The sequence below is a fragment of the Flavobacterium sp. GW823-FHT06G12 genome (assembly GCF_058794775.1).
This window is the reverse complement of the sequence record NZ_JBXAHE010000005.1, coordinates 403,700-461,370: the sequence shown is the minus strand read 5'-3', so window position 1 is coordinate 461,370 and position 57,671 is coordinate 403,700. Positions and strand designations below refer to the sequence as shown.

48 protein-coding genes (2 of these 48 running past the window's edge) are annotated in these 57,671 nt (G+C 33.1%); 37 read left to right on the top strand and 11 right to left on the bottom strand.

Going from position 1 to position 57,671, the window contains the following annotated elements; translation table 11 throughout:
* From AC1Q5Z_RS20445 to AC1Q5Z_RS20355, 19 genes are all read left to right on the top strand, one after another.
* Positions 1–3,898 carry part of the coding region annotated (locus AC1Q5Z_RS20445) for a T9SS type B sorting domain-containing protein (RefSeq protein WP_492446617.1) on the top strand (this coding region is incomplete at its 5' end). The annotated region extends 368 nt beyond the left edge of the window, so 3,898 of the 4,266 annotated nt are shown.
* A 48-nt stretch (positions 3,899–3,946) separates the two neighbouring features.
* Entirely contained in the window at positions 3,947–4,858 is a 912-nt protein-coding gene (locus AC1Q5Z_RS20440; RefSeq protein ID WP_278019564.1) for a PorP/SprF family type IX secretion system membrane protein, read from the top strand.
* Positions 4,859–4,866: 8 nt separating this feature from the next.
* Positions 4,867–6,879 carry an OmpA family protein gene (locus AC1Q5Z_RS20435; protein ID WP_492446615.1) on the top strand — a complete coding sequence of 671 codons (2,013 nt, stop codon included), beginning with the start codon at positions 4,867–4,869 and terminating at the stop codon, positions 6,877–6,879.
* Between the two features lie 495 nt (positions 6,880–7,374).
* Positions 7,375–7,800 (top strand): CBS domain-containing protein, encoded by a 426-nt coding sequence (locus tag AC1Q5Z_RS20430; RefSeq protein ID WP_198854486.1) that lies wholly within the window; start codon positions 7,375–7,377, stop codon positions 7,798–7,800.
* A 153-nt stretch (positions 7,801–7,953) separates the two neighbouring features.
* Positions 7,954–10,245: an NADP-dependent malic enzyme gene (locus tag AC1Q5Z_RS20425; protein WP_286966254.1), complete on the top strand. Its 2,292-nt coding sequence runs from the start codon at positions 7,954–7,956 to the stop codon at positions 10,243–10,245.
* Positions 10,246–10,323: 78 nt separating this feature from the next.
* Positions 10,324–10,905, top strand: a complete 582-nt coding sequence (ruvA, locus tag AC1Q5Z_RS20420; protein WP_492446613.1) for a Holliday junction branch migration protein RuvA — start codon at positions 10,324–10,326, stop codon at positions 10,903–10,905.
* A gap of 25 nt (positions 10,906–10,930) precedes the next feature.
* Complete coding sequence (gene sov, locus AC1Q5Z_RS20415) at positions 10,931–18,145, top strand: T9SS outer membrane translocon Sov/SprA (protein ID WP_492446611.1); 7,215 nt, start codon at positions 10,931–10,933, stop codon at positions 18,143–18,145.
* An 86-nt stretch (positions 18,146–18,231) separates the two neighbouring features.
* Entirely contained in the window at positions 18,232–18,612 is a 381-nt protein-coding gene (gene gcvH, locus AC1Q5Z_RS20410) for a glycine cleavage system protein GcvH (protein WP_091492358.1), read from the top strand.
* Positions 18,605–18,988 (top strand): VanZ family protein, encoded by a 384-nt coding sequence (locus AC1Q5Z_RS20405; RefSeq protein ID WP_343589622.1) that lies wholly within the window; start codon positions 18,605–18,607, stop codon positions 18,986–18,988. The genes gcvH and AC1Q5Z_RS20405 overlap by 8 nt, the downstream gene beginning before the upstream one ends.
* 113 nt (positions 18,989–19,101) lie before the next feature.
* Positions 19,102–19,845, top strand: a complete 744-nt coding sequence (deoC, locus tag AC1Q5Z_RS20400) for a deoxyribose-phosphate aldolase (RefSeq protein WP_343589620.1) — start codon at positions 19,102–19,104, stop codon at positions 19,843–19,845.
* Between the two features lie 19 nt (positions 19,846–19,864).
* Entirely contained in the window at positions 19,865–21,988 is a 2,124-nt protein-coding gene (locus AC1Q5Z_RS20395) for an energy transducer TonB (protein WP_492446610.1), read from the top strand.
* Positions 21,989–22,145: 157 nt separating this feature from the next.
* On the top strand, positions 22,146–23,048 hold the full coding sequence (gene cyoE, locus AC1Q5Z_RS20390; RefSeq protein WP_198854480.1) for a heme o synthase: 903 nt from the start codon (positions 22,146–22,148) through the stop codon (positions 23,046–23,048).
* A 5-nt stretch (positions 23,049–23,053) separates the two neighbouring features.
* The gene (locus AC1Q5Z_RS20385; RefSeq protein ID WP_198854479.1) at positions 23,054–23,641 is read left to right on the top strand and encodes a cytochrome c oxidase subunit 3; all 588 of its coding nucleotides are present in this window, start codon (positions 23,054–23,056) and stop codon (positions 23,639–23,641) included.
* A 42-nt stretch (positions 23,642–23,683) separates the two neighbouring features.
* Positions 23,684–24,667, top strand: a complete 984-nt coding sequence (locus tag AC1Q5Z_RS20380; RefSeq protein ID WP_198854478.1) for a cytochrome c oxidase subunit 3 — start codon at positions 23,684–23,686, stop codon at positions 24,665–24,667.
* A gap of 18 nt (positions 24,668–24,685) precedes the next feature.
* Positions 24,686–25,036 (top strand): cytochrome C oxidase subunit IV family protein, encoded by a 351-nt coding sequence (locus tag AC1Q5Z_RS20375; RefSeq protein ID WP_198854477.1) that lies wholly within the window; start codon positions 24,686–24,688, stop codon positions 25,034–25,036.
* A gap of 79 nt (positions 25,037–25,115) precedes the next feature.
* A complete protein-coding gene (locus AC1Q5Z_RS20370; protein WP_198854476.1) occupies positions 25,116–25,757 on the top strand; it encodes a hypothetical protein in 642 nt (213 codons plus the stop codon).
* A gap of 13 nt (positions 25,758–25,770) precedes the next feature.
* Positions 25,771–26,457, top strand: coding sequence for an SCO family protein (locus AC1Q5Z_RS20365; protein ID WP_286969324.1), 687 nt, complete (start codon positions 25,771–25,773; stop codon positions 26,455–26,457).
* Complete coding sequence (locus tag AC1Q5Z_RS20360) at positions 26,457–26,999, top strand: DUF420 domain-containing protein (RefSeq protein WP_492446607.1); 543 nt, start codon at positions 26,457–26,459, stop codon at positions 26,997–26,999. The genes AC1Q5Z_RS20365 and AC1Q5Z_RS20360 overlap by 1 nt, the downstream gene beginning before the upstream one ends.
* Entirely contained in the window at positions 26,989–27,252 is a 264-nt protein-coding gene (locus AC1Q5Z_RS20355; protein ID WP_278019555.1) for a hypothetical protein, read from the top strand. Before AC1Q5Z_RS20360 ends, AC1Q5Z_RS20355 begins: the two co-directional genes overlap by 11 nt.
* Here the strand turns inward: AC1Q5Z_RS20355 and AC1Q5Z_RS20350 are convergent.
* Positions 27,196–29,001 carry an O-antigen ligase family protein gene (locus AC1Q5Z_RS20350; RefSeq protein WP_492446605.1) on the bottom strand — a complete coding sequence of 602 codons (1,806 nt, stop codon included), beginning with the start codon at positions 28,999–29,001 and terminating at the stop codon, positions 27,196–27,198. The two genes, AC1Q5Z_RS20355 and AC1Q5Z_RS20350, sit on opposite strands and share 57 nt — an antisense overlap.
* A 108-nt stretch (positions 29,002–29,109) precedes the next feature.
* On the opposite strand from AC1Q5Z_RS20350, the gene AC1Q5Z_RS20345 reads away from it, so the two are divergent.
* From AC1Q5Z_RS20345 to AC1Q5Z_RS20315, 7 genes are all read left to right on the top strand, one after another.
* The gene (locus AC1Q5Z_RS20345) at positions 29,110–30,639 is read left to right on the top strand and encodes a transglutaminase domain-containing protein (RefSeq protein WP_492446604.1); all 1,530 of its coding nucleotides are present in this window, start codon (positions 29,110–29,112) and stop codon (positions 30,637–30,639) included.
* A gap of 31 nt (positions 30,640–30,670) precedes the next feature.
* The gene (locus tag AC1Q5Z_RS20340; RefSeq protein WP_492446602.1) at positions 30,671–31,309 is read left to right on the top strand and encodes a hypothetical protein; all 639 of its coding nucleotides are present in this window, start codon (positions 30,671–30,673) and stop codon (positions 31,307–31,309) included.
* Positions 31,310–31,373: 64 nt separating this feature from the next.
* Complete coding sequence (locus AC1Q5Z_RS20335; protein WP_492446600.1) at positions 31,374–32,831, top strand: T9SS type A sorting domain-containing protein; 1,458 nt, start codon at positions 31,374–31,376, stop codon at positions 32,829–32,831.
* A 6-nt stretch (positions 32,832–32,837) separates the two neighbouring features.
* On the top strand, positions 32,838–34,247 hold the full coding sequence (locus tag AC1Q5Z_RS20330) for a hypothetical protein (protein WP_492446599.1): 1,410 nt from the start codon (positions 32,838–32,840) through the stop codon (positions 34,245–34,247).
* Positions 34,248–34,263: 16 nt separating this feature from the next.
* Positions 34,264–34,665 (top strand): hypothetical protein, encoded by a 402-nt coding sequence (locus tag AC1Q5Z_RS20325; RefSeq protein ID WP_492446598.1) that lies wholly within the window; start codon positions 34,264–34,266, stop codon positions 34,663–34,665.
* Positions 34,666–34,830: 165 nt separating this feature from the next.
* On the top strand, positions 34,831–35,259 hold the full coding sequence (locus AC1Q5Z_RS20320) for a hypothetical protein (RefSeq protein ID WP_492446596.1): 429 nt from the start codon (positions 34,831–34,833) through the stop codon (positions 35,257–35,259).
* 442 nt (positions 35,260–35,701) lie between these two features.
* Positions 35,702–36,406: a hypothetical protein gene (locus tag AC1Q5Z_RS20315; protein WP_492446594.1), complete on the top strand. Its 705-nt coding sequence runs from the start codon at positions 35,702–35,704 to the stop codon at positions 36,404–36,406.
* 150 nt (positions 36,407–36,556) lie between these two features.
* Here AC1Q5Z_RS20315 and AC1Q5Z_RS20310 read toward each other — a convergent pair whose 3' ends face one another.
* Positions 36,557–37,963: a DUF4403 family protein gene (locus AC1Q5Z_RS20310; RefSeq protein ID WP_492446592.1), complete on the bottom strand. Its 1,407-nt coding sequence runs from the start codon at positions 37,961–37,963 to the stop codon at positions 36,557–36,559.
* A gap of 178 nt (positions 37,964–38,141) precedes the next feature.
* Here AC1Q5Z_RS20310 and AC1Q5Z_RS20305 point away from each other — a divergent pair, with 178 nt between their 5' ends.
* The 7 genes from AC1Q5Z_RS20305 (at position 38,142) to tsaB (ending at position 46,303) form a co-directional block, all read left to right on the top strand.
* A complete protein-coding gene (locus AC1Q5Z_RS20305) occupies positions 38,142–38,843 on the top strand; it encodes an ABC transporter ATP-binding protein (protein ID WP_198854471.1) in 702 nt (233 codons plus the stop codon).
* Positions 38,836–40,080: an ABC transporter permease gene (locus AC1Q5Z_RS20300; RefSeq protein ID WP_198854470.1), complete on the top strand. Its 1,245-nt coding sequence runs from the start codon at positions 38,836–38,838 to the stop codon at positions 40,078–40,080. The genes AC1Q5Z_RS20305 and AC1Q5Z_RS20300 overlap by 8 nt, the downstream gene beginning before the upstream one ends.
* Before the next feature lie 2 nt (positions 40,081–40,082).
* Positions 40,083–41,348 (top strand): ABC transporter permease, encoded by a 1,266-nt coding sequence (locus AC1Q5Z_RS20295; protein WP_198854469.1) that lies wholly within the window; start codon positions 40,083–40,085, stop codon positions 41,346–41,348.
* A gap of 38 nt (positions 41,349–41,386) precedes the next feature.
* Positions 41,387–42,502 carry an efflux RND transporter periplasmic adaptor subunit gene (locus tag AC1Q5Z_RS20290; RefSeq protein ID WP_492446590.1) on the top strand — a complete coding sequence of 372 codons (1,116 nt, stop codon included), beginning with the start codon at positions 41,387–41,389 and terminating at the stop codon, positions 42,500–42,502.
* An 87-nt stretch (positions 42,503–42,589) separates the two neighbouring features.
* Positions 42,590–44,041, top strand: a complete 1,452-nt coding sequence (locus AC1Q5Z_RS20285) for a TolC family protein (protein ID WP_492446589.1) — start codon at positions 42,590–42,592, stop codon at positions 44,039–44,041.
* A gap of 6 nt (positions 44,042–44,047) precedes the next feature.
* Positions 44,048–45,340, top strand: coding sequence for an efflux RND transporter periplasmic adaptor subunit (locus AC1Q5Z_RS20280; RefSeq protein ID WP_278019553.1), 1,293 nt, complete (start codon positions 44,048–44,050; stop codon positions 45,338–45,340).
* Between the two features lie 291 nt (positions 45,341–45,631).
* A complete protein-coding gene (tsaB, locus tag AC1Q5Z_RS20275) occupies positions 45,632–46,303 on the top strand; it encodes a tRNA (adenosine(37)-N6)-threonylcarbamoyltransferase complex dimerization subunit type 1 TsaB (protein ID WP_492446587.1) in 672 nt (223 codons plus the stop codon).
* Positions 46,304–46,306: 3 nt separating this feature from the next.
* Here tsaB and AC1Q5Z_RS20270 read toward each other — a convergent pair whose 3' ends face one another.
* The 3 genes from AC1Q5Z_RS20270 to AC1Q5Z_RS20260 form a co-directional block, all read right to left on the bottom strand.
* Positions 46,307–47,119, bottom strand: a complete 813-nt coding sequence (locus AC1Q5Z_RS20270; RefSeq protein WP_492446585.1) for a mechanosensitive ion channel family protein — start codon at positions 47,117–47,119, stop codon at positions 46,307–46,309.
* A gap of 86 nt (positions 47,120–47,205) precedes the next feature.
* Entirely contained in the window at positions 47,206–47,616 is a 411-nt protein-coding gene (locus tag AC1Q5Z_RS20265) for a YtxH domain-containing protein (protein WP_278019551.1), read from the bottom strand.
* 143 nt (positions 47,617–47,759) lie between these two features.
* Complete coding sequence (locus tag AC1Q5Z_RS20260) at positions 47,760–48,659, bottom strand: NifU family protein (protein ID WP_343589364.1); 900 nt, start codon at positions 48,657–48,659, stop codon at positions 47,760–47,762.
* Positions 48,660–48,802: 143 nt separating this feature from the next.
* Here AC1Q5Z_RS20260 and AC1Q5Z_RS20255 point away from each other — a divergent pair, with 143 nt between their 5' ends.
* Positions 48,803–49,792 (top strand): PorP/SprF family type IX secretion system membrane protein, encoded by a 990-nt coding sequence (locus AC1Q5Z_RS20255; protein ID WP_198854457.1) that lies wholly within the window; start codon positions 48,803–48,805, stop codon positions 49,790–49,792.
* Positions 49,793–49,802: 10 nt separating this feature from the next.
* The gene (locus AC1Q5Z_RS20250) at positions 49,803–50,321 is read left to right on the top strand and encodes a gamma carbonic anhydrase family protein (RefSeq protein ID WP_343589366.1); all 519 of its coding nucleotides are present in this window, start codon (positions 49,803–49,805) and stop codon (positions 50,319–50,321) included.
* 87 nt (positions 50,322–50,408) lie between these two features.
* Here the strand turns inward: AC1Q5Z_RS20250 and AC1Q5Z_RS20245 are convergent, their stop codons facing one another.
* From AC1Q5Z_RS20245 to AC1Q5Z_RS20220, 6 genes are all read right to left on the bottom strand, one after another.
* A complete protein-coding gene (locus AC1Q5Z_RS20245; RefSeq protein WP_198854455.1) occupies positions 50,409–51,122 on the bottom strand; it encodes a LytR/AlgR family response regulator transcription factor in 714 nt (237 codons plus the stop codon).
* 105 nt (positions 51,123–51,227) lie between these two features.
* Positions 51,228–51,938 (bottom strand): dioxygenase family protein, encoded by a 711-nt coding sequence (locus AC1Q5Z_RS20240; RefSeq protein ID WP_343589369.1) that lies wholly within the window; start codon positions 51,936–51,938, stop codon positions 51,228–51,230.
* Between the two features lie 12 nt (positions 51,939–51,950).
* Positions 51,951–53,066: a sensor histidine kinase gene (locus tag AC1Q5Z_RS20235; protein WP_198854453.1), complete on the bottom strand. Its 1,116-nt coding sequence runs from the start codon at positions 53,064–53,066 to the stop codon at positions 51,951–51,953.
* The gene (locus AC1Q5Z_RS20230) at positions 53,067–53,393 is read right to left on the bottom strand and encodes a DUF4907 domain-containing protein (protein WP_492446582.1); all 327 of its coding nucleotides are present in this window, start codon (positions 53,391–53,393) and stop codon (positions 53,067–53,069) included.
* Positions 53,383–54,390, bottom strand: a complete 1,008-nt coding sequence (locus AC1Q5Z_RS20225; RefSeq protein WP_198854451.1) for a Kelch repeat-containing protein — start codon at positions 54,388–54,390, stop codon at positions 53,383–53,385. The genes AC1Q5Z_RS20230 and AC1Q5Z_RS20225 overlap by 11 nt, the downstream gene beginning before the upstream one ends.
* 14 nt (positions 54,391–54,404) lie before the next feature.
* Positions 54,405–55,244 (bottom strand): DUF6268 family outer membrane beta-barrel protein, encoded by an 840-nt coding sequence (locus AC1Q5Z_RS20220; RefSeq protein WP_492446580.1) that lies wholly within the window; start codon positions 55,242–55,244, stop codon positions 54,405–54,407.
* 231 nt (positions 55,245–55,475) lie between these two features.
* On the opposite strand from AC1Q5Z_RS20220, the gene AC1Q5Z_RS20215 reads away from it, so the two are divergent.
* Entirely contained in the window at positions 55,476–56,810 is a 1,335-nt protein-coding gene (locus AC1Q5Z_RS20215; protein ID WP_492446578.1) for a DUF4270 family protein, read from the top strand.
* On the top strand, positions 56,811–57,671 hold the 5' portion of the coding sequence (gene bamG, locus AC1Q5Z_RS20210; protein ID WP_492446577.1) for a BamG family beta-barrel-assembly machinery protein. 375 nt of this gene lie beyond the right edge of the window; 861 of the gene's 1,236 nt are visible here — the first part of the coding sequence; its start codon is at positions 56,811–56,813; its stop codon lies off the right edge, out of view.

Genomic DNA, 57,671 nt, shown 5'->3' with positions numbered 1-57,671 from the left:
TACAGTTGTGACTGTTGGCAGCGACGGACCATTAAGCGTTGATGCAAGCGGAGACGTTACTCTAGCAGCCAACACTCCAAGCGGAACCTACAGCATCACATACGAAATCTGCGAGAAGGATGCGAATCCATCAAACTGCAAAACTGCAGCTGCAGAGGTTAAAGTTGAAAACGGTTTGATTGCTGTTAAAGACGATTTCGGAACAAAAACTTCCGGATCGACAGCATCAGTAATCGGCAATGTTAAAACGAACGATACTTTAGACGGCGCATCTGTTACGTCCACAAACACTATTGTTACAATTGGCAGCGACGGGCCATTGAGCGTTGATGCAGACGGAGACGTTACTCTAGCAGCCAACACGCCAAGCGGAACCTACAGCATCACATACGAAATCTGCGAGAAGGATGCGAGTCCATCAAACTGCAAAACTGCAGCTGCAGAGGTTAAAGTTGAAAACGGTTTGATTGCTGTTAAAGACGATTTCGGAACAAAAACTTCCGGATCGACAGCATCAGTAATCGGCAATGTTAAAACGAACGACACTTTAGAGGGCGCATCTGTTACGTCCACTAATACAGTTGTGACTGTTGGCAGCGACGGTCCATTGAGCGTTGATGCAAGCGGAGACGTTACTCTTGCTGCAAACACGCCAAGCGGAACCTACAGCATCACATACGAAATCTGCGAGAAGGATGCGAGTCCATCAAACTGCAAAACTGCAGCTGCAGAGGTTAAAGTTGAAAACGGTTTGATTGCTGTTAAAGACGATTTCGGAACAAAAACTTCCGGATCGACAGCATCAGTAATCGGCAATGTAAAAACGAACGACACTTTAGACGGCGCATCTGTTACGTCCACAAACACTATTGTTACAATTGGCAGCAACGGTCCATTGAGCGTTGATGCAGAAGGAGACGTTACTCTGGCTGCAAACACGCCAAGCGGAAGCTACAGCATCACATACGAAATCTGCGAGAAGGATGCAAGTCCATCAAACTGCAAAACCGCGGTTGCAGAAGTTAAGGTTGTAAATACAATAGACGCAATACTGGATACTATTACTCCAATTAATGGAAACATTGGCGGAGCAACAATATCTCTAGTAGAAAACGATACACTAAACGGTAATAAAGTAGTAATTGGGACTAATTCAGGAGAAGTTACAATAAATATTGTTGGCACTTTACCGTCTGGATTAACACTAAATACAAATGGAACTATTACAATAGCTCCAAATACACCAAAAGGAAATTATAATATAGAATATATAATATGTGAAGTAGGTGCAGTTCCAGCAAACTGCGACTCGGTAACTATTACTGTTCCGGTTACGGCAGGAAATCTGGTTGCAAACGCAGATGAGATTCCATCAGTTTTAGGATCGGACGTTCCTCAGACATTAGGGAAAAATGTTTTTGAGAATGACACTAAAAACAATCAGCCATTAGATCCGGCAGATGTTACGCTTAAAACTACGGCGGCAGATCCAAAAGGATATCTGACTGTTGATACAGACGGTAACATTGTTTTGGGAGCAAATCCTCCAGCGGGAACTTATGAATTGACATATGAAATCTGCGAGAAACTGAATCCGGACAACTGCAGTTCAAACACTGTTAAAGTAACAGTCGGCTTGCCTGCAATCGACGCTGTTGAAGACGTAATCGCTTCAATAAACGGAAACATTGGAGGAACAACAATTTCATTGACTGCAAACGATAAATTGAACGGAAAAGCGGTAGCGGTTGGAACAGGAGCAGGAGAAGTTAAGTTTGAAATTATCGGTACGCTTCCATCAGGATTCACGCTAAATTCAGACCATACTATAACTGTTGCGCCAAACACTCCAAAAGGAGATTATAAAGTAGAATACAAAATCTGCGAAAACACCAATCCAACGAACTGCGACTCGGTAACTATTACTGTTCCGGTTACGGCAGGAAATCTGGTTGCAAACGAAGATCTTGTGCCTGCAGTTGGAGTAAATATTCCGCAGAAAGTAATCAACGTTTTTGAGAATGATACTAAAGATGGAAATAAATTAGTGCTATCAGATGTAGATCTTAAAGTAACTCAAGCAGATCCAAAAGGATATCTGACTGTAGATGCAGACGGAAATGTTACACTAGCACCAAATGCACCTGCGGGAGATTATGAATTGACCTATACTATTTGTGAGAAATTGAATCCAGATAACTGTGCTTCAAATATTGTAAAAGTAACGGTGACAGAACCAAAAATGACAATTACAGCAGAAAGCTATTGTTCAAATAATGTTCCGTATGTTAATTATACAGTTTCACCAGATAATTTCGTAGCTAATAATTTATTAACTGTTAAATGGATTGATAGCAATAATAATGTTGTAGCAACTCAGACCAATCTGCCATTAAGTGGAAATCTTCTATGGCCAGGAGCAGAAATTGACAGTAACGGAAATGGAATTGATTGGCCAGGATGGATTTTAAATAATGGTATATGGACAGAAGGTGCCGACGGATTTGAAGCTACTAGAAATGGAGTGAAAATCGAGTTTTCATTAAATCCAACTGTTACAGTTTCTGTTGCATATCCGCCTGTTAAACCAGATTGTAATGCACGTCCAACATTTGCTATAAAAGCAAATAATGATGTGGCAGGACCTGTAGATGCTAAAAAAGGAGCAAATGCTACGATTAATATTTTTGAAAATGACTTGTTAAATGGAGTAAAATTCGATCCTTCAGCTGTTATTTTATCAGTTCCGGTTGTTCATCCAAATATTTCATTGAATGCTGATGGTTCAATCAATATTGCGACAAATACACCAGATGGAGTTTACGAATTAACATATCAGATTTGTGAAGCTGCGAATACATCAAATTGTAGTCAGGCGGTGATTAAGATTACTGTTGAGAATAATATTGACTCAGGGCCTCCAACAGCAAATCAAATTACTTTAAATGACGATAATGATGTTAGCGTTGATGGAATTAATGGTTCATTAGAATTTATAAATGTTTTAGACAACGATTTAATAAACGGAAAACCAATAAATCCTGCAGATGTTGTAGTGAAACCTTTAACAGACAGTCCGTATTTTGAATGGAATGAAGACGGTACGGTAAGTGTTAAGCCAAATACACCAGGTGGAAATTATGCTTTAACTTATCAGGTTTGTGAAAAAGTTAGTAACACAAATTGTTCTACGGCTGTATTAAATGTTTTTGTAGAAGTGCCTGCTATTTCTGTTATAAAAACAGCAGTTTTCAATGACGAAAATAATAGCGGTTTTGCAAATGCAGGAGAAACAATTACGTACAAATTTACTGTGACAAATACAGGAAATGTACCTCTTGTTGGAATCACGATTAACGATCCGTTGCCAGGAGTAGTCGTTTCTGGACAAGCAATAAACTTAGATGTTAACGAATCTAACAATTCAAACTTTACAGCGGTTTACAAAATCACCCAAGAAGATATTAATCGAGGCAGTGTGAGTAATCAGGCAACTGTAAAAGGAAGCAGTGTAAGAGGAGTTGTAGTTGAAGATCAGTCAGACGATGCAAGCAATAGCGGAGATAATCCAACTGTCTTAGACTTAAACGGATGTTCTATTAAAGTAATGAATGCTTTCTCTCCAAATGGAGACAGCAAGAATGCAAGATTCTATATTAGAGGAATAGAATGTTATCCAGACAATACGGTTGAAGTTTATAACCGTTGGGGAGTTCTAGTTTTCAACATAGATCAGTACAATAATAACGATCGCGTTTTTGTTGGATATTCTAACGGACGTTCAACCGTGAAACAAACAGATGGTCTTCCAGTCGGAACGTATTTCTATATCTTAAAATACAAAGATAGCGCTCAAAAGTCTCATCAAGAATCTGGATACTTATACCTTAATAAATAAAATTGGACTACGGCTTAGTTAGCGCTAAGCCGTTCTAAAGCTTAATAAATGAAAAAGTTAATTTTAGTTTTTATGTTTTTTTCGATTGTGTCACATGCGCAGCAAGATGCGCAGTATACGCAATACATGTATAACACAATCGAAGTCAATCCAGCGTATGCAGGTTCAAGAGGGGCATTAAGCGTTTTTGGTTTATATCGTACACAATGGGTTGGATTAGATGGAGCACCAGAAACAAGTACATTTTCGGTTAATACGCCTTTGAAAAATAGCGATTTAGGACTTGGGGTTTCTTTGGTAAATGATAAAATCGGGCCAACGGTAGAGAATACTTTATCAGCAGATTTGTCTTATACTATTCCAACTTCAGACACATGGAATTTATCTTTCGGGATAAAAGGAACCGCTAATCTTTTTAACATCGATATTAATAAATTGAGTTATGAAGATCAAGACGATCCGCAATTTCAGAATCTTAAAAATAAATTCTCGCCAAATGTTGGAGCTGGACTTTATTTTCATTCAGACAGAGCATATGTAGGATTATCGGTTCCTAATTTTATCGAAACCAACCGTTATGACTCAGATGATGTAGCTATTTTTAAAGAAAAAATCAATTATTATTTAATAGCAGGTTATGTATTTAATCTAGACCGTTTAGAGTACATAAAATTCAAACCCGCTTTAATGACCAAAATGGTAGAAGGAGCTCCTTTGCAAGTCGATGTTTCAGGAAATTTTATGTTCAATGATAAATTTGTTTTAGGACTTGCTTACCGTTGGAGTGCATCTGTTAGTGCAATGGCTGGATTTCAGGTATCAAAAGGAATGTATATAGGTTATGGTTACGATCATGAAACCACACAATTAAGAAAATACAATTCTGGATCTCATGAGATTTTCTTAAGATTCGAGTTCTTTAATAATTACAATAAAATGATATCCCCAAGATTCTTTTAATACAACCTATGAAAGCTAGAAAATTAATATTGATCTTTTTACTGTTTAGTTTTATTTCAAATGTAAATGCACAAAATCCATTTACAACAATGAACATAAAATATGCAGATAAAAAATACGAAGAGTACGCTTACGCAGATGCTATAAAAGTATACGAGACATTAGTAAATTCAGAAACTACTAATGAAGGCGTAATTCAGCGTTTAGCCAATTCATACTATTTTAATGGAGAGTTAAAAAATGCATTAAAATGGTATGAGCAATTATTCGTGATAAACGAAAACCAAGAAGCTGAATATTTGTATAGATATGCCCAATCATTAAAATCGGCAGGAGATTATCGAAGATCTGATGAGATTTTGCAGAAATTCAATCAGAAAGCAACTGCAGAGAAAAGGGCAGATCTTATTAGAAAAGACAAAAATTATTTAGAAGATATAAAAGAAAACTCAGGCCGATTTCAAATAGCCGATGCTGGAGTTAATTCTAGATATTCAGATTACGGAAGCGTAGTTTACAACAATAAAATCGTTTTTACATCTGCGCGCGATACAGGCGGAGTGGTGAAATCCAACTTTCAATGGACAAACAGATCTTTCTCTAGATTATATACAGCCGATTTAATGCCAGATGGAAGTGTTGGAAAACCAGAACTTTTGGTAAAAAGAAAAAAAGACAATTTTAATGAGTCAAGTCCAATTTTCACAAAAGACGGACGCACTATGTATTTTACCCGAAATAATTTCACAGATGGCAAAAGACGTAGCAACGACAAAAACGTAACCTTATTAAAATTGTACAAAGCAGAATTTATCGATAACGAATGGAAAAATGTTGCAGAGCTTCCGTTCAATAGCGATCAATACAGCACAGCACATCCTGCTTTAAGCGTAGACGAAAAAACACTTTATTTTGCATCAGATATGCCGGGAACTTTAGGACAATCGGATATTTATAAAGTAGCGATCAATGAAGACGGAACTTTCGGTACGCCAGAAAATCTTGGACCAACAATTAATACAGAAGCAAGAGAAACTTTTCCTTTTATTTCTGGAGACAACGAATTGTATTTTGCTTCTGACGGACGTCCAGGTTTAGGCGGATTAGATATTTTTGCTTCTCGTATAAAAGCCAACGGAACTTATGATGACGTTCTAAATGTTGGAGAACCTGTAAATAGCAAACAAGACGATTTTGCTTTTAGCATTGATAGTAAAACCAGAAGCGGATATTTTTCTTCAAACAGAGAAAACGGACTAGGGATGGATGATATTTACAGATTTACAGAAACTAGAAGATTAATCTGCGAACAAAATTTATCTGGAAATGTTACTGATGCAGAATCAAACGAAATCTTAGCGAATACTTCTCTGACTCTTTTTAACGAAAAATTTGATCCAGTTGGAACAATTACAACAGACGAAAAAGGAAATTATCTTTTTCCTGATTTAAGATGTGGTAAAAAATATACCATTAGAACAGCTAAGAACGATTACAATGCCAAAGAAGTTGTAGTAACTATTAGTAAAGAAAAAGGAGAAACTACTCAATTAATTGCATTAAATAAAGTTTTCAAACCTCTTGCGGCAAAAACGGTAGCAATCAAAAAAGTCGCGATAAGCCCGGTAAAAGTAGGTTCGATAAGAGTAGGTGTAGATATTGCAAAACTATTAAACCTGCCAATGAATTTCTTTGATTTGGGTAAAGCAACCATCAAGAAAACATCAGAACCGCAGTTAATGAAAGTGGTGAATCTTTTAAATGAATATCCAGCTATGAAACTTGATATTCGTTCGCATACAGACAGCCGTTCTTCTTCAGAAAGCAATCAGATTCTTTCAGAAAAAAGAGCACAATCAACCAAAAATTGGCTAATTCAAAAAGGAATCAGCGAAGACAGACTAACAGCAAAAGGTTATGGCGAAACGCAATTAGTAAACAAATGTGCAGATGGAGTAAAATGTACAGAAAAACAGCACATGCAAAATAGACGAAGCGAGTTTATTATTGTTGCGATGTAAAATAATCTTCATATAAAATTTAAAAACCCTTTTCTAAATTCTAGAAAAGGGTTTTTTTAGGTTATAAATAATCCCTACAGGATAATGGTTTGGGGTTTGATCATTTTTTTTTCTACCAATCAGTCACTCCTAGCGGAGTGGGTCTCGAATTTATATATAATGGTAGGAAAACCACTCCGCTAGGAGTGACTGATTGGTAGAACGCAAATGATTATCCGTGTTCATTATGTCCTGTAGGGACATTTGATTGGTTATTAAAAATCAATTAATCAATTATGAAATTTATATTTTATTGTATATGAGGCATAACGTTAAAAAATCTAATTTTTCTCAAAAAACAATTCTAAACAAATTCATTCTTTACACTATAATTTTGAAAATCTAAATTTTGATGTATTATGTTTAAAATGAATTGGTTATGATTTCAAAAAATCGTTTTCGCTGCAGATTGTGTTAGTTTTTGTTTTAACTTTATAAACCTAAAAATTTTTCATTATGACTGTAGATCAAATACTTAAAGCAAAAGGAAGAAATGTATATTCTATTGTCTCCAATTTAACGGTTTATGATGCGTTAAAAGTTATGGGAGAAAAAAACATTGGAGCAATTTTAATTATTGATGATAACGTTTTAAAAGGAATATTATCTGAAAGAGATTATGCCAGAAAAATTGTTCTGAAGGATAAATCTTCTAAAGAAACTTTTGTTCATGAGATTATGGAAAGTAATGTTTTTACAGTAAAACTTTCAGATAATCTTGAAGATTGTATGGAACTTATGAGCGAAAAAAGAATAAGACACTTGCCTGTTCTCGAAGACGGAATCGTAGTTGGAATCATTTCAATCAGCGATGTAGTGAAGGCAATTATAGAAATTCAAAAAGATACGATCAACCATTTGAATTCTTATATTTCTCAATAAAGCACACCTAAAAACGATAAAAATTCAAACGAGTCCAATTTCTATTGGACTTTTTTTATTTATTCGAATAGATTTTAGAAAAAGAAAATGCTAAAAAGATGCCATTTTAAAACAAGACTTATATCTTTGTAAGCTAGAATAAATGCTAAAAAAATGAACAAAGAGAGTAAAAGAAGAGAAGCGTTACTGTACCATGCAGAACCAACTCCAGGAAAAATTCAAGTAGTTCCAACAAAAAAATATGCAACCCAGAGAGACTTATCATTGGCTTATTCGCCAGGAGTTGCAGAACCATGTTTAGAAATCGCAGCAAACAAAGAAGACGTTTATAAATATACAGCAAAAGGAAATTTAGTAGCCGTAATTTCTAACGGTACAGCTGTTTTAGGACTTGGAAATATTGGTCCAGAAGCAGGAAAACCTGTAATGGAAGGAAAAGGTTTATTATTTAAAATTTTCTCAGACATTGATGTTTTTGATATAGAAATCGATACCGAAAATGTTGAAGAATTCATTCAGACTGTAAAAAATATTGCACCAACCTTTGGAGGAATCAATCTGGAAGACATCAAAGCTCCAGAATCTTTTGAGATAGAAAGAAGACTAATCGAAGAATTGGATATTCCAGTAATGCACGACGACCAGCACGGAACGGCAATTATCTCTTCTGCAGCTTTAATCAATGCACTTGAATTGGCTGGTAAAAAAGCAGAAGATGTAAAAGTAGTAGTTTCTGGTGCAGGATCGGCAGCGATTGCATGTACAGATTTATATGTTTTACTTGGAGTAAAAGTTGAAAATGTTTTAATGTACAATAGTAAAGGACTTTTAACTAAAGATAATCCTGCACTTTCAGATTTACAATTAAAATATGCAATTGACGGAGCTAAAATTCCTTTGGAAGAGGCAGTAAAAGGCGCTGATGTTTTCATTGGATTATCTTCTGGAGACATTTTATCGCCAGAAATGTTACTAACAATGTCAAAAAATCCGATTGTATTTGCAATGGCAAATCCAAATCCGGAAATCGACTATAATTTGGCTGTAGAAACGAGAAAAGACGTTATTATGGCGACAGGACGTTCAGATTTTCCTAATCAGGTAAATAACGTTTTAGGTTTTCCTTATATCTTTAGAGGAGCACTAGACGTAAGAGCGACAAAAATCAATGAAGAAATGAAAATGGCGGCTGTAAAAGCTTTAGCTATTTTGGCAAAAGAACCAGTTCCAGAGCAAGTAAACGTAGCTTACGGTGCAATGAAACTTGGATTTGGACAAGAATATATCATTCCTAAACCTTTCGATCCTAGATTGATTACTGTTGTAGCTCCTGCAGTTGCAAAAGCAGCAATGGAATCTGGAGTGGCAAAAAATCCTATTACAGACTGGGCAGCTTATGAAGATCATCTTCGTGAGCGTATGGGTAACGACAATAAAATGGTGCGTTTGATTACAAACCGTGCGAAATTAAATCCGAAGAAAATTGTTTTTGCTGAAGCAGATCAATTAAACGTTTTAAAAGCAGCTCAAATTGTTTACGAAGACGGAATCGGATTCCCAGTTTTATTAGGAAACAAAGAGCAGATTTTAGATTTAAAAGCAGAATTAGGTTTTGATGCCGATTTAGAAATTATCGATCCAAAAACTGATGAGGAAGCCGTAAGACGTAACAAGTTTGCAAAATCATTCTGGGAAGCTAGAGGAAGAAGAGGTGTTTCTAAATTAGACGCTGAAAAATTCATGCGCGAAAGAAACTATTTTGCTGCAATGATGGTTAACGAAGGAGAGGCAGATGCAGTAGTAACAGGATATTCTAGAAGTTATCCTTCAGTAGTTAAGCCAATGCTTCAGTTAATAGAAAAAGCACCTAATGCTTCTTTAGTAGCAACTGCAAACATGATGCTTACTTCTCGTGGGCCAATGTTCTTATCAGATACAGCAATAAACATTAATCCATCTGCACAAGATTTGATTAATATTGCTATAATGACTGCAAAAACAGCAAAAATGTTTGGAATCGAGCCAGTTATAGCAATGGTTTCATTCTCAAATTTTGGGTCTTCAACTAGTGAAAGTGCTTCAAAAGTTAGAGAAGCTGTAGCTTACTTGCACAAAAACCATCCAGAGTTAATTGTTGATGGAGAAATTCAAGCAGATTTTGCTTTAAATCCAGAAATGCTTCAAGAGAAATTCCCATTTTCTAAATTAGCAGGAAAAAAAGTAAATACATTGGTTTTCCCTAATTTAGAATCAGCAAATATCACTTACAAATTGTTAAAAGAATTGTATAAAGTGAATTCAATTGGTCCAATCATGATGGGTATGGGTAAACCAGTTCACATTTTCCAATTAGGCGCTAGCGTTGAAGAAATGGTTAATATGGCTGCTATTGCTGTTATTGATGCACAAGAAAAAGAAAGTAAAAAGAATAAAATAGCACAATAAACGTTCTAGCAAGGATTGAACAAATTTGTCGTAGTTTTATGGCATTTTTGTTATATTTGATACTAAGAAATTACATTTATGATAGCACATTTGCAGGGAAAATTAGTAGAAAAGAATCCTACAGAAGTAGTAATTGATTGTGGAGGAGTTGGTTATCAGGTAAATATATCGCTACATACCTTCTCCTTAATTCCAAATTCTGAAAATATAAAATTGTATACGCATCTTCAAATTAAAGAAGATGCGCATACTTTATATGGTTTCGCCGAAAAATCTGAGCGAGAAATTTTTAGAATGTTGCTTTCTGTTTCAGGAATTGGAGCAGGAATTGCAAGAACAATGCTTTCGTCAATAGAACCAAAGCAAATTATAAACGCCATCGCATCTGGAGATGTGGGCGTAATCCAGTCTATAAAAGGGATTGGAAACAAAACAGCACAAAGAGTTATACTTGATTTAAAGGAAAAAGTTGTTAAATTGTACGATATTGACGAAGTTTTTGCTGTCCAAAACAATAGAAATCGAGATGAAGCGTTATCTGCTCTAGAAGTATTAGGTTTTGTTCGAAAAGCTTCTGAAAAAGTGGTAGAAAGAATTGTCAAAGAAGATCCTGAAGCTACCGTTGAAACAATTATCAAAAAGGCCTTAAAAAGCTTATAAATTTCATTTCATATAAAAGAATTCTATGCGTAAAATTTGTATTTTGTTGCTGGTATTGCTCTGCGGTAATGTTTTGCGTGCACAGATTACGCCACCGGCACAAGATACAACTAAAACTCAGTTTTCGGTTGGTAAGATTGAGATTGGAGATCCTCCAACTGTGCTTTCTGCCTACAGGTACGATCCTATTACAGATCGTTATATCTACACCAACTCGGTAGATGGTTTCTCTATCAATTATCCTTTAATTTTAACTCCAAAAGAATATGAAGATTTAGTTCTAAAAGAATCTAGAAGAGATTACTTTAGAAAAAAATCTGATGCTATTGATGGTAAAAAAAATGGAGCTGAGGCAGCCAAAAAAGATTTGTTACCAAGATATTATATCAATTCAAGTTTATTTGAAAGTATTTTTGGTAGCAATACTATAGATGTAAAGCCCACAGGATCAGTAGAAATGGACTTGGGTATGCGTTACACTAAACAAGACAACCCTTCATTCTCTCCAAGAAATAGATCTAGTTTAACTTTTGATTTTGATCAAAGGATCAGTATGAGTTTAATGGGGAAAGTGGGAACTCGTTTGGAAGTAAATGCCAACTATGATACACAATCGACATTTGCTTTTCAGAATTTATTCAAACTTGCTTACACACCTTCAGAAGATGATATTGTTCAGAAAGTTGAGGTAGGTAATGTGAGCATGCCTTTAAATAGTACCTTAATTCGAGGTGCACAAAGTTTATTTGGTGTAAAGGCTCAGCTGCAATTTGGTAAGACAACTGTTACTGGAGTTTTCTCAGAACAAAAGTCTCAGACTAAAAGTATAGTCGCAGAAGGTGGAGGAACAGTTCAGAACTTTGATTTATTTGCATTAGATTATGATAATGATCGACATTTCTTCTTATCGCAATACTTTAGAAATAAATACGACGCTTCTCTTAAAAATTATCCATTAATTGATAGCCGTGTTCAAGTTACAAGAATCGAAGTATGGGTTACCAATAAGCAAAATAGAGTAAGTACATCAAATAACAATTTAAGAAATATTATTGCGCTTCAGGATTTAGGAGAAGGGCAAGTTTCTGGTGTTCCAGATAATCAAGTCGTTGTAATTACAGATCCAGTTGGCTTTTTTAATAATCCTATAGATTCTCCAACTGATAATACGAATAACAAATATGATCCTGCAGCTATTGGAAAAGGAGGAAGTTATTTAAATTCTAATATTAGAGAAATTGTAACAGCAAAATCTGGATTTAATAATGCCAATACAAACGAGGGAACTGATTATTCTATTCTAGAGAATGCGAGAAAATTAACTACAAACGAATTTACTTTTAATGCACAATTGGGTTACATTTCGTTACAGCAGCGTTTGGCTAACGATGAAATTTTGGCAGTTGCGTTTGAATATACTGTTGGAGGAAAAACATACCAAGTAGGAGAATTCGGTAGCGACGGTGTGGATGCAACTGTAGTTACAGGAAACAACAGTTCTAATCAAGCAATCGTAACACAAAGTTTGGTTTTGAAAATGCTGAAAAGTAGTTTGACAAATGTTCAAAATCCAGTTTGGAACTTGATGATGAAAAACGTTTATCAAATTCCTCAAGCTTATCAAATCAAACAGGAAGATTTTAGACTTAATATTCTTTATACCGATCCTTCGCCAATAAATTATATTACACCTGTTCAAGGAACTCTTTTTCCAGATGATGATCCTACAAACCCTAATCCAAGTAATTATTATATTACTAAAACACCATTATTAAATGTTTTTAACTTAGATCAGTTAAACTATACTAATGACCCGCAAAAGGGAGGAGATGGTTTCTTCGATTATGTTCCGGGAGTAACTGTTGATGTACAGAATGCAAGAATTATTTTTACAACTAAAGAGCCTTTTGGTGAGCTTTTGTTTAAAAAATTACAAACTACAAATTCTGGAGAAAGCTATAATGATCCAACTACATACAACGCGAATCAAAAGAAGTATGTATTTAGAAACATGTATAGGAATACCCAAGCTGGTGCACTGCAGGATAGTGATAAAAACAAATTCTTATTGCGAGGAAAATATAAATCTTCTGGAAGTAATGGTATTCCTATTGGAGCATTCAACGTTCCACAAGGGTCTGTTGTTGTAACCGCAGCAGGACGTGTTCTGGTAGAAGGTATTGATTATAGTGTAGATTATCAATTAGGAAGAGTACAGATATTAGATCCTTCGCTTCAAGCTTCAAATACTCCAATTGAGGTTTCTTTAGAAAACAATTCAATCTTTGGTCAGCAAACTAGAAGGTTTATGGGATTTAATATCGAACATAAAATTTCTGAAAAATTTGTTGTTGGAGGTACTTTCTTAAAAATGACAGAACGTCCTTTTACTCAAAAATCAAGTTATGGGCAAGAATCTGTAAATAATACTATTTTTGGTTTTAACGGAAATTATTCAACCGAAGTTCCGTTTTTGACAAGATTGGCCAATAAACTGCCAAATATAGATACAGATGTTCCTTCTAACCTTTCTATTCGTGGAGAAGTCGCATTTTTGAAACCAAATGCTCCAAAGGCAAGTGATTTTGAAGGAGAAGCTACTATTTATATTGATGATTTTGAAGGTACTCAGACCACAATTGATATGAGATCTGCTTATGCATGGAGTTTGGCTTCAACACCATTTATAACTTCTGCTACAGATAATACTTTTAATGCCAGCTCAAATACGCTAGAATATGGCTATAAGCGTGCTAAATTGTCTTGGTATAGTATCGATCCAATTTTCTATACTTCAAAACCATCTGGAGTTTCAAACGATGATTTATCTTTAAATACAACAAGAAGAATTTATAGTAAAGAACTTTATCCAAATACAGATATTGCACAAGGACAAATTCAGGTTATTAATACGTTGGATTTAACATACTATCCATCAGATAGAGGACCTTACAACAATAATCCTAATTTTAGTTCTAGTCCCGCTTCTGCCAATTTTGGTGGAATTATGCGTTCACTAAACTCTACAAACTTTGAGCAAGGAAATGTCGAATACATTCAATTTTGGGTACTTGATCCTTATGTTGGAACAGGGCAGGCTCAGGGAAATAATAATGGAAAAATTTATTTCAATTTAGGAGAGGTTTCTGAAGACGTTCTTAAAGATGGAAGAAAGCAATATGAAAATGGTTTAGGTCCAGATCAGGTAATGGTTAATCCACAGCCAATTTGGGGAGACGTGCCTGCTTCTCAGTCTTTAATTTATGCTTTTGATACCAATGCAGATAATCGTAAAAATCAAGATGTTGGTTTAGACGGTTTGCCAGATGCAAGAGAAGGGTCAATTTATACTAATTATGCGGGAGAGGCAGATCCTGCAGCGGACAACTATAAATATTTTCTAAATACAGAAGGAGGAGTATTGCAGCGTTACAAGCAATACAACGGAACTGAAGGAAACTCTGCTGTAAGTATTGATGATCCAAACCGTGGGTCGACAACTCTTCCAGATGTTGAAGATATCAATCGTGATAATACAATGAGTACAATCAATGCTTATTATGAATATAGTATTGATGTAAGACCAGGTATGCAGGTTGGAGAAAATTATATTACAGATATTAGAGATGTTCAAAATGTAGACCTTCCAAACGGAAGCACAACTAATGCAAGATGGATTCAGTTTAAAATTCCTGTTTCAAAACCTCAAAACACTATTGGAAATATTACCGATTTTAGATCGATTCGTTTCATGCGTATGTTTATGACTGGATTTAATGATCAAATGACAGTTCGTTTCGGAGCTTTAGATTTAGTTAGAGGAGAATGGAGAAAGTATACAGGAACATTAGACGCAAACGATACAAATCCTGATGATGATGGAACTCAATTTGATGTTGCTGCTGTAAATATTCAGGAAAATGGAACAAAATGTCCTGTAAATTATGTTATTCCACCAGGCGTTCAGAGAGAGCAGTTGTACAATAACAATACAATTATCAACCAAAATGAGCAATCTTTAGCATTGCGAATAGGAGGCGGAGGATTAGAATATCAAGATTCTAGAGCAGTTTTCAAAAATGTTAGTGTTGACATGCGTCAATATAAAAAATTAAAGATGTTCCTTCACGCGGAATCACTTCCAAATGAAACGCAACTTTTAGACGACGAGATGATTGGATTTATTCGTTTTGGTAACGATTTTACCCAGAACTTTTATCAAATCGAGATTCCATTAAAAGTAACAAGAACAGGCGGATCTTGTACAATTAGTCCAGATCAGGTTTGGCTTGAAGAAAACAATATTGATGTTGCTCTGTCATTATTGACAAGAATGAAGGTTCTAGGAATGAATATCGATATTAATTCTCCAAAAAGAGATATAAATGGTATTTATTATCCTGACCGAGATCCTGATGTAGAAGGAGGTGACCAAGATGGAAAGTTAACTTTAGGTATTAAAGGAAATCCGAATTTTGGTTTGGTTCGAAATTTAATGGTCGGAGTAAAAAGTGCAGCAAACCATAAAGATATTATGGGAGAGGTTTGGTTTAACGAACTTCGTATGTCTGATTTGGAAAATAAAGGAGGTATGGCAGCATTGTTGAATGTTGATACCAATATGGCCGATTTGATGACATTGTCTGCTTCTGGTAAAAAGAGTACAATTGGTTTCGGTTCTCTTGAACAAGGAGCCAATGAAAGAGATCGTGAAGATATTCAGCAGTACAACATCGTAACAAACATAAATTTAGGAAAACTGCTTCCTCCAAAATGGGGTATTAGTCTTCCATTTAATTACGCAATTGGAGAAGAGGTTATAACGCCAGAATACGATCCTTTTAATCAGGATATCAAGTTAGATCAATTGATTAAAGAAACTACAGACCCGGCAGAAAAAGAAAATATTAGAACACGAGCAATAGATTATACTAAGCGTAAAAGCATCAATTTTATTGGTGTAAGAAAGGATAGAGCACCAGAACAGAAACCGCATGTTTATGATGTAGAAAACTTTACGTTCTCTCAATCTTATAATCAAGTAGAACGACATGATTATGAAGTTGCTAATTATGAAGATCAGCAGTCTAATACTTCTGTTAATTATGCTTATACTTTCCAACCTAAAGAAGTGGTTCCGTTTAAGCAAACCAAATTCATGAAAACAAGTGATTATTGGAAATTGTTAAGTGACTTTAATATTAATTATCTTCCTTCGAATGTTTCATTTAATACTAATATTTTAAGACAGAGCAACAGTCAGCAATATAGACAAGTTGAAGAAGGTATTGGACTAGATCCGCTATATAGAAGAAACTTTGCGTTTAATTACCAATATGGTTTTGGATTTAATTTGACAAAATCATTAAAATTAAACTATACAGCAGCGTCTAATAATATTGTAAGAAACTTTTTGAACGACGATAATACGCCAAAACAGGATTTTAATATTTGGGACGATTATTTTGATATTGGTGTACCAAACCAGCATTTACAGCAATTGGTTTTAAATTATGATATTCCAATTAATAAAATTCCAATATTTAGTTTTGTAAAAGCGACTTATTCTTATACGGCAGATTACAACTGGCAAAGATCTTCAACGGCACTTTCTCAATATGTCGATGATAATGGAGTATCATGGGATTTAGGAAATACAGTGCAAAATGCGAATTCGAATACATTGTCAACGACATTAAATATGAATACGCTGTATAAATATTTAGGATTGACACCAGGAGGAAAACCAGCAAAACCTAAGCCTGTGGCACCACCAAAACCAGGTGAGAAAATTGTAAATACAGCTAAACCAGTTACGAGTAGTAATCCTTTTTATGATGGTTTAATTGGAGTTTTGACCAGTATAAAAAATGTTCAAATTAACTATACTAAAAATAGTGGTACAGTTTTACCAGGTTATATTCCGGGAGTTGGTTTCTTTGGCACATCTAAACCTTCGTTAGGATTCGTCTTTGGTAGTCAGGATGATGTGCGTTTTGAAGCGGCTAAAAATGGATGGTTGACTAGTTATCAAAACTTCAATCAAAACTTTACACAGGTAAGTAATAAACTTTTAAAAGTAACGGCCAATGTAGATTTATTGCCTGATTTGAAAGTTGATTTGGCTATGGATCGTGCTTATTCTGAAAATTCATCAGAACAATATAGTGTAGACCAAAATACAGGCGAGTATATGCCATTGTCACCATACAGTTACGGAATGTTTTCTATTTCTACAGTTTTGATTAAGACGGCTTTTTCAACAAGTACAGAAACAGAATCAGCGGCGTTTGATGATTTTAGAAGCAATCGTTTAGTTATTGCAAATCGTTTGGCAGCACAACATTATGGTGGAGCAGAAATTCCTAGATATGGAGATGTAAATAATCCAATTCCTGATGAATCAGATCCGAATTATAAAATTTATGTAGCCAATGAAGGTTATCCTATTGGTTTTTCAAAAAGTAATCAAGCTGTATTGTTGCCTTCATTCATGGCGGCTTATACAGGGAAAGACGCTTCAAGCAGTTCGACAAGTATTTTTAGAAGTTTCCCTATTCCGAACTGGAATGTAAAATATAATGGTTTAATGCGTTATAAGTATTTCAAAGACCATTTCAGACGTTTTTCGTTACAGCATAATTATAGAGCATCTTACACCATTAGCCAGTTTAGATCAAATTTTGATTATTTAGAAAATCCAAACGGTCAGGATGTAAACACGAATTTCTTTAATAAAACGATCATGTCTAACGTCAATTTAGTAGAACAGTTTAGTCCTCTTATTCGAGTTGATTTTGAGTTGAAAAACTCATTCCGTTTATTAACAGAAGTTAAAAAAGACCGTGCTTTGTCTATGAGTTTCGATAATAATTTATTGACAGAAGTAAGAGGAGTAGAATATGTTGTAGGGCTAGGGTATCGCTTTAAAGATGTAATTATTTCGTCGAGATTAGCAGATAATCCTACTGGAATTATTAAAAGTGATATCAACATAAAAGCTGATTTTTCATATAGAAATAATGAAACTTTGGTTCGATATTTAGATTACGATAATAATCAGTTGGCAGCGGGACAGAATATCTGGACTCTAAAATTAACGGCCGATTATGCTTTCAGTAAAAACTTAACAGCAATATTCTATTATGATCATTCGTTCTCGAAAGCAGTTATTTCGACTTCTTTTCCTTTAACGAATATCAGATCAGGTTTCACACTTCGTTATAATTTCGGAAATTAAATTTTAGTTTCTAAACTAGATTTCATTAGAAGATTATTACATTTGTGGCTTAAATTTTAAATTATCAATTTTCAAACACAACTATTATGAGCATACCAGCAAATTTAAAGTACACAAAAGATCACGAATGGGTTAGCATCGAAGGAGATGTTGCAACTGTAGGAATTACTCATTTTGCACAAAAAGAGTTAGGAGATATCGTGTATGTTGAGGTAGAAACTTTAGATCAGACACTTTCAAAAGATGAAGTTTTTGGAACTGTTGAGGCTGTAAAAACAGTTTCTGATTTATTCTTACCATTAACAGGTGAAATCATTGCTTTTAATGAAGATTTAGAAAGTGCTCCTGAAACTGTAAATTCAGATCCTTATGGAGCTGGATGGATGATTAAAATAAAAATTGCTGATGCTTCAGAAATTGATACTTTATTGTCTGATCAAGCTTATAAAGATTTAATCGGTGCCTAAACAACTCTTGTTAATTTGGGCAATTATTTGTTCTGGAATCATTACTTATTTTTGTCTGACAGATTCTAGTAATATACCAGCAATTAATTTTCCAAGCATTGATAAAATTGTACATTTCTGTTTTCATTTTGGTTTTACAATTTCATGGATTTTGTTTTTCAAAAAAGAATTAAAAGGAAAAGATGCAGACGATTATAAAGCTTATTTGATTTCGTTTATATTTTCTGTTTTTTTTGGAATTACAATCGAAATTCTACAAGGTGCTCTTACCGCAACAAGAGCTGCAGATGTTACAGATGTTTTGGCAAATGCGCTTGGTGCCCTTGCCGCGGTTTTTTCTGCAATCGGATTTAAAAGGCAAATCGATAAAATATAAATTAAGAACCCACCTCGGTGGGTTTTTTATTACAAGAAAATCAAGCACTTAAAAAGCTGTTTTTTTCAATTTAAAATGTACTTTTGTGCTGGTTTTCTGCAACTTCAATCAAAATGAACGTAAAGCAATATTTAGACTCAACGTATTTAAAAACTGCATCGCAAGCTGGTCTTTCGGAAGCGGAAAATACTATTGTAGTTAAAAATGCAATTGAAGAAGCAATTCAAGAAGGTTTTAAGTTGATTATGATTCGACCAGAATATGTTTCTCTGGCAAAAAAAATGATCATAGAAGCCAATTCTGTTTTGTTAGTTGGTACAGTGATTGATTTTCCAGAAGGAAAATCAAATCTGGAGACCAAAATTAAGGAAGCAAATGAGGCCATTGAAAATGGTACAGACGATTTAGATTTTGTTTGTAACTATGAAGCGTTTAAGAACGGTGATCTTGATCTGGTAAAAAAAGAAGTCTTAATTGGAACACAGATCGGATTGGCAAATGATAAAACAGTAAAATGGATTATCGAAATTGCCGCCCTAACAGATAAAGAAATTATTCAGTTATCTGCCTTAATAAAACATGTTGTAGTATCAAATTTTAAAGAAGATGATTTTGATGCTGTTTTTGTGAAATCCTCAACAGGTTTTTATAAAACGGATAATAATTTGCCAAATGGAGCAACCGTTCCAGCAATAATAATGATGCTCGAAAATGCCTCGCCACTTTCAGTAAAAGCAGCAGGCGGAGTTCGTTCATTTGAAGAAGCCGCAGAAATGATTCGTTTAGGAGTAAAACGTATTGGCACTTCGGCCGCAAAAGCAATTGCAAACGGAGAAATTTCCCCAAATCAATATTAAATAAATACCCAAATTTTAAGTGAATAAGTTTTTTTTGTCCCTTGTTTTAATTTCTACGTTCTTTATTGTTTCTGCTCAGCAAAATAGTAATTCTTCAGTTCAGCCTGGTTTCTCTGCAGAGAAATTTCCAGTTTTTCCTAATTGCGAAAATTTAGAAGCTAAAAAATTAGAAAATTGTTTCTATAAAGAGGTTCAAGATTTTGTATTCAACAATTTTCAGGTTCCTCAAAAATTAAAAGAAAATAATTATAAAGGAACAGTGAAATTACTTTTTGAAGTAAATGCAGAAGGAGAATTTAAAGTGATTTATGTTTCTGCCGAAACAGAAGAATTGTCAGAAGAGGCAAAAAGAGTATTTGGAGCATTTCCAAAAATTAAGCCATCAACTTATAACGGAAAACCAACTTATTCTAAATACACTATTTCTATTGATATTCCTCTAAAAAGTTCAGCGCAGCTTGAGGCAGAAGCTTTGGCAGCAGCAGAAATTGAAAAACAGGTAGAAAAACCAATGACAGAATTGGATAGTATTGTGTATAAAAAGTACCGTAATCCGGAGTTTGATAGTCATTTAAATATTCCATTTTCTCATAGTTATTATTCACAATTTGATGCGGAAATGAATCAAGTAGGAAGTAATAATCATACCGCATCTAAACCTTACACATATGCTGAGGTTTCAAAGTACTATAATTTAAGAGCAGTTAATGAGTCACTGCAGAAAAAAACTTCAACTTGGCTGGGAAGAAAATGGTGGAATGAAAATTTAGTGCAGATTCAGGGAGAAGATTATTGGTTTACTTTAAATCCGATTGTAGACTTGCAAATGGGTAAAGCTTCAGATCTTGATGCATCTTACACTTATGTAAATACTAGAGCGCTAAACTTTAGAGGAGGTTTGGGAAAGCAAATTAACTTTACGACTACATTTTTTGAAAGCCAAGGAAGATTTGCGGGTTATTTTAATGATTACGCAGAATCCATAAAACCTTCTGGAGGAAATCCGGCGATAATTCCAGGAATTGGAATTGCGAAAAGGTTTAAAACAGATGCTTACGATTTTCCTTTAGCGGAAGCGAATATTACTTTTGCGCCAGGTAAAATTTTTGATTTCCAATTAGGTTATGGGCGAAATTTTATAGGAGACGGTTATCGTTCTTTATTGGAAAGTGACGGAGCAAGCCCATATCCGTATTTTAAGATTAATACCAAATTTTGGAAAATTAAGTATACCAATACATATATGTGGATGAAAGACGTTCGTCCAGAAGTAACAGAGGGAGGAACATATGCAACAAAATTTATGGCAAATCATTATTTGAGCTGGAATGTTTCAAATAGAGTAAATTTAGGTTTTTTTGAATCTGTAGTTTGGACTAACACCAATAATAGAGGTTTTGATGCTAATTTTATTAACCCTATTATTTTTTATAGAGCAGTTGAGTTTGGTTCTTCATCAAAAAGTGGAAATGCGCTTTTAGGAATAACAGGTAAATACAAATGGAATAATAGCATAAATCTTTATTCACAATTCTTGATCGATGAATTTTCTGTTTCTGATGTTGGCGCAGGAAATCAAAGCTGGAAAAATAAATTCGGATTTCAGCTTGGAGCAAAATATTTCAATGCATTTAACGTAAAAGATTTGTTATTGCAGGTTGAGTTGAATAACGTACGTCCTTATGTTTACTCGCATAGTGCTGTTATTACAAATTATGGGCATAACAATCAGAGTGTGGGGCACCAATGGGGAGGAAATTTTAAAGAGCTTGTAGCAATTGCAAGATACCATAAAGGTCGTTGGCTTGCTGATGCAAAATTAACAGTTGGAACAAGAGGTTTGGATTTTGATACTACAGAAGACTCTTATAATTATGGAGGTAATATTTATAAAAGTTACGATGTAAACCGTCCATATGACACAGGTGTGAAAATTGGACAAGGAAACAAGACCAATGTTTTTATTGCTGATATTCAAGGAGGATATTTAATTAACTCGATGACAAACTTGAAGTTATTTGGAAGTTTAATCTATAGAAATTTTGATCCGACACAAGAAACAGCAACAACTTTTAAGCAAAGTACTACTTGGTTTAGTATCGGATTACGTTCGGATATTTTCAACTGGTATTTTGATTACTAGTTTTTAATAAGATTTTTCGAAATAATAGTGTTAAAGAATGCTGAGATCTTAATTTGTATAGGTTTTATTGAAAAAAATCTATTTTTATAGGCTTAAATTCTACAATCTAATTTGTACATTTGCACCACTCAAAAAAAATACACAAAATACAACGGTATTGAACGCTGCAAAAAATACATTATCACTCAAATCAATATTTCTAGATTTTAAAGAGATTACTAAAGCTGGTTTAGCTATTAGTGTGTTGTTTTCTTCTATTGCTGGATATTTATTAGGAGTAGATTCAGAGCATCCTTTTAAATGGAGTGTTTTGGCTGTTTTGGCGGTTGGAGGTTACTGCATGGTAGGAGCGTCAAATGCTTTTAATCAAGTAATCGAAAAAGATATCGATTCTTTAATGGATCGTACCAAAAACCGTCCAGTTCCTTCTGGGCGTATGTCTCCAACAGTAGCTTTGTTAGTGGCAAGTTTGCTTACTATTATTGGTATTGCACTTTTATATACGATAAACGCAAAGTCAGCAATGTTTGCTGCAATTTCTATATTTCTTTATACAAGTGTTTATACACCATTAAAAACAGTAACTTCGTTGTCTGTTTTTGTTGGAGCATTTCCTGGTGCAATTCCGTTTATGTTGGGGTGGGTAGCAGCAACAGGCGAATTTGGTATCGAAGCAGGAACTTTATTTTTAATTCAATTCTTTTGGCAGTTTCCTCATTTCTGGTCTATTGGGTGGTTTTTGTATGAAGATTATGAGAAAGCAGGAATTTTTATGCTTCCAACAGGTAAAAAAGACAAAGGAACTGCGTTGCAAATCATATTGTACACAATTTGGCTTATCATAGCATCGTTATTACCTGTATTAGGTTTTACAGGGCAATTATTTATTTCTCCAATTGCAGCAGTTTTAGTGTTTCTATTAGGGATTTGGATGCTTTTTTATGCAGTTCGTTTGTATAAGTTAAGAACCGCAAAAGCAGCGAGAACATTAATGCTTGTAAGCGTTTCATATATTTCGCTTTTACAAATTGTATTTATAGTAGATAAATTTTTAAGATAGTTGTTATGGAAATGACATTGAAAACAAATGAAGAACAAGTAAGAAAGTCAAAATCAGCAAAACTGATTCTGCTTTTTGCAATGGTTAGTATGACCATGATGTTTGCTGGTTTAACAAGTGCATTTGTGGTAAGCAAATCAAGAGCAGATTGGTTGAAGAATTTTGAACTTCCTTCGGCATTCTATTGGAGCACTGCGGTAATTATTGCTTGCAGCGTTACTTTTTATTTAGCAAAAAAAGCTATTCAGAAAGACAATAGAAACGCAGTTACAGGATTGCTTCTTGGAACTTTGGCTTTAGGAGTTTTATTTGTGGTATTACAATTCAAAGGATTTGGACAAATCGTTTCTGAAGGGTATTACTTTACGGGAGAAGGTAGTTCAATTACTACAACTTTTCTTTATGTTGTAACAGTTACACACTTGTTACACTTAGCTGGCGGATTAATTTCACTTTTAATTATAATTTATAATCATTTTAAACAAAAATACAATTCGACTCAAACTCTTGGTATAGAACTAGGTGCGATGTATTGGCACTTTTTGGATTTATTATGGGTATATTTATTTTTATTTTTATATTTCTTTAAATAAGAAAAAAACGTAAATTTGGGAACTTTTTAACGAATATCTTTTATGGGAGCGACAGTTACTACTGCAAACAACGACGAAAAAACTTGGGGAGGCGGTCACAATGAGCCTTTAGGAGCAAGTTATGGTAAAATGATGATGTGGTTTTTTATCGTATCAGATGCCTTAACATTCTCTGGATTTCTAGGAGCTTATGGTTTTTCTAGATTTAAATTTATTGAAACTTGGCCTTTGGCTGATGAAGTGTTCACTCACTTCCCATTTATGCATGGTGTTGCGGCCCCAATGTATTATGTAGCATTAATGACTTTTATTTTGATCTTTTCTTCTGTAACAATGGTGCTAGCTGTTGACGCAGGACACCAATTGAAAAAGACAAAAGTTGCAATCTACATGTTTTTAACTATTATTGGAGGTTTAATTTTCGTTGGTTCTCAAGCTTGGGAATGGAAAAACTTTATTAAAGGTGAATACGGAGCAGTTGAAACAGTTGGAGGTAGCTTACTTCAGTTTGTGGACAAAGATGGTAAAAGAGTAGCTTTAGCTGATTTTGCTGTTAAATTGCCAGAACAAAGAGAAGCTCTAACTAGAAGCCATTCAACTTGGTTTATGGAAGATGCTGAATCTCTTCCTACTTATACAGTTGCTGAAGTTCAGGCTGGTTTTAAAGCTCACCCTGAAATTTTAATTAGAACAGAAAAACTTACAGATAAAAAACAGAAAACAATCTTATCAAGAGAAGAGTCTGAAAAACATTTAGCTACTGCTAAATATGTAGTAGAAGGTGCTAACTTGATCAGAAACGAGTACGGTAATAAATTATTTGCTGATTTCTTCTTCTTCATTACAGGTTTCCACGGATTCCACGTATTCTCTGGAGTTATTATCAATATCATTATTTTCTTTAATGTATTGTTAGGTACTTACGAGAAAAGAAGAAGCTACGAAATGGTAGAAAAAGTTGGATTATACTGGCACTTCGTAGATTTAGTTTGGGTATTTGTATTTACAGTTTTCTACCTAGTTTAATTTTAGAATTTAATTATTATGTCACACGAGCACGTATCAAATACAAAAAGAATCTGGTTTGTTTTCGGATTACTTTCAGTAGTTACTACAGTTGAAGTTATCTTAGGTATCTACAAACCTGGAGCATTAGAATTTACTCATTTTGTTGGTTTAAATCTGTTAAACTGGATTTTCTATATCCTTACAGTTTTCAAAGCATATTATATTGTATGGGCATTTATGCACATGGAAGGTGAAAAAAGCAGCCTTAGATGGTCTGTAGTTTCTCCTGTTATCTTCCTAGTTTTATATTTATTGTTCATTCTGTTAACAGAAGGACATTATATTTATGGGGTTTTTAAAGATTCTACTATTAAATGGAATTTTTAACATGATATTAATTCGAAAAGAAGCTCCGATTAACGGAGCTTTTTTTATTTTTGTACCTCAATAATTCTCCGTTAATACAATGAAAAAAAATATAGTTCTCTTTGTACTTTTTGTATTGCCAATTGTAGCGTATTTGTTTTTTGCTTCTGGTGTAAATAGTTTTACAACACTTCCGGTAATAACTCCCAAAGTAGCCGATTTTGGGGATTGGAATTCATTAAACGGAAAAAAAATCTCCCTTGATAAAAAGATTACGGTGCTAGGTTTTGCTGGTACAAACATTCTAGAAAATAGAGGTAACTATTTTAATTTGAATGAGAAGATCTACAAACGTTACAATGGTTTCGAAGATCTTCAGTTTGTTGTTCTTTGCCCAATAGGAACAGAGAAAGAAGCGCAAAAAATTGTTGATGCATTATCTCCTTTTACCGATGTTAAAAATTGGAATTTTGTATTTGCTTCAAAAGAGGATATTCAGAAATTTTACAACGGTTTGCATTTAAAAGAAAAATTAAATGGAGATCTTGGGACTTCTAATGTTTACATCATCGATAAAGAGCGTAATCTAAGAGGAAGAAAAGATCCAAAAGAATATAAAGAAGGATATGATACTTTTCATCCATCTGAGTTGAGTAATGAAATGCTGGATGATTTCAAGATCATTTTATACGAATATCGCGCAGCATTAAAAAAGAATCATAACGCTACAAAGCAACTTTAAAAATCATTTTTATATGTTTAAAAACAAATCATATATCGGAATCTCTTTTATCATTCTGATTTTTGGGATTTATGCTATTCCTAAAATTGTTGATCGAGTTAAAAACGGTGATGTTGTAAAAGGAAATCGTTTGGATAATGTTGGGGCAAAAACTTCAAAAGACACTAAGCTTTTGACAATTGGTCCGGCTCCAAAATTTGAATTGACAAATCAGGACAATGTCAAAATCTCAAATGAAACGTATAAAGGAAAAGTGTATGTTTTGGAATTTTTCTTTACAACTTGTCCTTCGATCTGTCCAAAGATGAACATGAGCATGTTGGAGATTGAAAAGACTTTTTTTGGCAATCCTAATTTTGGAATTGTTTCTATTACAATCGATCCAAAACATGATACTCCGCAAGTTTTAAAAGATCATGCTAAGTTACTTGGAGTGAAATCTTCAAACTGGAATTTCTTGACTGGAGATAGAAATGTAATTATGGATTTGTCAAATAAAGGTTTTAATCTTTATGCAGGAGAAAATGATAAAGTGAGTGGAGGATTTGAGCACTCAGGTTTGTTTGCTTTGATTGATAAAGACGGAAATATTCGTTGCAGAAAAGACGAGTTCGGAAATCCGAATATTTATTACGATGGTTTAGATAAAAAAGGTGTACGTGATATTCAAGAGGATATTAAAATTTTATTAGCAGAATAATGGAAGATAATAATTTAGAGAAAAAATATAACAAGTTTATTATTGCAGTTTCAATTGTAATTCCGGTTGTAGTAGCAATTTTGTTTGGAGTTAAGCTTAAGGATTTTGGTTACAATGTTGAGCCATTGTCAATGTTGCCTCCAATTTATGCTACAATTAATGGTTTTACAGCTGTAGTTTTGGTTGCTGCTGTTTTGGCTATAAAAAAAGGAAACCAGAAACTTCATGAGCGATTAATGACTTTGGCTATTGCTCTGTCTGTTGCATTTTTGGTAATGTATGTGGCGTATCACATGACTTCGGATTCTACTAAATTTGGTGGAGAAGGTGCTATACGTTATATCTATTTCTTTATTCTTGTAACACATATTTTATTGTCGATTGCTATTATTCCGCTTGTTTTAATAACGTATGTAAGAGCGCTTTCGCAGCGTTTTGACAGACATAGAAAAATAGCTAAAATCACTTTTCCGCTTTGGCTGTATGTCGCGGTAACAGGAGTAGTGGTTTACTTAATGATTTCACCATATTATGTTTACTAAAAAAAATAATTTTCAAATCGTAAAATCCAAGTTCCAAGTTTTGTTTTTTGGAATTTGTTTTTTCCTTATTGGAGTTTCTGCCAATGCGCAATGTGCGATGTGTCGCGCAGCTTTGGGAGGAGATTCTAATATAAAAAAGGCTGAAGCAGTAAATGATGGAATTGTTTACTTAATGGTTATTCCTTATTTACTCGTATTAATAATTGGATATTTGATTTATCGAATGTATTCTAAAAAGAAAAAAGCAGTGTAAATTACACTGCTTTTTTTGCTCATTTTCTAAGTACATTTTAGCCTTTTCTTTAAATAATTTAATTCTTTCTGAAGGAATTTTCACTGGTAAACAAAGTATTTCTTTAGCTATTTTAATTGCCTTTTCTTTCTGATTTGTTTTTAGATACAAATTAAATAAATCCATTCTGGCATCAAATCTATAAGGCTCAACATTTTTATTATAAATATAAATTTTCTCGGCTTCAAAGTACATATCCATCCTTTCAAAAAGTCTTGCTAAGTTTTGTCCTAAACTTGGTTTGCCAGATTTTTCAAAGCCATTTTTCAAGTAGTTAATGCCTTCTTTGTAGTTGTTATTTTTTAGAAGAATTATACCTGCCATAAAAAATTGCTCGCCATTTGCATCTATTTTTGAAACATAATTTTCTATTTTTTTTAATTCAGCAATTTCTTCTCCATTATAGATTCTTTTAAGGTTGTATTCTGCATTTAATCTTAAAGTAATTATAGTGGAAAATATGACAAGGAAAATAATTGCTATACCAGTAAAGAAGCTATTTTGTGTAAAAATCAGAATTGGTTTCATTTCTATTTGATTAATCACAAACACTGACAAAACGCATCCTATAACTATAAATAATGGGATAGGTATAATTGTATTTGTAAATGTAAAGATGATGATACATAGAAGCATAGAACGGCATGATTTTGTTGTTTTACTGTTGTTTGCTTTAACGAACAACATTATAATAAAAACATAAAAGACAGCGGTCCATATTATTCCCATCTCAAAGACTAATTCTAGAAAATCATTATTTGCATTGTATAGATAAGCAGCATTTCGAATTTCGTCCCAAGATCTTTCAATGCTAAAATAATCTGCTTTTGCCAAATTATATTGCAATGAAAACGAATCAAAACCAAAGCCAGTTAAAAGTTGATATTTAAGCTGTGATAAAGAATGTTTGATAATAAACAATCTTCCGGAAATAGATTCGGATTTAGGTGCACTCGTATTCCAAATCAAAGTAAAAAAGCAACTTAAAATTATAGAAACAAATAGTAGTTTCTTAAAAAAGGAGAATTCTTTAATTTCTTGATTTAAGGTATTCAGGTTAAAAACCATTCCCACAATTAATGCGACATATGCTCCTCTGCATTCTGTCAAATACAATCCATAACTTAGAATAATAAGACAGATAAAAAATAGAACTTTGTTAATATGAGATTTATTTTCTTTAGAAAACACAATTAAACTTAAAATGCCAATAACAAGAAATAAGGCTAAATGATTGGGTGAAAAAAACAATCCAGTGACTTGAAAATATTCATTTGAAGAAGACAACAAATTGTTTTTTTGCAAAATAGCTATTACTGAATTAAGTAAGGCAAGGAGAAACAGTAAACAATATATTTTTTTTGAAATTTCTAAAATCTTTTCTTTTGTATAAAGCGATCGTCTTAAAATGATATAGAGGAGCAGATAACCAATAAAGTACCATACTTTAAAATTAAAAACCTTTACATCAGACAAACTAATAAAGTTCCATAATCCACCTAAAAGTAAGATAATTATACAGAGGTCAAATAGATTTAATTTCCATTCTATGTTGTGGTTTTGGAATAGAAAAAAAGCACTTCCCATAACAATTACAAACAGCCAATAAATATATTTTCCGTGCAGAAATAGAAGATTGTCTAAATTTAACCTTACCAGCAACGATAAAAGCAAAAGAGCTAAAAAAATGAAGAGTTGTTGAATTTTCATTTTATAGATATTAAAAGTAAAATTTTGTGTAATTGGTAAATTTAACATTTTTAAATTTATTTTCTTACAATTTTGTATTAAAATTGTAAATTAAAACTTACTTTTAAAATGAAAATTCACTATTTGCCTTTATTACTATTATATCTGCCTGTTTTTTCTCAATCGATTTCGAATAAGGATTTGATAAAAAAAAGTTTAGAAGCTGTTGTGTCTAAACATTACCAATATGAAATTGAAAAAAAGGAAGCAGCTAAGTTTCTAATAGATAATCTGGAGATTCATTTTAGTGAGAATTATAAGTGGTTGGATAATCAAAACAGAAAAATTGATTTTAACGAATTAGACTTTCCAGATTTAAAGTTTGCAACACTTGCATTTCAGAAATTACAAGACAGTATCAAGTTAAAGCCTAAAATATATATAGTTAAGGATATTCATGCCATTACACCTGAATTTCTTATCAAAAACATTGATTTAGCTTTTGAAGCTTGGAAAAACAATCCTTGGTCACATTCTTACAATTTTGAAACTTTTTGCGAATACATTCTTCCGTACAGAAGTTTAACTGAACCACTGGAAGACTGGAGAACTGAATATTTGCAATTGGTTGCTCAAGCACACTTGAATGCAAAAAATATAGATGACCCTGTTGATGTTGCGACTCAGACAATCTTGGAATTAAAAAACTTTAGATTTTTAAACAACCGTCCTGATCCAATTCCTTATTTAAGTCCAAAACAATTGCTTTTTAGAAGAGAAGGGGCTTGTAATGATTTAGCAAATCTAACATTACTCGCCTGCAGGTCTATGGGGCTTGCGGTTACATTTGATTTTACACCAGAGTACGGAGCTTCGTCAAAAAGACATTTTTGGGACACCATTATCGATGAAAACGGAAAGCATATTCCGTTTAACGGCAATTGTTTTGGAAATCCTCAAGGACTTCCTTATGCTTATAATGCAACAGAAAAGCGGCTGGCAAAAGTATATAGAAAAACTTTTTCTATCCAGCAGAATTCCCTCGCTGCTTTAAGAGATACTTTATTAATTCCTGATGGATTTTTAAGAGAAAAAAACACTCTAGATGTAACAGAAGAATACGTTGCTACTGGCAAAATCAGTTATCCAATTAATCCTGAAACGAAGAATACAATAGCTTATTTAAATGTATTTAACCTTGCAAAATGGAGGGTAATCGACTGGGGTGAAAAAAAAGGCAGCATTGTCGAATTTAAAAACTTGGGTTCCAAGATTGTTTATTTGCCAAGTTTTTATGAATCAGCATCAAAAAAAATGAACTATGCCCGATATCCTGTTCTCCTTGATGATAACTTAAAACAGCAAATTCTGATTCCTAACTATAACAAGACCTTCTCATACAATGTATCGAGAGACAAAACTAAAAAGGAATCTGGACTTGATTTTAATTCATTTGAAGTGTTTGAAAATGAAATGTTCACCCTTTATGTATGGGATAATGGTTGGAATAAACTTGAAGAAGCCAAAGCAGAAAAAGATTTTATAAGGTTTTCTAAAATTCCTGATAACGCGCTTCTTTTGACACTTTGCTCCAAAAGTAATGGCTATGAACGCATTTTCAGAATTAACAGTGACACTAAGCAAATTGAATGGTACTAAAAATAGACTTATCTAAAAAAAAACTAAAACTATGAGAAAAAATGTATGCCAAATTCTTGTATTGCTATTTTTTATAAACGGAATACAGGCACAAAATTACAATGATTCCAAAAGTAGCACAAAAGACCGGTTCTATGAAAATGTTAAAAAAGCTGATTTAACTAAAACCAAGACAGAAGAACTCTTGAAAATAATCGAAGAAAGAAATCGAGTCTTAAAAGACTTAGACACTAAAAAGAAACAGGCAGATGCTCCGTATAGTATTCAAGATCCTGGTACGCTTTACAATTTTAAAATAAACAATGCAAGAAACGATTATGCACGCAAAATCAATGGACTTCTTACCTATAAAGAATACTGCGAATTTGCTGTAGATGATTATAAAAATGAAGCATGGCAAGATGCAAAACCTGAATATGAGAATTTGATCAATAATAATGCTCATTTGAAGGAAGATCAGAAACAAAAGTTATCTGAGTTCCTATATAATTATCATTTAAACCAGCTTTTAACTACTGCTTATTACAGTTTCGACAAAACAGTGCAAAAACCAAAACTGGGTATTTTAAGATTCAGTTTTGAAAAAGAATTTAAGAAACGCTGTAAAGATTATAATATAAAAAATCACGATTCAAATGGTGAGAATACCAATGGTTTTGAATGGAACTAGACATAACCCAATAAAAATCCAAAAACACACTAACTATATTATTAACCAATAATCTAATAAAACTATGAAAAAAATGTTATCCTTTATTTCACTTTTTGCTGTTTTTTGCGCGACAGCTCAAGTTAATTGTGAAGATAAAATACAGCATGCCAAGAAAATTTTAGAGAGCAAAAAACTGTATAATAATTATGAAACTCTTTTTCAGGAAATCTTTCCATGTGCAGAATCTGGAGACCCTCTTGCACAAAACTACATCGGATTGATGTATGTGCATGGTTTGGGTGTTCAAAAAGATGAAGCAAAAGGATTTGCTTATGTCGAAAAAGCGGCAAAAAGTGGGAATGCAGTTGGTGAATATAATCTCGGAAAACTCTATAGCGAGGGTCGCGGCTGTCAGCTAAACATGAATACGGCTGTAGGATGGTTTAAGAAAGCAATAAATCAAAATAATCAGCGTGCAGCGTATCATTTAGGATATATGTATTTAAAAGGTTTGGGTGTACCTCAAGACTATACTAAGGCAATCGAATGGTTTCAAAAAAGTGATTATGCAATGTCAAAACACTGGCTGGGAGTTTGTTATTATTTAGGATATGGCGTACCGCAAAATATCGAAAAAGCGTTAGAATATTTATACGGAAATACTACTCCAAATAGTGTGGCTTTTTTGAGAAATTTAAAAATAGACAAACGCGAACAGGTTTTAAGCCAGACTCAAAACGCAATAAATGAAGCCAATCAAGCCGATAGAAAAATTAATTCAGAGTTAATTTCTGAAAGCAGGGAAATTGTCCTTTCTGATGAAGCCGAGAACCAAAAAATAAAGCCAAAAACAATTTTGGGAGAATGGACAGGTCGTTTTATTGAGTACGATTGGTCTGGTGCAACACCTATTCGAGTTTTGCCAATAGACCTTACTATTAGTAAAAATAGCAATGGTAATTTACAATGTACTATAAATTTTGAAGGACAAACGTTTAAGAGTAACGCCTTACTTCAGGAAAACACTCTTATTGTTGAAGATTTCAAGTTTAAGCTAGAACAATTGTATCCTCACGACTTTAAAAACGATAAATTGGAATATGAAGTTTTAGGAATGAACATTAGCCAGAAAAATTACAACAATATTCCATATTTATTATTTGATGTAGATAGTTTTATTGATTACTGGCGAGAACCCGGTACACCGATTACCTTAATTCTAAGACCGAAAAACAACCAGATTTCTGCTCAAGATGAAGCGCTAATGCTGGCACTGGCAGCACAAAAAGCCGATTTTATAAAAGTATATCCTGTACCGTTCAAAGACCAGCTTTATGTTGCGTTTGATTTAAATAAACCCTCAAAAGTACAAGTAAGCCTCACCAGCGTTACTACAGGAGAGACAAAACTTGTCGCAGCAACAAATTTAGAAAATGGTACGCAGTCTTATACTGTAGATACAAACAATTTGCAAAAAGGATTTTATATCGTACAGGTACATGAAAACGATACAGTACATACCAAAACCATTATAAAATAATAAGCCATGAGAGAAAATTTTAAGAAATACAGTAGCTTCCTGTTGTTATTTATGATGGTGATTTTTAGCAACACCATAAAAGCACAAACTAACGAAAGTGGCGGTGGTTTTAATTGGGATGGAATAAATGATTTAGACAATGTGAATGTTCCTGGAAATGGTGGATCTAATAATTCATGGGATTATGCTTCACATTATTGGAATTATGAACCAAACAATTATATTGGCAGTAATAACGATTATAACCCGCAATATAGTACAGGGTCTAATCCTGGGCAAACAACTGGAGGGGGATCTGCTGGCAACGGTGGAGGGGCAAATCGACAAACCAGATCTCAGGTTATTTTGACCAAAAAAGTAAAACCCGGACAAACCCATACCCAAAGTATAAAGGTGTTGAGAGATCCTAATACTAGCACTAACAAAAAAGTTATAGATCTTATTGTTAGTGGACAAAAGGTTGGAACGGTTACTTTTTCTGAACCGCAAAGAGATGCTAACGGAGTAGACATTTATTCTAAAATGACTGTGGAGGTTTTTTATAATTCTCCTGTGGCTATAACCAATATCACATTTGACGATCCAGAAACATCGACATACGAAGGTTCACAGCACAGTACCAACGGAAATCTTAAGATTGCAGAAATAGATTTGAGTTTTTATCAAACTTTAGGGATTATCAATTTTAGCACACCGATAAACGAAGAGGAAGATATCATTTTTACAGGAAGCATTGCTGCTGCCAATGATTCTCAGACAAATGTAAAAGATCCTTGTATTGTGGCTAAAGAACTTACTACTTTAGGTACAAATCCTGTTTTTAAAAAAGCAGTACAGGATATTAGGAGCGCTCCAGATTTTTACGGAAAGGAGTATGGTATCTCTTTGGGAAAAAATTCAAGCGGACAAATTATCGCGACAGACATGAAACCGGGAGATAAAATAGGTGTTGAAGTAAATTATAGTGTACAAGGTTTTTTTCTGAATTTACATAACCATCCCAGTCATCAAATTCATTCTGGTAAAGATCTGTACAACATGGCATTTTTCAACAAATTATATCCTAATTATACCGGTAGTATTGTCTTGCCAAATAAAGACGAAGTTTATACTGCTGTAGTAACCGATTTAGCAGCTGCACAGGTCTTTGCTGCAAGATATCTTACCGATCCAAAAACAAAAGAGCCTACTCATTATCCTGAGTTTATGAAATTAGAAATGTATAAAGTTTGGGATAAGATGAAATCTTATTCTATTGAATCTGAATCTAGAGCTAAGGCTTTTGTTGTCAATAAATATAATGCAGGTATTACTTTCTTTAGACAAAATAATGACGGAAAATTCTATCCGCTTATCATTAAAGAAACTAAACAGGCTGATGGTTCTTTTGTATATACTTTAATTCCTTGTGTTTAATTTAAAATAAGAAAAAATGAAAAAGGTAATCAAACTTTTTGCAATATTGTTTGTGGTGCAAATAGGGCACTCCCAACAATTAGTTCAAAATATTAATGATGTTTCTCGTCTTAAAGATTATGAAGCAATATTCTTAAATAAGCCTCTAAAAGATTTATTGAAAGAAATTAAACCCGAAATAAAAATTGCCTTTCCAAACAATGAACCACCTTCGTTTGTTTTCATGTTCCTTACATCTGATCAATTAAGAAAAGATGAGGGAACTATTTCTGAAAATGTAGCTCTCTTTGTATATGTAAAAGACTTTATTGATTGGAATTGGGAAAATAGACCAAAAGGAAAAGAACCTGTATGGACTAAAGCGGATGCTGAGAAATATGGAAATATGATAGTAACTCGTATAAGCATTGTTTATTAATAAAAAAAATTTAACTCCAGAGTCAAAATTGAAGATTGGCTCTGGAATTTTAGTAAAAGTTTTTAATAAAAAACAAGAGTTAGCATTAGCTTACTATATCAATAAATTCATTTTTGACAGACCAATTAGTATTATTAAAATCAAACAATTTAATTAATATTTTTTATGAAAAGTTATATTTTACTCTTAGTGTCCTTTTTTATATTAAAAAGCTTTGGACAAAATAGTATTGAAATTCCTACGCCATTCAAAGAGGAAATTACACCAAGACTTCGGAGTGATGAATGGTATAAGTTAATCAATCCTTATAATGAATTTCAAGTTTCAATTACAGATGAAAAACTTGAAGTTGCAAAATATAATTACAGCGAAGGATGTGAAATCAAAACTCCAGAAGGCAAATTTATTGGAATAAATGTTGGTGAATGGGGTGGGAAACTGTTTTTTGTACCAACAGAAAGTGCAAAAAAAAGTTTTGTAATAAAAGAAGGAAATATAAAATTTATATTCAGCTACAAGGATAAAATCTATTTCATTGAAGGACTTACGCATATGATTACTAGTGAAGGGGCTTTATTTGAGCTTGATATTTAAGGTGCTACTATCAGTTATAAAAGAATATTAGATTTTGATGACTCGCCAGAAGCCTTTACTATTTATCAGGATCAAATTTTTATTGCGGGTTATAAAAACTTTTATATTATCAAGGATTTTAAAAAAGAAGTAATTTTTGAAAACACATTTTGGAGCTCTTTATATCCAAACTCAATTGCAGTATTTGATAACGAAAATGTTTTTGTTGGAATGAGAGGTGGAATCGTAAAACTTGATCTTACTAAAAAAAGTTTAAATTTTTATAAAAATGATTAGAGAAAAAATGCCTCTTCGGTTAAAATAATGGAATTCAAAAGACTTTTAATAATGGATAAATTGATTTTGTAATTATTGTAAAAATATCCTCTAAAATACGGCTCTGGAATTCTAATGAAATACAAGCATAAATATTAAAATCAAACAATTTAAATACTTTTTTTTCATGAAAAATTTTATTGTATTCTTCTTGTCCTTCTTTATATTAAAAAGCTTCGGGCAAAATAGTATTGATGTTCCCAAGGCATTCGAAAAAACAATTCCGCCAAAAGCCTGGAGTGTTGAGTGGGATAAGTTACACAGTTCAGAAAATGAATTTCAAGTTTTTATTACAGACGAAAAGCTAGAAGTCTCAAAATATAAGGAAAGCAAAATATGTGAAATCAAAACTCTAGATGGCAAATTTGTTGGAATAAATCTTGCAGAATGGGGAGGAAAACTTCTTTTTGTACCCTCAGAAAGTGAAAAAAAATGTTTTACAATAAAGGATGGAGACATAAAATTTATATTTAGCTATAAAGATAAAATCTATTTTATTGAAGGAATTTCAGTTATGCATAATAGTCCAGGTGCTTTGTATGAGCTTGACACTTCAGGTGCTGATATTAGTTATAAAAAAATATTAGATTTTGATGATGTGCCTCAAGCCTTTACTATTTATCAAGATAAAATTTTCGTTGCTGGTTATAAAAATTTTTATATTATCAACGATCTTAAAAAAGAAATGATTTTCGAAAACACATTTTGGCGTTATTTAGATCCAAATTCAATTGCGGTATTCAATAACAAAAATGTTTTTGTTGGAATGAGAGGCGGAATTGCAAAACTTGATTTGACTAAAAAGGTTCTGACGTTTTATAAAAACAATTAGAGAAAAATATCTTTAATGCTTTTTTTCAGTATGAAAAAAAGTTATCAGAGCATTGGATGATATGATGCGTTTAAACAAGATAAGTCTATGTAATAAGCCTCTGTAATCATTAGATTTTAGAGGCTTATGATGTGTTTAATTGTAGACTAATTATTTAAGTCCGTTTACAGAAACATTTACCGTTCCATTTATTTTGATGAAAGCTATAATTGCCTGATTGGTTAGCTGTATTTTATCAAATTGAATATCCTCCATTTTTCCATTTACAAATACACCAGGCATTGGAGAATAATTCTTTAAATAACCTGCCATGCTTTTCTTTCCTTCTTCCAAATTAGGCTGGATTGAATAGCGGCAGTTTTCTTCCATTTTTCTTAAAATATATCCTTGTGCAAGCCAGTTTGCAGTTCTCATTAATTTACTTTTAGTATCTAGAACATAATCTAATTTGTCAAAATAAATTTCTTTCGTTTGAGGATTATATGATGGAAATCCGTTTAAATAAATAGTTCCGTTTATAGATCCTAAAACGTCTAATGCAATAACCATTTTTCCGTCTTTATGCCAGATTGAAACATTTTTCACTGTGACTTTTTTGCTTCCTGAACCAAATTCCTGACCGACAAAATTTTTGGTCATAATCTTAGAAGCGTCTACGTAACTTGAAATAGCGGCAATATTTGCAGAAATCTGGCTTGGAATTTTGGCAACTGGTTTTAAAGCAATTTTGTTTGCACTATATTTAGATTCTGGTTGTTTTCCAACAATGGTTTCCATATTGCATTTCATTCCCATGTCAAGAATAAAAGAATCGTTTTTAAGCTTGGCGTTTGTTGAGTAAATTTCAATAGGAACAATACGAAGCCAACTTTCATATGTGTCGCTCATTTGAAAAGGAGTACAGATTTTTTCAACCGCTTGAAGAACGTTAGGCTTAAAGTCCATAGATTTTTCAATTGCCCCGTCAATTTCTTTTTCTAGGTTGCTTTTAAAAATAGAAATAGCCGGATTTATTAAATAAGTAATTGGCATATTTTTACCAAATATGGTCATTGTTGGGCTTTCATTCCAATTTAGCGATTTGAACTCCGTTTTTGTAGTTAATTTCCAATTGCTTAAAGTTGTTTCGCTAGATAAGGTTATAACTCCGTTTAGATTGAATTCTCTAACGTCGTACAACTCTATCCCCATTTTTTTTGTTCCGATTCTATACTTGATATTCGCTTTAAGCGGCAAAATGGTTCTAATTCTTTTGTTAGGATTTGATGGATCGTTCTGAATTTTGATAGGAGCCTGTTTCCAGATTTTAATTTGAATATCATCATCTTCGATGTTGTTGTCTTCATAAATCACTCCGTTAAGAAGAGAATTTGTTTGATTTTCGATATCGCTTAGTTTTATCGTAATCGGAAGGTTGATGAATGATGGACTACTGTCATAAACGAGCGGACTGGCATCGTCTGGTTCAGGTTTTAATGTTTCTAATTTTGAAGTTGAAGAACAGCTTGTTAATACGGCAAGCACCGAAAACATTGAAATAATAGAAGTAAGCTTCATTTTAATATGAATTTTTAGACAAGGTAAAATTACAAAAACAATCATATTTTATTAAAAAAGTGTAACAATAAGTAAAAAAGGAAGTCTAATACAAAATAGGTAACATAATTATTAACTTTTTATTATCATAAATTACTTAATAAAAATGTTATTATTGTCTAAAAAATTTAACAATACCATGATTGAAATAAAAGATTTACACAAATCCTATAAAATGGGAAGTTCAGAATTACATGTATTAAAAGGAATAAATTTTAATATAGAAGAAGGAGAATTAGTTGCAATCATGGGGTCATCAGGTTCAGGAAAATCAACACTTCTTAACATTTTAGGAATTTTGGATGAAGCTGATTCTGGAAGTTATATTTTAGACAAAACACCTATAAAGAAATTAAACGAAACGATTGCTTCAAAATATCGTAACAAATTTTTAGGTTTTGTTTTTCAATCTTTTAACTTGATCAATTACAAGACAGCATTAGATAATGTTGCAATGCCATTATATTATCAAGGTATTAAAAGAAAGGAACGTTACGAAATAGCAATGAAGTATTTGGAAAAGGTAGGTTTAGGAACTCATGCTCACCATTTGCCAAACGAACTTTCTGGAGGTCAGAAACAACGTGTTGCTATTGCGAGAGCATTAGCCTCGAATCCGAAAGTATTGCTTGCAGATGAGCCAACGGGAGCTCTTGATACCAAAACTTCTTATGAGGTCATGGAGCTTATACAAGGGATTAACGACGAAGGGAAAACAATTTTAATTGTTACACACGAACCTGATATTGCGGCAATGTGCAAAAGAAATGTGGTCCTAAAAGATGGATTAATTATCGATGATAAAAAAGTAGAACAAATTAGAGCTTCGTCTTATGTTTAATATTGAACGTTGGCAGGAAATATTTGAAGCCATTTCTAAAAATCGTTTAAGAACATTCTTAACGGGAATTTCTGTGGCTTCTGGAATTTTTATTTTGGTAATTCTGCTTGGTGCAGGTAAGGGGCTTCAAAACGGAATTGAAAAACAATTTGAACGTGATGCGGCTGGTATTATTGAGGTATGGTCTGGAACAACTACAAAGGAGTACAAAGGATTAAATCCAGGGAGACAAATTCAATTTCGAAATAGCGATTACAATCAATCGGTACAGAAATTTGAAGACAAACTAGATTTAAGGGCTTCTACAAATAATTATTGGGGACAACCTTTTTCTTACGGTAAAGAATCGGGTAGTTATCAGTTTAGAGGTGTCAATCCAGATTATGGTGGGATAGAGAATTTGACCATAGTTCAAGGCCGTTATATAAATGCTAAAGACTTAGAAAGTAACGCTAAAGTTGCGGTTATTGGGATGAAACTAAAAACCGATTTGCTTAAAGATAAAGAGGCAATTGGAGAGGAAATCCTAATTAATAATATTAACTTCAAAGTAGTTGGTGTTTTTACAGATCCAGGAGGAGAAAGAGAAGAGACTCGTGCTTATTTGCCATTGACTACAGTTCAGAAAACATTTGGTGGTGGAGATAAAATTAGCAACTTGTTTTTTACCCTAAAAAAGACAAACGATTATGATGAAGCTTTGGCTCAATCAGAAAAATTTACACAAGATTTAAAAGACTTGTTAAAGAGTAAAAATGTGGTGGCTCCTGACGATGATAGTGGTGTAGGAGTGTATAACTCTGTTAAAGACGCTAAGCAGTTTTACGATTTAAACTTATATATCAGACTCTTTTTTTGGTGGGTAGGTATCTGTACGATTATAGCAGGTGTGGTTGGTGTTAGTAATATCATGCTTATTATTGTAAAAGAACGAACAAAAGAAATTGGAATTAGAAAAGCGCTAGGAGCTTCACCTATTTCTATTATTACAATGATTCTTCATGAATCGATTTTTATTACGACCATTGCAGGTTTTGTCGGCTTATTGGCAAGCCTTATGTTGTTGGAATTTGTTGGGCCGATGGTTCAAAGTGAATATTTCAGAAATCCTGAAGTAGATTTTAGTGTTGCTCTAACTACTTTGGTATTACTTGTTTTTGCAGGAGCAATGGCGGGATTTTTCCCAGCTTACAGAGCAGCCAAAATTAAACCTATTGTAGCACTTAGAGACGAATAATCATGTTTAGTAAAGATAATTGGGACGAAATATTACAGGCTTTAACAGCAAATGTATTCAGGACAGTTCTAACTGCTTTTGGAGTGTTTTGGGGAATATTCATTTTGGTGATATTGCTAGCTGCGGGAAAAGGACTTGAAAACGGTGTAAAAAAAGGTTTTGATGGCATTGCGACAAATACTATGTTTATGTGGAGTCAGACAACATCAAAGGCCTACAAAGGTTTGCCAAAAACACGACGTTACGATTTTAGAAATAGTGATGTTGCGGCATTAAAACAAGCTATTCCAGATTTGCTATACGTTTCTCCAAGAAACCAGCTAGGAGATTTTAACGGAAGCAATAATGTCGTTAGAGGAACTAAAACCTCCGCTTTTACAGTTTATGGAGATTATCCAGAGTTGATTAAGCAACAGCCAATGGATATTATTAAAGGCCGTTTTGTAAATCAACAGGATATTGAAGGAAGAAGAAAAGTTGCTGTAATTGGTAAAGGTGTTATTAGCGAACTTTATGGTAAAGAGGAGGAATGTATAGGAACTTATATTAAAATTAACGGCATAAACTTTATGGTGGTTGGAGTTTATAAATCCAAACAGCAAGGAGGTAATGCAGAACAGGATCAAAAAAATATATTTATTCCGTTTACAACTTTTCAGCAGGCTTTTAATTATGGAGACAAAGTGGGCTGGATGGCGCTTACAGCAAATGATGACTCATCTATAACAGATTTAAAACCAAAAATATTAGAAATAATTAAAGCGTTGCATTCTGTTAATCCAACAGACGATCGTGCGGTTGGAAATTTTGATTTGTACGAACAGTTTAATAAAGTGCAAAGTCTATTTAACATCCTTCAAGTAATTGCCTACTTTGTTGGAACATTAGTTTTGATTTCGGGAGTAATTGGGATTTCCAATATCATGCTAATTGTGGTTAAAGAACGCACAAAAGAAATAGGAATCAGAAGAGCTTTAGGTGCAACTCCTGGAGCAATTAGAGGACAAATATTATTAGAATCTATATTTTTAACAATCATTTCTGGAATGCTCGGAATTGCTGTTGCAACAGGAATTATAGCACTCTTAAATATGGCTTTAGATTCTATGCCGCCAGGAAGCAACACCATGTTTGCCAATCCAAGTGTAGATTTGAGAGTTGTATTTGTGGCATTATTAATATTAGTAGGATCAGGATTGCTTGCAGGTTTTATTCCCGCGCAGACCGCTATTAGTATTAAGCCCGTAGATGCATTAAGAACAGAATAAATTATCAATCAAAATAAAATCGATTAAACCAAAAACAAATGAAAAAAGGAGTAACCGTTACCATTTTAATATTTATTGCAATTGTTTTTTTTGGCGCGCTTTACTATTTGTATGCTAAAAATCAAGAATCGCCGATTGTATTTAAAACGGAAAAAGCAGAAATTAAAACTATCGTAAAAAATACTATTGCGACAGGTAATATTCAGCCTGACGAAGAGGTTTTAATTAAACCAAATATCTCAGGTATTATTGAAGAAGTATACATCAAAGCTGGAGAAAAAATCAAAGCTGGTGATATGATTGCTAAAATTAGAGTTGTAGCAAATGTTTCGAATGTAAGCAGTACACAGAATCAGGTTACAACAGCTAAAATAGCTTTAGATAATCAGGAAAAGCTTTATAAAAGACAAAAAACATTATTTGAAAAAGATGTAATTTCTGCAAATGATTTTGATGCAGCTCAAGTAGCATACAATCAGGCTAAACAAACTTATCTGGCTGCAAAACAAAGTTTAGATATAGTAAAAACAGGAACAACTTCTTCTTTGGGTAGTTATGCCAATACATTAATTCGTTCTACAGTTAATGGAATGGTGCTAGACGTTCCTGTAAAAGTGGGGAACCAAGTTATCGAAAGTAATAACTTTAACGAAGGAACTACAATTGCAAGTGTTGCCGATGTTGGAAGAATGATTTTTATTGGAAAAATCGATGAATCTGAAGTTGGAAAAATTAAAGAAAAAATGCCAATTGAGATTACAATTGGTGCTATCGAAAATAAAAAGTTTGATGCCGTTTTAAATTACATTGCGCCAAAAGGAGTTACAGAAAATGGTGCTATCCAGTTTGAAATAAAAGCACAAATGATTAACAGAGATGATACTTTTATTAGAGCTGGTTTAAGCGCTAATGCTTCAATTATTTTGGAGAAAGCAGACAAAGTTCTAGCACTAAAAGAATCTTTGGTTCAATTTGACAAAAAAACACAAAAGCCTTATGTAGAAGTTGAAACTGCTCCACAGAAATTTCAAAGAAGAGATTTGGTTCTTGGGGTTAGTGACGGAATCTACGTTCAAGTTAAAAGCGGTATAAAGGACTCAGATAAAATTAAAATCTGGAATCAAGGCTTAATCAATGAAGGAGAAAAAAAATAATTTAGTTTGAAAGTTTAAGAATCTTTTTTGGTTTTAAAAAACGTTAAATTTGCGTAGTTCGGTTTACTGCGCTTTCATTAAAAGTATATGAAAATAAACAAATATAATAGTCTGTTTTTTGCAATGTTATTCGGTTTCGGATTAACTGGACAGGCGCAATCAAAGCAATGGACTTTAGAAGAGTGTGTTAGATATGCACTCGAAAATAATATCACAATCAAACAGTCAGAATTGGACTTGAAAAATGCCGATATAGATAAGAAAGCGGCATATGGAAGATACCTTCCTTCTGTAAATGGTAGCGCTTCTCACTCTTGGAACGTTGGTTTGAACCAGGATGTTACAACTGGTATTTTACGTAATTCAACTACACAATATTCTTCTGTAGGATTAAATGCTGGAGTAGATATCTATAAAGGTCTTCAGAATCAAAATACCCTTAGAAAAGCGAAATTGTCAATTATTGCTTCGCAGTATCAATTGTTAAAAATGCAAGAAGATATTTCTCTAAATGTTGCCAGTGCGTTTTTGCTGATTTTATCTAATAAAGAAGATTTAAAAGTAAAAAAAGAACAGTTAATAATCGATGAGAAAAGATTTGCCCGTTCTGAAGAAATGGTAAATGCAGGAACCATTCCGCGTGGGGATTTATTTGATTTGAAAGCAACTGTAGCAACAGATAAACAAAATATCGCAGTTTCTGAAAACAATTTGTTAATCTCTAAATTGAGCTTAGCGCAACTTTTGCAATTAAAAGAATTTGCAGATTTTGATGTAGTAGACGATACTAATGCAATGGATGAAAATAACATCTTGGCTCAAAGTCCAATTGACATTTATAATAAAGCTAAAGAAACAAGAACAGAGCTAAAATTAGCGCAGGCAAATCTTGAAATAGCAGAGAAAAATGTTGCTATTGCCAAAGGAGCATATCAGCCAACTTTGAGCGCTTTCTATAGCTTTAATACCAGAGCAAGTTATTCTGATGTTATAACTGGATCTACACCAAATACAGCAAACCCAACTTCTCAAATTGGTTTTGTTGAAGGAACTAATCAAGCTGTTTTACAAAATAATTATGTGCCTGTTTTAGGAAAAGCAGATCCAATTTTTGATCAGTTTAACGATAATAAGGGACAATCTTTCGGATTCCAACTTTCTGTTCCTATCTTTAATGGTTTCTCAGTCCGTAATAATGTAGAACGTAATAAAGTAAGTTTAGAAAAATCTAAAATAGATTTAGAGCAAAAAAGTTTAGATTTGCAACGTAACGTTTATACTGCTTTTACAGATGCAAGAGGAGCTTTAAATACTTACGAATCTTCTACTGTAACTTTAGAAGCAAGACAGCAGGCTTACAATTATGCAAAAGAAAAATATGATGTTGGTTTAATGAACTCATTTGATTTTACACAAGCTCAAACATTATTGACTAATGCACAGTCTGATGTAATTAGAACAAAATATGATTACATGTTTAAAATTAAAATATTAGAGTTTTATTTCGGAATTCCAATCGTTCCAATTATTACAAAATAATTCATTATGAAAAAAAAAACTGTTTATTTCTTATTAATAGTTGCAGTAATTCTTATTGTAGCTTTGGTTGTCCTTTCTAAGACTGGAGTAATAGGAAATAAAGACGAAGGAAAAGAAGTAGAAATTGCAAAAGTGACAGCTTCAACAATTGTTGAAACGGTTTCTGCAACAGGTAAAATTCAACCCGAAATTGAAATTAAAATAGCTTCGATGGTATCGGGCGAGATTATTTCTTTAAATGTAAAAGAGGGACAAGTGGTTAAAAAAGGTGATTTGTTAGTAAAAATAAATCCGGATTTATACACCTCAGGATTAGAAAGATCTGTTGCAAATTTAGCTGGAACAAAAGCAAGCCTTACTCAATCTGACGCCAGTTTTAAAGAAGCAAAAGCAAATTACGAGCGTAATAAAATTTTGTATGATAAAGGTGTAATCTCAAAATCAGATTGGGATAAAGCCATTTCTACTTTTGAAGTTGCAAAAGCTACAAAACAAAGCGCTTATTACAATGTTCAAAGTGCTTCGGCATCTGTTACAGAGGCTCGAGACAATTTAGGACGCACAACGATCTATTCTCCTGCAGACGGAACTATTTCTGTATTGAATGTAGAATTGGGAGAAAGAGTTTTAGGAACACAGCAAATGGCAGGAACGGAGCTTTTGCGTGTTGCAAACCTAAACAACATGGAAGTTGAAGTTGATGTAAATGAAAATGATATTGTAAAAATTAAAATAGGAGATGAAGCAAATGTTGAAGTCGACGCTTACTTAAAAAAGAAATTTAAGGGAGTTGTGACTAGTATTTCTAATTCGGCAAGTACAACATTAACATCAGATCAGGTAACGAATTTTAAAGTTAAGGTTCGTATTCTGAAAGATTCATATCAAGATTTGTTAGAAGGAAAACCAAGTACATATTCTCCTTTTAGACCTGGAATGACTGCTACGGTTGACATTATTACAACAACAAAAAATAATGTTTTGGCAGTGCCAATTAGTTCTGTTGTAGTAAAATCGGACACTACGGCTGTAAAAGATTTTAAGGTTGAGGATCCAAATGAAGATAAAAAAGCAGCTCCAAAAAGTGATAAAAAATTCGAATGTGTTTTTGTCAAAGTTGGAGATAAGGCTAAGATTAGAATCATTAAAACTGGAATTCAAGACGACACTAACATCGAAGTGATGTCTGGTTTAAAGCCTGGTGATGTTGTTATTACAGGGCCATATACAACAGTTTCCAAAGAGCTTAACTCTGGTGATAAGGTAAAGCTTAAGAAAGCAGAAGCGCCCAAGAAGTAAATTATAGCATATAATTGCATTTAGTGGAATTCTAAGCGAAAATGATTTTTGGTTTTATCAGTCGCTTTTTATAGTGTATTTATATACTTGATATGAGAGTATTATAGCTTACATATAACAAAATAGTACAGTAATGAATTTGCCTATTTTCAATATAAAAAAGCCTAATTATATATTGGAGACTTTTTACTTGAAAATTTATGTGTAGCATTTCTGTTATTTTGGCCGTTAACTCTTATTTTTGTAACATTAATCTTTTTGATCAATTTTTAATAAAAACACTTTACTACTTTGTCTTATATTCTCAACATCGAAACGGCTACTAAAAATTGTTCTGTATCTATTGCAAAAGATGGTCAAACCATTGTTTGTACTGAACTAGCAGATGAAGGATATTCGCATGCTGAAAAACTTCACGTTTTTATTGAAGAGGCAATAAAAAAAGCTGGAATATCTGCTCATGATTTAAAGGCTGTTGGCGTAAGCCAAGGACCAGGATCTTATACAGGTTTAAGAATTGGTGTTTCGGCAGCAAAAGGATTGTGTTATGCGTTAAATATTCCGTTAATTGCTGTAGATACACTGCAAACTCTAGCTTCTCAGGCAGGAGTTACAGATGGAAAAATTGTACCGATGTTGGATGCGCGCCGTATGGAAGTTTACAGTGCCATTTTTAATCCAGATTTGACAGTTGAAAGAGCTATTCAAGCTGAAATTATTGACGAAAATTCATTTCAAGAATATACAGACAAACTTTACTTTGTAGGCGACTGTGCCGATAAATGCAAGCCTGTTTTGACTAAAGACAATTTGGTGTTTTTAGAAAATGTAAAATACCCTTCGGCGCAAGCAATGAGTAAAATCAGTTTTGATAAATATCAAAAAAGCGACACTGTAGATGTCGCTTATTTTGAACCTTATTATTTGAAAGATTTTATTATTGCTCCTCCAAAGAAGCAATAAATACTATTTCTGTATCGTATACGGTTGAACAGCAATTCCCGCTTCATCCAACGCAATTTTGCAATTCTCTAATGTTTCAGAGAAAACAGATCCGTAATTGGCATTTTTTGCCCAAGGACGAACTGCAAAATCGATAGAACTTGCCGATAGGTTTTTTACAAAAACTTCTGGTGCAGGCTTCTTCAATACTTTTGGGTTATTATTTAAAACATCTAAAAGAATTTCTTTTGCTTTTTTAATGTCTGAATCATAAGAAATAGCAAAAGTCAAATCAGCTCTTCTTTCTCCTTGCATCGAGTAGTTGATGATGTTTCCGTTAGATAAAGAACCATTTGGAACAAACACCGTCTGATTATTTGCAGTAAGCATTTTAGTTACAAAAATCTGAATTTCAAGAACTGTTGCAACAACGCCTTGCGCCTCTATCGTATCTCCAACTTTAAACGGTTTAAAGACAATAATAAGCATTCCTCCAGCAAAATTAGAAAGCGATCCTTGCAAAGACAAACCAACTGCAAGACCCATTGCTCCTAAAATGGCAACAAAAGAGGAAGTCTCAATTCCTAATTTAGAAATAAAGGTTACAAACAATAATATTCGCAGGGCCCACAATAAAATGTCAGATAAGAATTTTGTAAGCGTAGGATCAAGATTTCTTTGAATCATTATTTTTCTAATAATTCGATTAATCAATCTGATGGCATATAAACCAACAAATAAGATTAAAAATGCAGAAATCAGTTTTGGTGAATAATCAACTAAAATGTCAACAAAACGAGTAACGTATTTACTGACTTGTTCTGGGTTCAGGTTCATGATTTTTAAATAAAAAAACCTTCTCAAAAGAGAAGGTATATTAGTGGTGCAAATATAAAAATATTTACATTATCAGAAAAGTGTGTTTATGCCTTGTCAGCAGCTTCGTCGGCTATTTCTTCTACCTCTTCGGCAGATTTTTCGCTAGTATCAACAACGGTTTCAGAAATAGTTTCTGATGCCTCAGTAGCTGTTTGCGAAGTTGCTTTTTCTTTAACAGAATCAACCAAATCATTTACCGCTTTAGTAGCTTTGTCCGCATATTCACTTACAGTATCTTTTGCTTTGTCCGCATAATCTGCAGCTTGGTCAATAATAGGTTCAGAAACCTCTTTTACTTTTTCAATTGTTTCTTCTGCAAAAGCTTCTGCTTTCTCGATATAAGGAGCCGCCGCTTCCTTTGCTTGTTCAAAAGTCTCTTCGGCATTATTTGCCAATTCAGTTACAGACTCTTTGGTTGAGCCAAATAAATTTTTAAAAAATGAAGATAATCCCATGGGTTTTAATTAATTGGTTAAGAATACAATATTAATTAAATTTATAGAATTACTCGTTTTTTTAATGGTAAATAATTGAAAACTAGTGATTAATAATAAAAAAAGCGCCTCAATGAGACGCTTTGTATAATAATTTATTCCAATTATGCATTTGATGCCTCTACTTTTATGGCGTCATCGTTTAACATACTTTTAAGCATATTTTCGATACCGCTTTTTAAAGTAAATGTAGATGATGGACATCCGCTGCAAGCACCTTGCAATAATACTTTAACTGTTTTATCATCTTCATTATAAGATTCAAAAGCAATGTTTCCGCCATCAGCAGCTACTGCTGGTTTTACGTATTCTTCTAAGATATTAATAATTTGCTGAGATGTAACATCTAGTTTGTCAAAAGCTTCATCTTTTGTTGCTTCAGTTTTGGCTTTAGTTTGAATTAAACTTTCATCTAAAACAGTTCCTCCGTTTTCTATAAATTGTTTAATGAAAGTTCTTAATTCTAAAGTAATTTCATCCCAGTTATTGATTTCATATTTTGTAACCGAAATATAATTTTCATCAATAAAAATTTCTTTCACATAAGGGAATTTGAATAATTCCTGAGCTAACGGAGAAGAAGCAGTCTGGTCAATGTTTTTATACTCTACTGCATTACGAGTAAGCATTCTGCTTACCACAAATTTTAATGCAGAAGGATTTGGAGTTGTTTCTCCGTAAACTGTAATTGGCTGTTTTTTTGCTTTTGTTTCATCAATTTTAATGATAACGCCACCTTTGTCAACAAAAGCAGTAATTTGCTCTGCAACTGCATCTTTTACATCATCCCAATCTACAATGCTGTATCTTTCGATAGCGATGAAATTTCCAGAGATATAAACGGTCTTAACAAACGGCAGATAGAATAATTGTTGGGCTAGAGGAGAAGCTTGCGCTTCGTCAATATTTTTGAACTCAAAGTTTTGATTTTGAGTAATAAAGTCTTCAAACTCGAACTTTAAAATAGTCGGGTTCTGGGTCTCTTTTATAGTGATTTTTGTCATGGTTGTATATTTTTTGCAAATTTACTAAAGTTATTTTCTACTAATACCTATATTTGATTTTTTAATAAAATAATTAAGACTCTTTTCAAAGAAATCGTGTTAAATTGCAAGAGTGAAAATTATATAGAAACAAAATTGTCTTTATGAAATTTAAAATCAAGGTTTTATTAATTTTTCTCATTACTACTTTTTATTCTTATTCTCAAGAAGGAATACCTGTTTATTCAGATTATTTGTCTGATAATTATTATTTAATTCACCCTTCAATGGCAGGCGCAGCCAACTGTGCTAAAATAAGATTGACAGCCAGAAAACAATGGTTTGGAGAAGAAGATGCTCCATCATTGCAGACTTTAAGTTTTAACGGTAGAGTGGGAGAACGTTCTGGAGCTGGTATAATTTTATTTAATGATAAAAATGGTTATCATTCTCAAAAAGGTGTAAAACTAACATATGCACACCATATTATGTTTTCGAGAGATGAACTAGATTTAAATCAGTTGTCTTTTGGAATTAGTGGAGGTTTAATACAAAGTCAATTAGACGAAACAAAATTTGGAGGAACTTTTGATCCAATTGTTTTTGGTTCAATTCAGAAAGATTCTTATTTCAATGTTGATGTTGGAGCATCATATAATTATCTGGATTTTTATGCGCACGCAACAGTTCAAGGATTGTTAGAAACAAGAAGAGAGTTATATACAGATTATGAAAGCGATAATCTTAGAAAGTTTTTATTAAGCGCTGGTTATGTATTTGGAAAAAACAGCAGTTGGACTTGGGAGCCTTCTATTCTTTTTCAGCTATTTGATCAAACAAAGGCAAAAACACTAGATTTAAATATGAAAGCCTATAAAAGCATGGATTTCGGAAGTCTATGGGCAGCTTTATCATATAGAAGAGGTTTTGATGGCGCACAATATGTTTCGGGAACCGGAGTGTCGTCTCAAAAATTACAATACTTTACGCCTATTATTGGGGTTAATTTCAAGAATTTTATGTTCGCTTACACCTATACTCAACTAATGGGAGATGTTAAGTTTGACACGGGAGCTTTTCATCAAATTACTTTAGGAATTAATTTATTCTGCAAAAAAGAACGTTACGACTGTAATTGTCCTGCAGTTAACTAAAAAATATTTTATGCTGATTAAATCTGTAAACGGAAAATCACCTCTAATTCCAGAGGATTGTTATGTTGCCGAAAATGCTACTATTGTAGGAGATGTAACTTTTGGAGAATCTTGCAGTGTTTGGTTTAATGCCGTTGTGAGAGGAGATGTTCATTTTATTAAAATTGGAAATAAAGTTAACATTCAAGATGGCGCTGTAATTCATTGTACTTATCAAAAACATCCCACAATTATAGGAAATAATGTTTCAATAGGACATAATGCTATTGTGCATGGCTGTACGATTCACGATAATGTTTTGATTGGAATGGGAGCAATTGTAATGGATAATTGTGTGGTTGAAAGTAATGCTATAATTGCTGCTGGCGCTGTAGTGACACAAAATACAGTTGTAACTTCAGGAAGCATTTATGCTGGCGTTCCTGCTAAAAAAGTTAAAGACATTGACCAATCTGATTTTGCAGGCGAAATAGGGCGTATTTCGAACAATTATGTAATGTATTCTAGCTGGTTCAAAAACGAAGAATAGAAATAAAAAAATCCAAAATAGAAATTCCAAATTCCAAGAGTTTTAGCTTTTTGGAATTTGGAATTTTTTTATTGGAATTTAAAAAATTTAGAGGTTGATTTTTTCAAAGAAAGTACTCTTATAACTTTCGCTGATTGGAATTCTTTTATCGCTTATTAAAACCTTATTTTTCTGAATCGATTTTACATGTTTGATATTTATGATGTACGATCTGTGAATTCTCGCAAAACCTTTGCTTGAAAGCAGATTTTCTAATTTGATTAAACTAATTAGCGTAAGCGTAAATTTATTATCTGTCGTGTAGATTTTGACATAATCTTTTAATCCTTCAATAAAAAGAATATCAGCAAAATTTAATTTTACATTTTCATATTCAGCTCTTACAAACATAAAATCCTGTTCAATTTCAGGTGTATTATTGTTTTCCGCAATTGCAAGATTTGCTGCAGGCTGAAAAATTTGCTGTGCTCTTACAACGGCTTTTAGAAATCGATGAAACGGAATTGGTTTAACCAAATAATCTACAGCGCCAAGATTAAATCCTTCTACCGCATAATCAGAATAAGCAGTTGTAAAAATAACAAGAGGTTTTTTTTCTATCGTATTTAAAAAATCAATTCCAGAAAAATGAGGCATTTGAATATCAAGAAAAATCAAATCGACATTATTCTGATTGATAAATGAAACAGCATCAATAGCATTATTGAAAGTGTTTATAAGCTCCAGAGCTTCTACTTTTTTGACAAAATCCTGTAATAATTCTACAGCTAAAGGTTCGTCATCAATAATTACACATTTCATCTTTTCTGAATTAATTTTTTAAAATACATTTTGCATTCAAAAGTAGTTTGAAACCAGTGAATTAAGTTTTAAAATTTTCATAAAATACTGGTTAACTAATTAAAATTATGCGTTAACAGTTATAGTTTTAGTTAGCGTAAAACCATCTGTCAAGTTTCCTGTCATGGTTGCCAGCTCATCGGCTAGGCTATCAGCAAAGACATTGTCTTTTGTATTTGCAGTATCTGCTTGTCCGTGTGCAGCGTAATTTGTACTTGAATATACTTCACTTGAAATTGTTTCAGGAAAAGCAATTTGAGTTACCAGCAAAGAAGTTCCTGAACTTGATAATACTTCTACATGTACATGCGGAGCTCTTCCTTGGTACCAACCAGGATAAATCGAGATAAAAGAAACTTCTCCACTAGAGTTCGAAGTTTGTCTTCCTCTAAGGAAATGTACAGAAGTATAATCTGCCTGCTGCATTTGCGTGCCGCCATATTCAGAATAATTTCCGTCTTTGTCACAATGCCAAACATCTACCAAAACTCCAGAAAGAGGTTCGCAATTGTTATTCTTATTTTCAATCTTTAAATTAATCAATAGCGCAATTCCAACGCGATCAGATTTGATGTTTTCTAAAACCAGCTGACTCGGCGTTTTAATAGGAAACGGACCTTTTGTTTCAGAAGGAGAAACAGTGCAGCTTCCGTCTCCAGAATTGCTTGAGTCGGTTTCATCATTGTCGCTTTTAGAACAAGATTCTAAAAATTTTGAAGCTGTTGCCAAAGATGCAATGCCCAAAATACCATTTCGGATGAATTTTTTTCTGTCCATAATCAGTTTTGTTTAATGTATTGCGGTTTTAATTTCGTCCAACTTTAAATTCAAATGAACTCGGTAATATTCATTATCCTGAGTAATGGTTAGTTCGTGTGCGTTTGGATAGAGAAGATCAAGACGGCTTTGGATATTCACTAATCCAATTCCTGAATTTTCAGGATCTTTTACATAATTCTCAATGGTGTTTTCAATCCAGAAATCAAGATTGTTATCCGTAATTAGAATCTTAATTCTTACGTGAGCCGCGCCTTTGTAATCAGTTCCGTATTTAAAGGCATTTTCGACAAAAGAAATCAATAATAAAGGCTCAATATATTTATTTTTAGTGTCGCCATGAACATTGATTACGATGTCTTCGATATTGTTTAATCGCAGCTTTTGTAGTTCGATGTAATTCTGGATATAATTGACTTCTTTTTCTAAAGCCACCGTTTTGTTATCTGTTTCATACAACATATAGCGCATAAGTTCAGATAAGGTTACGATGGCATCAGGGACCAAATCAGATTTTTTGTGTGCCAAAGAATAAATACTGTTTAGAGAATTAAATAAAAAATGCGGATTGGTTTGTTTGCGCAAATAGATTAATTCGGTATTTGTTCTATGTGTTTCGGCAATCAGTTTATTTTGCTGATTATTATAAAATTCAGTTAATGTTCTAATAATTGCAGAGATTGTAATGATCAGAATATAGAAAAACGATGGGCCAATTTTAAAGAAAAGAGGCTGTCTCATTTCAATTCTCTGATGCATTCTTTCGCCTCGCGGGAAAAAATGCGGATCATGAGGCATTGTCCTTGGAGGCATTATATTTTCTGGTCTTAAATGCCTAAATTCAGGGATAAAATAATTTATCCTTATGATCATAAATGTTGCAATTAAAACAAAAGCAAACGTAAAGTAGAGCCAGTATTTTTTTTGCAATAAATAATTTGGAACCAAATAAAAATAGTTCAGATAAAACAAAACAATTCCGGTTGTCCATTGCACATAAAAGTCGTTACTAATCTTAAATGGACTTTCGTAAAACTGAATTAACGAAGTCAAAATAAAGAAAACCCATATCGCAAAATGGAATAATATTTTGTTGTAGCCGGTATTTTTAATGGTATCTATCTGCATTTACAATTTTATTTTTAATAAAATTAGTTCATTTTTGGTTACCGTTGGCGATAAGTTTTGTTTGAGTTTCTGCTTAACAAGATCGGCAACCTTTAAGGCGTCATCTTCTGTTTTGAAACTTTTAGTATCACTTATTACAGGAATAACCGACTGTTTAATTAAAACTTTTTCTTTGTAGGCAATTGTATATCCCCAACCAGAATTTGTTTTAAAAGAAGCCGTTGTCAAAGATTCTTTTTTCGCACAAGCAATAAAAAGAAGAATAGCAAAAACTATCAAACACTTCTGGATTTTACTCCAGAAGTATTGTTTATTATTAATTGTCATCGTCACTTTGTTCGTCTAATGGCTTAAATTCCCAAGCATCATCAAAATAAGTAGAACCAATTCGTCCTAACATATAGAATCCACGGTTATTGATGGCAAAACCTACAGCATCTGTTCTTGTAGCACCTTCCATTGGAGTTCTTTCTACCCATAAATCTGTTGACGGATTATATTCCCAAACTGTTTTTATGTTTTCACCACCCACAACATATCCTAATCCATTCATAGAAAAACTAGATGCATTAGAACGAACAATTGCGTAATCATCGTTGTAGCTATAATCATCGTCTGTGTCTTTATCAATATCTCTTTTTCTTGTCCATACATCTGTAGACGGATCAAATTCCCAGAAATCTTCTTGATAAACACCATTGTTCACACCAGTTACTAAATATGCTTTATCTGCAATTGTGAAAACCGTTGCATTACGTCTTTTGTTTCCGCTGAAACCATTTACCAAAGTCCATGTATTAGCTTGATCATCGTACTGATAAAAATCTTTCAAGTAATTTCCATCATAACCAGTCCCAAAATACGCTTTACCACCAACCTGAAAACCTACAGCGGCGTAACGAGCAGTTCCTGCAAAATCTGTTTTTTGCGACCAGCTGTTTGCAGTAGGATCATATTGGTAAAAGTCTTTCAGTTTATTTGTTCCATCATAACCAAGACCAACATAACCTTTTTCGTTTAAAGCAAAACTAGAAGCAGAACTTCTTCCTATACCGCCAAAATCGGCCTTTTGTTCCCAATAATCTCCGTTTGAGTTATAAACCCATAAATCTTTTAAATAAACATCGCCAGTATAACCGCCAACTACATAAGCATAATCTCCGATAACGAAACTTGTTGCACTAGATCTTGCAGGGCCATCAAAGGCTGATTTTTTAATCCAGTTTCCTACCAAATCATCATCGTCATTATCATTGCTGCAGCTTATCAAAAAGAGGCTTGAAAAAAGCGCTGTGAATAAAATTCCTTTTTTTAGATTAATCATAGTGTATTTAAAATTTATTGTTTGTATTTGATCCCTATTCCTAAAACGTAACCATTTCCGCTATTGTAATCGTAAATTTTGTGGTCGTTGCTGTCTAGTAAATTGTATTTTTTGTTGAAATCGTAACCGGCTTTAAAATTTAAAAACCAATTGACAGCAACATTTCTTTCATATTCTAAAGCCGATGTCATTTGCGATAAAACTGCTTTTTCAGCATTATTGTCTACATTTTTTTCGTCTAAATGATAAAAGTTTCCATTAAAACTATTTGTCAGACTAAATTTATTTCGATCATTATTAGAATAAGAAATTCTCGAATCTGGAAATCCAATTTTAAAATTGGTTTTCTCGTTCATTTTATAATCAAAAGCAACAATTGGCGTAAACTTTGGCGCTCCAAAAATTGATGTTCGCCCAGCTCCAACTATTACATTGAATTTTGAGCTCAATTGCTGGCTAATTTCTAAACTTCCTAAAACGGTAACATCTGAAAAATCCAGTTTACTCTGAAAATTAGCAGTAGGAACCACAGAAAGTTGCCATCTTGTTTTTTCTGCTATTTCAGATGAATATTCAAACTTGTCTTGAACTTGGTTGAATTTGTCCTGATCCGCATAAAAATTATAGGGATTAAACTCGTAATTCACCTTCAAATTAGAATATTCCAATGTGTTAGCTATTTTGTTTTTTGTTCCTAGTTTCTTCTGATAAAAGACTGCGATGTTTGTTTCGCTAAAATTTATCTTGTCTGTCGGCTCCGTTTTGAAATTTAGAGTGGCACTAAAATTTTCTTGAGCTTTTAAACCTAAAAATGAAATCAAAAAAAGAGAACAAATTATAAACCTTACTTTCATTATTTATTTTATTGGCTCAAAATTAGATGGATGGTGCTCTTAAAAAAAAGAAGATATATATATGGCTTGTTTTGATAGACAAAATAGCCGTTTTTAAGGTCGAATTAAAATTCGAGAACAGATTTTGGGTTATAGATCGTTTTGTGCAATTAGTAGCCTAAAAAAGCGCAATAGTATATGTTATAGTGTGTCGCCAAAGTGCACAATTTATATTTGTCCAAAAATTAAATTATGCGGAAGTTTATATTGATACTACTTTTTGTACTGACCTTATTTTCATGTGGTACAGATACAGACACTGGAGAATTTACGGTTGGGTCAGATTATTTGGCTTTGAGCAATAAAGTAATCATGATAGATACTGTGACCGTAGAAATGTCAACCATTAATTTTGACTCGCTGGTAACTTCGAATAAAAGTAGAATCTTGATCGGGAATTATGATGATCCTATTTTTGGAAAAGTAAAGTCGGACAGCTATTTTCAGCTTTCAGGGGCTTCCTATGCATTGAATAATACAGGTTCGGATACTGAAGCGGTTAATTACGTTTTCGATTCGATTTCGATGATTCTTAAATATGATAAGTATTATTACGGAGATACTACAAAGGTTCAAACATTTGACATTCATCGTTTGCTTCAAAAAGTTAAGCCTAACACAGACGATAGTAATTTCTACAACAATTCTGCTTTAAGTTATAGCACTGAAAGCTTGGGAAAAATATCTTTTATACCAAGACCAAAACAAAAGGACTCTATCAATATTAAAATGGATAAAGAATTTGGAGAAGCTCTTTTTCAGAAAATTAAAAAAAGAGAAATTACAGATTTTGACAGTTTTACAGAATACTTAAAAGGTCTTGTTTTGGTTCCAGAAACATCCAATTCTTCCAATATAATAGGATTTAGCGCTGGAAGCAGCAAAATGCGATTGTATTATTCAAAATATATGGCAGATACAGATGAGGATGAGCAGTCGTATATTCTGGATTATACCATTTTAGATAAAACGAAACAGTTTAATTCTATTTCTTTGGATAAAACAGGAACGTTGCTGCAGAATCTTCCCGTCTCGAGTAGTAATCTGTCTAGTAACTTGACCAATAATCAAGGTTTTATTCAGTCAGGAACTGGAGTCGCCTGTAGAGTTGAATTTCCGAATATTAAACAGTTTAAAAATATTTCGACTAATGGTGCTATCGTAAATGCAGAGCTAATTTTAAAGCCTGTCAATAACTCTTATTCTGACAAATATCCACTGGCCGATTCTCTTTCTGTTTTTGTTGGCGATAATTTGAACAGAATAAGCGGAGCATTAACAAATTCTGCCGGAACTACCGTATACGGGATATTGAACAAAAAAAGCGATGAGTTTAACGAAAATATTGGCTATACAATTCCTGTTGGAGCTTTTCTTCAGAAAGAAATGCTTAAAGCATCCGATTCTAGGTCATCTCTTATTTTAACGTTGCCTGGAATTTCCAAGTCTGTTAACAGAATTGTTTTGGGGAATCAAAAATATGCCGATAATAAAATTCAGCTAAAAATTTATTACATCTCTTACTAAATGAAAAATAAAGTTGTTTTGTGGAGTTGCTTCTTTTTAATGTCGCTAACTTCATTTTCTCAAAGTATCTCAAGTTCTCCATATTCGCTTTATGGCGTTGGAAGCTTGTACGATTCAGACTTTGGTTATCTGCCTTCTATTGGTGGTTCAGGTATTGCATTACCTTCAGATACTTTTATCAATAATTTAAATCCGGCATCTTTAGGATATATGTATCAAAATCATTTTCTTTTTGATATTGGAGGAAAAGCCATTGCCACAACATATCAAAGCAGCAATCGTACAGAAAATCGAAATAATTTTCAATTTTCTCATTTAGCTTTTGCTTTTCCTGTTACTAAAAATTCTGGTTTTAGTTTGGCGCTTCGTCCATATTCTAGCTCGGTATTTAAAATCTCAAATTTAGAACTCCCAATTACAGACAGTCAGGAATCTTATTACGTAACAGCACAAGGATCTGGAGGTTTAAACAATCTGGATTTTTCATACGGATATAGATTTGGAAAAAAATTGACAGTAGGAGTAACTGGAACAGTGCTTTTTGGAAATACAGTTGATGATCGTGCTTTTCTTATTTCGAATGCAGTTACCACGATACATAAAAAAACTGATTATAGCGGAGTTCGCGCAACATTAGGAGCTCAATTTAAAATAGATTCGACCCTTACAATAGGAACAACAATTAAAGTTCCAGCAAGAATAAATGCATCAAAAGTGCAATCGGTGGCAAGTATTGCAGATGAAGTAGAAACTGCTATAGAAACTAATATAGCCACAAAGACCGACGATTATTATATGCCTTTAGAACTGGGCTTTGGAGTTAGTAAGCGATTTAAGAATAATTTGAATATGACTTTAGAT

Excerpts from the sequence above, each read along its gene's own strand:
- AC1Q5Z_RS20375 (WP_198854477.1), top strand. The coding sequence starts at position 24,686 with ATGTCACACGAGCACGTATCAAATACAAAAAGAATCTGGTTTGTTTTC.
- AC1Q5Z_RS20280 (WP_278019553.1), top strand. The coding sequence starts at position 44,048 with ATGAAAAAAAAAACTGTTTATTTCTTATTAATAGTTGCAGTAATTCTT.
- AC1Q5Z_RS20385 (WP_198854479.1), top strand. The coding sequence starts at position 23,054 with ATGGAAATGACATTGAAAACAAATGAAGAACAAGTAAGAAAGTCAAAA.
- AC1Q5Z_RS20350 (WP_492446605.1), bottom strand. The coding sequence starts at position 29,001 with ATGAAAATTCAACAACTCTTCATTTTTTTAGCTCTTTTGCTTTTATCG.
- AC1Q5Z_RS20295 (WP_198854469.1), top strand. The coding sequence starts at position 40,083 with ATGTTTAGTAAAGATAATTGGGACGAAATATTACAGGCTTTAACAGCA.
- AC1Q5Z_RS20220 (WP_492446580.1), bottom strand. The coding sequence starts at position 55,244 with ATGAAAGTAAGGTTTATAATTTGTTCTCTTTTTTTGATTTCATTTTTA.
- AC1Q5Z_RS20345 (WP_492446604.1), top strand. The coding sequence starts at position 29,110 with ATGAAAATTCACTATTTGCCTTTATTACTATTATATCTGCCTGTTTTT.
- AC1Q5Z_RS20430 (WP_198854486.1), top strand. The coding sequence starts at position 7,375 with ATGACTGTAGATCAAATACTTAAAGCAAAAGGAAGAAATGTATATTCT.
- AC1Q5Z_RS20240 (WP_343589369.1), bottom strand. The coding sequence starts at position 51,938 with ATGGACAGAAAAAAATTCATCCGAAATGGTATTTTGGGCATTGCATCT.
- AC1Q5Z_RS20230 (WP_492446582.1), bottom strand. The coding sequence starts at position 53,393 with ATGACAATTAATAATAAACAATACTTCTGGAGTAAAATCCAGAAGTGT.
- gcvH (WP_091492358.1), top strand. The coding sequence starts at position 18,232 with ATGAGCATACCAGCAAATTTAAAGTACACAAAAGATCACGAATGGGTT.
- AC1Q5Z_RS20255 (WP_198854457.1), top strand. The coding sequence starts at position 48,803 with ATGAAATTTAAAATCAAGGTTTTATTAATTTTTCTCATTACTACTTTT.
- AC1Q5Z_RS20285 (WP_492446589.1), top strand. The coding sequence starts at position 42,590 with ATGAAAATAAACAAATATAATAGTCTGTTTTTTGCAATGTTATTCGGT.
- AC1Q5Z_RS20360 (WP_492446607.1), top strand. The coding sequence starts at position 26,457 with ATGGAAGATAATAATTTAGAGAAAAAATATAACAAGTTTATTATTGCA.
- AC1Q5Z_RS20260 (WP_343589364.1), bottom strand. The coding sequence starts at position 48,659 with ATGACAAAAATCACTATAAAAGAGACCCAGAACCCGACTATTTTAAAG.
- AC1Q5Z_RS20290 (WP_492446590.1), top strand. The coding sequence starts at position 41,387 with ATGAAAAAAGGAGTAACCGTTACCATTTTAATATTTATTGCAATTGTT.
- AC1Q5Z_RS20270 (WP_492446585.1), bottom strand. The coding sequence starts at position 47,119 with ATGAACCTGAACCCAGAACAAGTCAGTAAATACGTTACTCGTTTTGTT.
- ruvA (WP_492446613.1), top strand. The coding sequence starts at position 10,324 with ATGATAGCACATTTGCAGGGAAAATTAGTAGAAAAGAATCCTACAGAA.
- AC1Q5Z_RS20435 (WP_492446615.1), top strand. The coding sequence starts at position 4,867 with ATGAAAGCTAGAAAATTAATATTGATCTTTTTACTGTTTAGTTTTATT.
- AC1Q5Z_RS20370 (WP_198854476.1), top strand. The coding sequence starts at position 25,116 with ATGAAAAAAAATATAGTTCTCTTTGTACTTTTTGTATTGCCAATTGTA.
- AC1Q5Z_RS20365 (WP_286969324.1), top strand. The coding sequence starts at position 25,771 with ATGTTTAAAAACAAATCATATATCGGAATCTCTTTTATCATTCTGATT.
- AC1Q5Z_RS20265 (WP_278019551.1), bottom strand. The coding sequence starts at position 47,616 with ATGGGATTATCTTCATTTTTTAAAAATTTATTTGGCTCAACCAAAGAG.
- AC1Q5Z_RS20215 (WP_492446578.1), top strand. The coding sequence starts at position 55,476 with ATGCGGAAGTTTATATTGATACTACTTTTTGTACTGACCTTATTTTCA.
- AC1Q5Z_RS20235 (WP_198854453.1), bottom strand. The coding sequence starts at position 53,066 with ATGCAGATAGATACCATTAAAAATACCGGCTACAACAAAATATTATTC.
- AC1Q5Z_RS20330 (WP_492446599.1), top strand. The coding sequence starts at position 32,838 with ATGAGAGAAAATTTTAAGAAATACAGTAGCTTCCTGTTGTTATTTATG.
- AC1Q5Z_RS20225 (WP_198854451.1), bottom strand. The coding sequence starts at position 54,390 with ATGATTAATCTAAAAAAAGGAATTTTATTCACAGCGCTTTTTTCAAGC.
- AC1Q5Z_RS20305 (WP_198854471.1), top strand. The coding sequence starts at position 38,142 with ATGATTGAAATAAAAGATTTACACAAATCCTATAAAATGGGAAGTTCA.
- AC1Q5Z_RS20380 (WP_198854478.1), top strand. The coding sequence starts at position 23,684 with ATGGGAGCGACAGTTACTACTGCAAACAACGACGAAAAAACTTGGGGA.
- AC1Q5Z_RS20320 (WP_492446596.1), top strand. The coding sequence starts at position 34,831 with ATGAAAAGTTATATTTTACTCTTAGTGTCCTTTTTTATATTAAAAAGC.
- AC1Q5Z_RS20325 (WP_492446598.1), top strand. The coding sequence starts at position 34,264 with ATGAAAAAGGTAATCAAACTTTTTGCAATATTGTTTGTGGTGCAAATA.
- AC1Q5Z_RS20315 (WP_492446594.1), top strand. The coding sequence starts at position 35,702 with ATGAAAAATTTTATTGTATTCTTCTTGTCCTTCTTTATATTAAAAAGC.
- deoC (WP_343589620.1), top strand. The coding sequence starts at position 19,102 with ATGAACGTAAAGCAATATTTAGACTCAACGTATTTAAAAACTGCATCG.
- AC1Q5Z_RS20440 (WP_278019564.1), top strand. The coding sequence starts at position 3,947 with ATGAAAAAGTTAATTTTAGTTTTTATGTTTTTTTCGATTGTGTCACAT.
- AC1Q5Z_RS20335 (WP_492446600.1), top strand. The coding sequence starts at position 31,374 with ATGAAAAAAATGTTATCCTTTATTTCACTTTTTGCTGTTTTTTGCGCG.
- AC1Q5Z_RS20425 (WP_286966254.1), top strand. The coding sequence starts at position 7,954 with ATGAACAAAGAGAGTAAAAGAAGAGAAGCGTTACTGTACCATGCAGAA.
- AC1Q5Z_RS20355 (WP_278019555.1), top strand. The coding sequence starts at position 26,989 with ATGTTTACTAAAAAAAATAATTTTCAAATCGTAAAATCCAAGTTCCAA.
- AC1Q5Z_RS20340 (WP_492446602.1), top strand. The coding sequence starts at position 30,671 with ATGAGAAAAAATGTATGCCAAATTCTTGTATTGCTATTTTTTATAAAC.
- AC1Q5Z_RS20300 (WP_198854470.1), top strand. The coding sequence starts at position 38,836 with ATGTTTAATATTGAACGTTGGCAGGAAATATTTGAAGCCATTTCTAAA.
- AC1Q5Z_RS20245 (WP_198854455.1), bottom strand. The coding sequence starts at position 51,122 with ATGAAATGTGTAATTATTGATGACGAACCTTTAGCTGTAGAATTATTA.
- sov (WP_492446611.1), top strand. The coding sequence starts at position 10,931 with ATGCGTAAAATTTGTATTTTGTTGCTGGTATTGCTCTGCGGTAATGTT.
- AC1Q5Z_RS20250 (WP_343589366.1), top strand. The coding sequence starts at position 49,803 with ATGCTGATTAAATCTGTAAACGGAAAATCACCTCTAATTCCAGAGGAT.
- AC1Q5Z_RS20310 (WP_492446592.1), bottom strand. The coding sequence starts at position 37,963 with ATGAAGCTTACTTCTATTATTTCAATGTTTTCGGTGCTTGCCGTATTA.